General features: G+C 67.4%; 52 protein-coding genes (1 of these 52 only partly in view). 36 read left to right on the forward strand and 16 right to left on the reverse strand.

The genetic code is table 11. The annotated features are described in order from the left end of the window. A partial coding sequence (locus CVV76_RS01915) for a pilus assembly protein TadG-related protein (RefSeq protein WP_199178472.1) occupies window positions 1-899 on the reverse strand: 899 nt, incomplete at its 3' end. Between the two features lie 605 nt (window positions 900-1,504). Between CVV76_RS01915 and CVV76_RS01920 the strand changes: the two genes are divergently transcribed. The 11 genes from CVV76_RS01920 (at window position 1,505) to ribD (ending at window position 15,573) form a co-directional block, all read left to right on the forward strand. Beyond that, window positions 1,505-2,929 (forward strand): Glu/Leu/Phe/Val family dehydrogenase, encoded by a 1,425-nt coding sequence (locus CVV76_RS01920; protein WP_102222946.1) that lies wholly within the window; start codon window positions 1,505-1,507, stop codon window positions 2,927-2,929. A 330-nt stretch (window positions 2,930-3,259) separates the two neighbouring features. After that, a complete protein-coding gene (locus CVV76_RS01925; protein WP_102222947.1) occupies window positions 3,260-4,522 on the forward strand; it encodes a sarcosine oxidase subunit beta family protein in 1,263 nt (420 codons plus the stop codon). Between the two features lie 7 nt (window positions 4,523-4,529). Next, entirely contained in the window at window positions 4,530-4,796 is a 267-nt protein-coding gene (locus tag CVV76_RS01930; protein WP_102222948.1) for a sarcosine oxidase subunit delta, read from the forward strand. Between the two features lie 133 nt (window positions 4,797-4,929). Beyond that, window positions 4,930-7,869: a sarcosine oxidase subunit alpha family protein gene (locus tag CVV76_RS01935; RefSeq protein WP_102222949.1), complete on the forward strand. Its 2,940-nt coding sequence runs from the start codon at window positions 4,930-4,932 to the stop codon at window positions 7,867-7,869. Beyond that, window positions 7,862-8,401: a sarcosine oxidase subunit gamma gene (locus tag CVV76_RS01940; RefSeq protein ID WP_233192674.1), complete on the forward strand. Its 540-nt coding sequence runs from the start codon at window positions 7,862-7,864 to the stop codon at window positions 8,399-8,401. Before CVV76_RS01935 ends, CVV76_RS01940 begins: the two co-directional genes overlap by 8 nt. Window positions 8,402-8,677: 276 nt before the next feature. Next, window positions 8,678-10,693 carry a DNA primase gene (dnaG, locus tag CVV76_RS01945; RefSeq protein ID WP_102222951.1) on the forward strand — a complete coding sequence of 672 codons (2,016 nt, stop codon included), beginning with the start codon at window positions 8,678-8,680 and terminating at the stop codon, window positions 10,691-10,693. A gap of 101 nt (window positions 10,694-10,794) precedes the next feature. Further along, window positions 10,795-12,792: an RNA polymerase sigma factor RpoD gene (gene rpoD, locus CVV76_RS01950; RefSeq protein ID WP_102222952.1), complete on the forward strand. Its 1,998-nt coding sequence runs from the start codon at window positions 10,795-10,797 to the stop codon at window positions 12,790-12,792. 187 nt (window positions 12,793-12,979) lie between these two features. Then, window positions 12,980-13,402 carry a hypothetical protein gene (locus tag CVV76_RS01955; protein WP_102222953.1) on the forward strand — a complete coding sequence of 141 codons (423 nt, stop codon included), beginning with the start codon at window positions 12,980-12,982 and terminating at the stop codon, window positions 13,400-13,402. Between the two features lie 13 nt (window positions 13,403-13,415). After that, entirely contained in the window at window positions 13,416-13,832 is a 417-nt protein-coding gene (locus CVV76_RS01960) for a secondary thiamine-phosphate synthase enzyme YjbQ (protein ID WP_102222954.1), read from the forward strand. Between the two features lie 153 nt (window positions 13,833-13,985). Next, a complete protein-coding gene (nrdR, locus tag CVV76_RS01965; protein WP_102222955.1) occupies window positions 13,986-14,453 on the forward strand; it encodes a transcriptional regulator NrdR in 468 nt (155 codons plus the stop codon). A 4-nt stretch (window positions 14,454-14,457) separates the two neighbouring features. After that, window positions 14,458-15,573: a bifunctional diaminohydroxyphosphoribosylaminopyrimidine deaminase/5-amino-6-(5-phosphoribosylamino)uracil reductase RibD gene (ribD, locus tag CVV76_RS01970; protein WP_233192675.1), complete on the forward strand. Its 1,116-nt coding sequence runs from the start codon at window positions 14,458-14,460 to the stop codon at window positions 15,571-15,573. A gap of 102 nt (window positions 15,574-15,675) precedes the next feature. Here ribD and CVV76_RS01975 read toward each other — a convergent pair whose 3' ends face one another. Next, the gene (locus tag CVV76_RS01975) at window positions 15,676-16,665 is read right to left on the reverse strand and encodes an alpha/beta fold hydrolase (protein ID WP_102222956.1); all 990 of its coding nucleotides are present in this window, start codon (window positions 16,663-16,665) and stop codon (window positions 15,676-15,678) included. 4 nt (window positions 16,666-16,669) lie between these two features. Beyond that, entirely contained in the window at window positions 16,670-16,957 is a 288-nt protein-coding gene (locus CVV76_RS01980; RefSeq protein WP_102222957.1) for an SCP2 sterol-binding domain-containing protein, read from the reverse strand. 177 nt (window positions 16,958-17,134) lie between these two features. Here CVV76_RS01980 and CVV76_RS01985 point away from each other — a divergent pair, with 177 nt between their 5' ends. From CVV76_RS01985 to CVV76_RS02020, 8 genes are all read left to right on the forward strand, one after another. Continuing rightward, a complete protein-coding gene (locus tag CVV76_RS01985) occupies window positions 17,135-17,779 on the forward strand; it encodes a hypothetical protein (protein ID WP_233192676.1) in 645 nt (214 codons plus the stop codon). Between the two features lie 7 nt (window positions 17,780-17,786). Then, on the forward strand, window positions 17,787-20,813 hold the full coding sequence (locus tag CVV76_RS01990) for a helicase-related protein (RefSeq protein ID WP_102222958.1): 3,027 nt from the start codon (window positions 17,787-17,789) through the stop codon (window positions 20,811-20,813). Window positions 20,814-20,817: 4 nt separating this feature from the next. After that, window positions 20,818-21,225, forward strand: coding sequence for an RNA-binding S4 domain-containing protein (locus CVV76_RS01995; RefSeq protein WP_233192677.1), 408 nt, complete (start codon window positions 20,818-20,820; stop codon window positions 21,223-21,225). Window positions 21,226-21,276: 51 nt separating this feature from the next. After that, a complete protein-coding gene (fdxA, locus tag CVV76_RS02000) occupies window positions 21,277-21,615 on the forward strand; it encodes a ferredoxin FdxA (protein WP_102222959.1) in 339 nt (112 codons plus the stop codon). Window positions 21,616-22,011: 396 nt separating this feature from the next. Then, entirely contained in the window at window positions 22,012-22,521 is a 510-nt protein-coding gene (locus tag CVV76_RS02005; RefSeq protein ID WP_102222960.1) for a CarD family transcriptional regulator, read from the forward strand. Between the two features lie 216 nt (window positions 22,522-22,737). Then, window positions 22,738-23,229 (forward strand): MarR family winged helix-turn-helix transcriptional regulator, encoded by a 492-nt coding sequence (locus tag CVV76_RS02010; protein ID WP_102222961.1) that lies wholly within the window; start codon window positions 22,738-22,740, stop codon window positions 23,227-23,229. Next, complete coding sequence (locus CVV76_RS02015) at window positions 23,213-24,352, forward strand: HlyD family secretion protein (protein ID WP_102222962.1); 1,140 nt, start codon at window positions 23,213-23,215, stop codon at window positions 24,350-24,352. The genes CVV76_RS02010 and CVV76_RS02015 overlap by 17 nt, the downstream gene beginning before the upstream one ends. Before the next feature lie 22 nt (window positions 24,353-24,374). Then, window positions 24,375-25,919, forward strand: coding sequence for a DHA2 family efflux MFS transporter permease subunit (locus tag CVV76_RS02020; RefSeq protein WP_102222963.1), 1,545 nt, complete (start codon window positions 24,375-24,377; stop codon window positions 25,917-25,919). Between the two features lie 97 nt (window positions 25,920-26,016). Here CVV76_RS02020 and CVV76_RS02025 read toward each other — a convergent pair whose 3' ends face one another. Then, window positions 26,017-26,310 (reverse strand): ArsR/SmtB family transcription factor, encoded by a 294-nt coding sequence (locus CVV76_RS02025; protein ID WP_102222999.1) that lies wholly within the window; start codon window positions 26,308-26,310, stop codon window positions 26,017-26,019. A 195-nt stretch (window positions 26,311-26,505) separates the two neighbouring features. Then, window positions 26,506-26,943 carry a thioredoxin domain-containing protein gene (locus CVV76_RS02030; protein ID WP_233192678.1) on the reverse strand — a complete coding sequence of 146 codons (438 nt, stop codon included), beginning with the start codon at window positions 26,941-26,943 and terminating at the stop codon, window positions 26,506-26,508. Between the two features lie 100 nt (window positions 26,944-27,043). On the opposite strand from CVV76_RS02030, the gene CVV76_RS02035 reads away from it, so the two are divergent. The 9 genes from CVV76_RS02035 to CVV76_RS02075 all read left to right on the forward strand — a co-directional run bounded on the left by CVV76_RS02035 (window position 27,044) and on the right by CVV76_RS02075 (window position 37,392). Continuing rightward, complete coding sequence (locus tag CVV76_RS02035; protein WP_102222964.1) at window positions 27,044-27,784, forward strand: cytochrome c biogenesis CcdA family protein; 741 nt, start codon at window positions 27,044-27,046, stop codon at window positions 27,782-27,784. Between the two features lie 85 nt (window positions 27,785-27,869). Beyond that, window positions 27,870-28,451: a thioredoxin family protein gene (locus CVV76_RS02040; RefSeq protein WP_102222965.1), complete on the forward strand. Its 582-nt coding sequence runs from the start codon at window positions 27,870-27,872 to the stop codon at window positions 28,449-28,451. Window positions 28,452-28,649: 198 nt separating this feature from the next. Beyond that, a complete protein-coding gene (gene soxX, locus CVV76_RS02045) occupies window positions 28,650-29,132 on the forward strand; it encodes a sulfur oxidation c-type cytochrome SoxX (RefSeq protein ID WP_102222966.1) in 483 nt (160 codons plus the stop codon). 61 nt (window positions 29,133-29,193) lie between these two features. Further along, complete coding sequence (gene soxY, locus CVV76_RS02050; protein ID WP_102223001.1) at window positions 29,194-29,613, forward strand: thiosulfate oxidation carrier protein SoxY; 420 nt, start codon at window positions 29,194-29,196, stop codon at window positions 29,611-29,613. Between the two features lie 17 nt (window positions 29,614-29,630). After that, the gene (gene soxZ / locus CVV76_RS02055; protein WP_102222967.1) at window positions 29,631-29,957 is read left to right on the forward strand and encodes a thiosulfate oxidation carrier complex protein SoxZ; all 327 of its coding nucleotides are present in this window, start codon (window positions 29,631-29,633) and stop codon (window positions 29,955-29,957) included. A gap of 37 nt (window positions 29,958-29,994) precedes the next feature. Continuing rightward, entirely contained in the window at window positions 29,995-30,867 is an 873-nt protein-coding gene (gene soxA / locus CVV76_RS02060; protein WP_233192679.1) for a sulfur oxidation c-type cytochrome SoxA, read from the forward strand. A 170-nt stretch (window positions 30,868-31,037) separates the two neighbouring features. Beyond that, complete coding sequence (soxB, locus tag CVV76_RS02065; protein WP_102222968.1) at window positions 31,038-32,729, forward strand: thiosulfohydrolase SoxB; 1,692 nt, start codon at window positions 31,038-31,040, stop codon at window positions 32,727-32,729. 233 nt (window positions 32,730-32,962) lie between these two features. Beyond that, window positions 32,963-36,424, forward strand: coding sequence for a hybrid sensor histidine kinase/response regulator (locus CVV76_RS02070; RefSeq protein ID WP_233192680.1), 3,462 nt, complete (start codon window positions 32,963-32,965; stop codon window positions 36,422-36,424). Further along, complete coding sequence (locus CVV76_RS02075) at window positions 36,421-37,392, forward strand: response regulator transcription factor (protein ID WP_102222969.1); 972 nt, start codon at window positions 36,421-36,423, stop codon at window positions 37,390-37,392. The genes CVV76_RS02070 and CVV76_RS02075 overlap by 4 nt, the downstream gene beginning before the upstream one ends. A gap of 60 nt (window positions 37,393-37,452) precedes the next feature. On the opposite strand, the gene urtE is transcribed toward CVV76_RS02075, so the two are convergent. From urtE to CVV76_RS02125, 10 genes are all read right to left on the reverse strand, one after another. Further along, window positions 37,453-38,172, reverse strand: coding sequence for an urea ABC transporter ATP-binding subunit UrtE (gene urtE / locus CVV76_RS02080; RefSeq protein ID WP_102222970.1), 720 nt, complete (start codon window positions 38,170-38,172; stop codon window positions 37,453-37,455). A gap of 11 nt (window positions 38,173-38,183) precedes the next feature. After that, window positions 38,184-38,951, reverse strand: coding sequence for an urea ABC transporter ATP-binding protein UrtD (gene urtD, locus CVV76_RS02085; protein WP_102222971.1), 768 nt, complete (start codon window positions 38,949-38,951; stop codon window positions 38,184-38,186). Beyond that, window positions 38,948-40,009 (reverse strand): urea ABC transporter permease subunit UrtC, encoded by a 1,062-nt coding sequence (gene urtC, locus CVV76_RS02090; RefSeq protein ID WP_102222972.1) that lies wholly within the window; start codon window positions 40,007-40,009, stop codon window positions 38,948-38,950. The genes urtD and urtC overlap by 4 nt, the downstream gene beginning before the upstream one ends. A 3-nt stretch (window positions 40,010-40,012) precedes the next feature. Beyond that, a complete protein-coding gene (gene urtB, locus CVV76_RS02095) occupies window positions 40,013-40,921 on the reverse strand; it encodes an urea ABC transporter permease subunit UrtB (RefSeq protein ID WP_102222973.1) in 909 nt (302 codons plus the stop codon). 192 nt (window positions 40,922-41,113) lie between these two features. Beyond that, on the reverse strand, window positions 41,114-42,304 hold the full coding sequence (urtA, locus tag CVV76_RS02100) for an urea ABC transporter substrate-binding protein (RefSeq protein WP_102222974.1): 1,191 nt from the start codon (window positions 42,302-42,304) through the stop codon (window positions 41,114-41,116). 267 nt (window positions 42,305-42,571) lie between these two features. Continuing rightward, window positions 42,572-43,363 (reverse strand): dimethylarginine dimethylaminohydrolase family protein, encoded by a 792-nt coding sequence (locus tag CVV76_RS02105; RefSeq protein WP_102222975.1) that lies wholly within the window; start codon window positions 43,361-43,363, stop codon window positions 42,572-42,574. After that, entirely contained in the window at window positions 43,360-45,075 is a 1,716-nt protein-coding gene (gene metG / locus CVV76_RS02110) for a methionine--tRNA ligase (protein WP_102222976.1), read from the reverse strand. The genes CVV76_RS02105 and metG overlap by 4 nt, the downstream gene beginning before the upstream one ends. Before the next feature lie 47 nt (window positions 45,076-45,122). Further along, entirely contained in the window at window positions 45,123-47,162 is a 2,040-nt protein-coding gene (locus CVV76_RS02115) for a capsular polysaccharide biosynthesis protein (protein ID WP_233192681.1), read from the reverse strand. A gap of 2 nt (window positions 47,163-47,164) precedes the next feature. Then, window positions 47,165-48,298: a polysaccharide biosynthesis/export family protein gene (locus tag CVV76_RS02120; protein ID WP_102222977.1), complete on the reverse strand. Its 1,134-nt coding sequence runs from the start codon at window positions 48,296-48,298 to the stop codon at window positions 47,165-47,167. A 103-nt stretch (window positions 48,299-48,401) separates the two neighbouring features. After that, complete coding sequence (locus CVV76_RS02125) at window positions 48,402-49,613, reverse strand: capsule biosynthesis protein (RefSeq protein WP_102223005.1); 1,212 nt, start codon at window positions 49,611-49,613, stop codon at window positions 48,402-48,404. A 536-nt stretch (window positions 49,614-50,149) separates the two neighbouring features. Here CVV76_RS02125 and CVV76_RS02130 point away from each other — a divergent pair. Next, entirely contained in the window at window positions 50,150-50,767 is a 618-nt protein-coding gene (locus tag CVV76_RS02130) for a riboflavin synthase (protein ID WP_102222978.1), read from the forward strand. Then, a complete protein-coding gene (locus CVV76_RS02135) occupies window positions 50,764-51,330 on the forward strand; it encodes a hypothetical protein (RefSeq protein ID WP_102222979.1) in 567 nt (188 codons plus the stop codon). The genes CVV76_RS02130 and CVV76_RS02135 overlap by 4 nt, the downstream gene beginning before the upstream one ends. Here CVV76_RS02135 and CVV76_RS02140 read toward each other — a convergent pair. Continuing rightward, the gene (locus CVV76_RS02140) at window positions 51,312-52,358 is read right to left on the reverse strand and encodes a phosphatase PAP2 family protein (RefSeq protein ID WP_233192683.1); all 1,047 of its coding nucleotides are present in this window, start codon (window positions 52,356-52,358) and stop codon (window positions 51,312-51,314) included. The two genes, CVV76_RS02135 and CVV76_RS02140, sit on opposite strands and share 19 nt — an antisense overlap. 345 nt (window positions 52,359-52,703) lie before the next feature. Here CVV76_RS02140 and ribB point away from each other — a divergent pair, with 345 nt between their 5' ends. The 6 genes from ribB to CVV76_RS02170 form a co-directional block, all read left to right on the forward strand. Continuing rightward, window positions 52,704-53,807 carry a 3,4-dihydroxy-2-butanone-4-phosphate synthase gene (gene ribB, locus CVV76_RS02145; protein WP_102222981.1) on the forward strand — a complete coding sequence of 368 codons (1,104 nt, stop codon included), beginning with the start codon at window positions 52,704-52,706 and terminating at the stop codon, window positions 53,805-53,807. Window positions 53,808-53,811: 4 nt separating this feature from the next. Then, window positions 53,812-54,363, forward strand: a complete 552-nt coding sequence (locus tag CVV76_RS02150; protein WP_102222982.1) for a 6,7-dimethyl-8-ribityllumazine synthase — start codon at window positions 53,812-53,814, stop codon at window positions 54,361-54,363. After that, window positions 54,360-54,824, forward strand: a complete 465-nt coding sequence (gene nusB, locus CVV76_RS02155) for a transcription antitermination factor NusB (RefSeq protein ID WP_102222983.1) — start codon at window positions 54,360-54,362, stop codon at window positions 54,822-54,824. Before CVV76_RS02150 ends, nusB begins: the two co-directional genes overlap by 4 nt. Window positions 54,825-55,064: 240 nt before the next feature. Continuing rightward, a complete protein-coding gene (locus CVV76_RS02160; protein WP_102222984.1) occupies window positions 55,065-55,403 on the forward strand; it encodes a hypothetical protein in 339 nt (112 codons plus the stop codon). 520 nt (window positions 55,404-55,923) lie between these two features. Continuing rightward, on the forward strand, window positions 55,924-56,289 hold the full coding sequence (locus CVV76_RS02165; protein ID WP_199178473.1) for a heme-copper oxidase family protein: 366 nt from the start codon (window positions 55,924-55,926) through the stop codon (window positions 56,287-56,289). A 121-nt stretch (window positions 56,290-56,410) separates the two neighbouring features. Beyond that, window positions 56,411-56,724, forward strand: partial view of an MmcB family DNA repair protein gene (locus tag CVV76_RS02170; RefSeq protein WP_102223007.1) — the 5' portion only. The gene runs 166 nt beyond the window's last position; 314 of the gene's 480 nt are visible here — the first part of the coding sequence; it begins with the start codon at window positions 56,411-56,413; its stop codon lies off the right edge, out of view.

Here is a 56,724-nt window from a genome sequence, read left to right on the forward strand (position 1 = left end):
TCTCCCTTGTTGATCATGTCGCTGACGATCGGCTGCGCCGCGGGATCGAGCAGCGCCACGCCCCATTTCATGCCGACGTCGATCGAGGTGTTGCCGCCGGCCTTGAGCCCGTCGATCATGCTGTCGAGCGTCGATTGCGTGCCCGAGAACGGCAGGATGTAGCGGCTGGATTCGAGCGGGCACACCCTCCACGAACTGCCGGGATCCAGCCACGGCGAGTGGTAGGAGGTGCCCCATGGATCCCAGTTCGCGGCCTGCTGGATCTTCTCGGTCAGCGCGATCGCCGTCTGGGTGAAGTCGCTCGACGAGAAGTCCACGCAGTAGCTGTAATCATGATCCTTGGTGGTATTGAAATACGAAAACAGTTCGGGCCCTGCCGTCACCTGCGCCGCGTAGGGAATGATAGAGATCGACAGCTTGCCGGGGTCGACGGTGTTGAACATCTTGCTGACGAACTGGGTCGCGGCGGTCTTGAGGTTGCCGATCTTGTCGCTGGTGTTCATCGAGCCGGAGACGTCGAGCACCAGCGAGATCTCGACGTTGCCGATCGCCTCTTTCGCCGTGCTGTTGGCGCTGGGATCCAGCGTGTCGACGCCCAGCATGCTCATGAAGATCGAATTCACCTGGCCCGAGGCCGTCGCCGTCACGGTGCGGGCGTTGATGCTCGATGTGACCGTCACGTCGCTGGCGGTGATGTAGTCGCCGAGGCCCGCCTTGTCCATGTAGTCGAGGACCACCGAGGTCGGATCCTGGGTCTGGTCGAGGTTCGCCGCCGCCAGCGTTGCGGCGTCGAGCGTGTTCTGCAGCCTGGACCGGAGCATTTCATAGCGCAGGACGTCGATCGACATCCCCGAGACGACAAGCATCCCGGTCAGCATCAGCAGACCGAACACGAACATCGCACCGCTTTCGTCATCGCGGAAACGGGTTAGAGTGCGGAACCGGGTCAGGGCACGGCGGCGCATCCGCGAGCGAAGGCGTCGCGTCGCGGCGCCTTCAGTGTTGGCGCATGGCATGACGGATTCTGCACAGGATTTCTGCGTCTTCCACATCACTCTTCCTCTGCCGGGTGATCCCGGTACCCAAAGTCCCCAGCAGCGCGTGCCACCCGGCATGCGGAAGCCCAATCCAACGCCTATTTGCCATGGGGGTTGGGGCGAAAATGAGGCGCAACCGCGGTCGAAACCCGACGGATCGAACATTTCCGGCGATGATCCTGGGGCGATGCCCGGATCTGTTCGTCATTTGGCAACCAATAGGGGCGAAAACGGCGGAAACCGGCGTGTTTCGCCCTTGCCCCGCCCATGGCCCTGCCGATGTGCAGACCGGCACGCCTGGCGGTGCCGGGCGCCCCAGGAGGCGATTCGCCCAGGGGCGGGCGTTCTGCGCGGTGCCGCGCGACGGGGGGTGGCGGTCCGGCGCAGGGGGCGTATACCGGCGGGGCGAACCAAGCCCCCCGCCTCAGGGCCGAGCAGCCCCGGGGGGCGCCAGCTGGGAGAGAGAGATGGCCGCAATGAGCGAACCGAGTTTTCGCGAATCCGTCGACATGATGTTCAACCGCGCGGTGCAGGTGATGGACCTGTCGCCGGGGCTGGAACAGAAGATCCGGGTCTGCAACTCGACCTACACCGTGCGCTTCGGGGTGCGTCTGAGGGGCAAGATCGAGACCTTCGTGGGCTACCGCTCGGTGCATTCCGAGCACATGGAGCCGGTCAAGGGCGGCATCCGCTACGCCACCTCCGTCAACCAGGACGAGGTCGAGGCGCTGGCCGCGCTGATGACCTACAAATGCGCGCTGGTCGAAACCCCTTTCGGCGGCTCCAAGGGGGGCTTGTGCATCGACCCGACCCAGTACGAGGAGCACGAGCTGGAGCAGATCACCCGGCGCTTCGCCTACGAGCTGATCAAGCGCGACCTGATCAACCCCTCCCAGAACGTGCCGGCCCCCGACATGGGCACCGGCGAGCGTGAGATGGCCTGGATCGTCGACCAGTACCAGCGCATGAACACCACCGACATCAACGCCCGCGCCTGCGTCACCGGCAAGCCGCTGAACGGCGACGGCATCCAGGGCCGGGTGGAGGCCACGGGGCGCGGCGTGCAATACGCCCTGCGCGAATTCTTCCGCCACCCAGAGGACCGTGCGAAGGCCGGCCTTTCCGGCACGCTCGACGGCAAGCGCGTGGTTGTGCAGGGCCTCGGCAACGTGGGCTATCACGCCGCGCTCTTCCTCTCGACCGAGGACGGCGCCCGCGTCACCGGCATCGTCGAACGCGACGGCGGGCTGTGGTCCGAGGACGGGCTCGACGTCGAGGCGGTGCGCCAGTGGCTTGTCGCCCATGGTGGCATCAAGGACTATCCCGGCGCCACCTATGTCGAAAAGGGCGCGACGCTTCTGGAGGCCGAGTGCGACATCCTGGTCCCGGCGGCGATGGAGGGGGTGATCAACCTCGCCAATGCCCACCGCATCCAGGCGCCGCTGATCGCGGAGGCCGCGAACGGCCCCATCACCTTCGGCGCCGACGAGATCCTGCGCGCGCGCGGCAAGGTCATCATCCCCGACCTCTACGCCAACGCGGGCGGGGTGACGGTCAGCTATTTCGAATGGGTCAAGAACCTCACCCACATCCGCTTCGGCCGGCTGGAACGCCGGCGCGAGGAAGCCCGTCACCAGCTGCTGGTGGACGAGCTCGAGCGCCTCTCGGCCGACCGCGGCTGGCAGCTCTCGCCGACGTTCAAGAGCCAGTACCTGCGTGGCGCGGACGAGCTGGAGCTGGTCCGCTCTGGCCTCGACGACACGATGCGCTCGGCCTATGGCGAGATGCGCGCGCTCTGGCACGGCCGCGAGGATATCGCCGACCTGCGCATCGCCGCCTTCGTGGTGGCGATCGACCGGGTCGCCAAGGCCTACCGGTCCAAGGGGCTTTGAAGGCCGGGCCGGGGGCCAGCCCCCGGACCCCCGGGATATTTCCGCTCAGAAGAAGGGGAGAGGTCTTGCTTTCTTCTGAGTGAAAATATCCCACGGGGGTGCGGGGGTGTGAAACCCCCGCAGACTCGGCGCGTGCGGAGCGCCCCCGGGTGGATGCGGCGCGGGGGCGGCAACGGCCTTGTGGTGGCCCCGTCGTTTCCTCAGGGGCGCCTCGGGGTCGCAAGCGAGACAGGATCTGTCGCGGTTGGAGCCGGTTTCCGTGCCGGGGGCCATTGAAGTTCGTGCCAAGAGGCGCTTCACTCGCCTCGGTGCGTCGGGCAGGGGGCCAGGATGGGGATCTTCAGCGGCTATTCCGGGCTTCGGGTCATTGCCGAGGGGCTGACCGGCAACAAGGGCTGGAAGCCCGTGTGGCGCGACCCGGCACCCAAGGACAGCTATGACGCGATCATCATCGGTGGTGGCGGTCATGGGCTGGCGACCGCTTTCTACCTGGCCAAGAACCACGGGATGACCAACATCGCGGTGCTCGAGAAGGGCTATCTCGGCTCGGGCAACATCGGGCGCAATACCACCATCGTGCGCGCGAACTACTTCCTGCCGGGAAACTCCGAGTTCTATTCGCATTCGCTCAAGCTCTGGGAAGGGCTCGAAGCGGAGCTGAACTACAACGTGATGCATTCGCAGCGCGGCATCATCAACCTGTTCCATTCGGACGGTCAACGCGACGCGGCGGCGCGGCGCGGCAATGCCATGGTGAACCAGGGCGACGATGCGGTGCTGCTGGATCGGCCGCGCCTGCGGCGGATGCTGCCCTATCTGGATTTCGACAATGCGCGGTTCCCGGTGATGGGGGGCCTCTATCACGCCCGCGGCGGCACCGCGCGGCATGATGCAGTGGCCTGGGGTTATGCCAGGGGCGCCGACATGCGGGGCGTCGACCTGATCCAGAACTGCGAGGTCACGGGGATCGACATCCACGCCGGCCGGGTGACCGGGGTGCAGACCACGCGTGGCCCGATCAGGGCGGGCAAGGTGGGCATGGTCACCGCAGGCCGATCGGGCCAGACGGCGGCGATGGCCGGGATGCGGCTGCCGGTTGAGAGCCATGTCCTGCAGGCCTTCGTCACCGAAGGGCTGAAGCCTGCGATCGACCATGTCGTGACCTTCGGCATGGGGCATTTCTACATCTCGCAATCCGACAAGGGCGGTCTCGTCTTCGGCGGCGACATCGACATGTATGCCTCCTACGCGCAGCGCGGCAACTTGCCGGCGGTGGAGCATGTGATGGAGGCGGGGATGGCGCTGATGCCGATGATCGGGCGGGCGCGTGTGCTGCGGTCGTGGGGCGGGATCATGGACATGACGCCCGACGGATCGCCGATCATCGACAAGACGCCCATCGAGGGGCTGTTCGTCGATTGCGGCTGGAACTACGGCGGGTTCAAGGCGGTGCCGGCCTCGGGCTGGTGCATGGCGCATCTGATGGCCACGGGCGAAAGCCACGAGGTCGCCCGCCGCTTCCGCCTGAACCGGTTCGAGACGGGGCATCTTCTGGATGAAGAAGGCACCGGCAGCCAGCACAATCTGCACTGAGGCATCCATGCGCATCACCTGCCCCCATTGCGGCGAGAGAGACCGGCGAGAATTCTATTATTCCGGCGCCGAGGATTACCTGCACCGTCCCGGCGAGGGGGCGGAGCCCGCGGCCTGGGACGCCTACCTTCACCTGCGCGACAACCCCGCCGGGGTGACGCGCGACTTGTGGCACCATTCGCTGGGCTGCGGGGCGTGGCTGGTGGTCACCCGCAACACCGTCACGCACGCTGTGCTGGGGGTGGAGACGGTGGAGAAGGAGCAGGACCAATGACGCTGTCCGGTGGCAGGCATTTTGCGCTGCGGATCGCGCCCGGTACCGAGGGTGGGGCGCGATCCGGGGCGGCCGCCCCGGGAAGGGGCGAGTTGGTACGCGCCGCGCAGCACTTTGAAGAAGGAAGCCCCGCATGAGGATCCCCGGCGGCCTGATCGACCGATCGAAGCCGATTTCCTTCCGCTTCGACGGCCACCAGATGAGCGGCTACGCGGGCGACACCCTTGCCTCGGCACTGATCGCCAATCGCGTGCGCCTCGTCGGGCGCAGCTTCAAGTATCACCGCCCGCGCGGGATCCTGACCGCCGGATCGGAGGAACCCAATGCGCTGGTGCAGATCGACCAGCCCGGCGGCCAGAGCACGCCCAACACCCGCGCCACGGTGCAGGAGCTTTACGAGGGGCTGAGCGCGCGCAGCCAGAACCGTTTCCCCTCGCTCGCCTTCGACCTGGCGGCGGTGAACGATTTCGCGGCACCGATGCTCAGCGCAGGGTTCTACTACAAGACGTTCATGTGGCCGCGCGCCTTCTGGGAAAAGCTTTACGAGCCGCTCATCCGCCGTGCAGCGGGGATCGGTGCGCTGTCGGGCAAGCCTGACGAGGACGCCTACGAAAAGGCCTGGGCCTTCTGCGATGTGCTGGTGATCGGTGCCGGGCCCGCGGGCCTGATGGCCGCGTTGGCGGCGGGGCGGGCCGGGGCGGACGTGATCCTCGCCGACGAGGATGTACGGCCCGGCGGGCGGCTTCTGTCCGAGCGCGAAGAGGTGGGCGGGAGCGCCGCCACCGACTGGGTCGCGGGTGTGGTGGCCGAGCTTGAGGCGCTGCCCAACGTGCGGATCATGACCCGGACCAGCGTGGCGGGCGCCTATGACGGCGGCACCTACGCGGCGCTGGAGCGGGTGTCGCTGCACCTTGGCGAGCCGGGTGATCTGCCGCGCGAATGCTTCTGGCGGATCGTGGCCAAGCGCGCGGTGTTGGCCGCCGGTGCGCTGGAACGCGGCATCGCCTTTCCGTCGAACGACCGCCCCGGCGTGATGATGGCGGGCGCGGTGCGCTGCTACCTCAACCGCTATGCCGCGGTGCCGGGTCGCCGGGCGGTGATCTTCGCCAACAACGACGGTGCACGCCGCACGGCGGCGGATCTGAAGGCCGCGGGGTTCGAGGTGGCGGCGGTGATCGACGTCCGTCCCGACAGCTCGGCCGTGGCCGACGGCCCGGTCTATCGCGGTGCGCAGGTGACGGGGACCGAGGGGCGGCACGGGCTGACCAAGGTCTCGTTCCGCCACGAGGGCGCGCTGCACGAGGTGACCGCCGACTTGCTGGCGGTCTCGGGGGGCTGGAACCCCTCTGTGCACCTGACCTGCCACATGGGCGGGCGCCCGGTCTGGAACCCCGATCTTGCGGCATTCCTGCCGAAGGAGGGCGCGATCCCCGGCATGATTGTCTGCGGCGCGGCGGCGGGGGTGTTCTCGACTGCCGGGTGCCTGTCCGATGGCGCGGCCAAGGGGGCGGAGGCGGCCTCCGGCCTCGGCTTCACCGCTCCCGCGCCCGAGATCCCCGAGGCCGAGGACGCGGCCTATGCGCTGAAACCCTTCTGGATCGTCGAGGGCAAGGGGCGCGCCTGGCTCGACTTTGCCAACGACGTGACGGCCAAGGACGTGCGGTTGGCGGCGCAGGAGAATTACGCCGGCGTCGAGCATATGAAACGCTACACCACCCAAGGCATGGCGCCTGACCAGGGCAAGAATTCGAACGTCGCGGCGCTGGCGATCCTTGCCGACGCGACGGGACGGGGGATCGAGGGCACGGGAACCACGACCTTCCGCCCGCCCTATTCGCCGGTGTCGATCGCCGCGCTGGGCGCGGGCGGCCTGCACAAGGGGTTTGCGCCCGAACGCTTTACCACCTCGCACACGGCCGGCGCCGAGCGCGGCGCGCCGATGATCGAGGCGGGGCTGTGGTACCGACCCGGCTATTTCCCCCGGCCGGGTGAACGCAACTGGCGCGACAGCTGCAACCGCGAGGTCGGCTACGTGCGGAACGCGGTCGGCATCTGCGACGTCTCCACACTGGGCAAGATCGACATCCAGGGCACCGATGCGGCTGCCTTCCTCGACCTCGTCTACGCCAATACCTTCTCGACCCTGAAACCGGGGCGGGTGCGCTACGGCCTGATGCTGCGCGAGGACGGCCATGTCATGGACGACGGCACCACCGCCTGCCTCGGCCCGGACCACTACCTGATGACCACCACCACCGCCGCGGCGGGCGAGGTGATGCGCCACCTCGATTTCGCGCGCCAGGCATTCTGTGCCGGGCGGGATATCCACATCGCGTCGGTCACCGAACACTGGGCGCAATTCGCCGTGGCGGGGCCGAAATCACGCCCGCTGCTCGACACGCTGCTGGATGCGCCTGTCGATCCGGAGACGTTTCCGTTCATGGGCTGCGGCGAGGTCTCCGTCTCGGGTGTGGCGGCGCGGCTCTTCCGGATCTCGTTCTCGGGCGAACATGCCTACGAGATCGCGGTGCCGGCCCGGTATGGCGAGGCGCTCTACCGCGACCTCGTGGGCCGGGCCGAGACGCTGGGCGGCGGCGCCTACGGGATGGAGGCGCTGAACGTGCTCAGGATCGAGAAGGGCCTGATCACCCATGCCGAGATCCACGGCCGCATCACCGCGGGCGACATCGGCATGGGCCGGATGGTGAGCGCGAAGAAGGATTGCATCGGCAAGGCCGCTTCGCAGCGCCCGGGGATGCGCGAGGGGCCGGAAGCGGGGCGCGAGGAGTTGGTAGGCCTGCGCCCGCTCAATGCCAAGCACGAGATCGCCTCGGGCGCGCATCTCTTCCGCGAGGGGCACCCGGCGGTGCGCGAACATTCCGAAGGCTACGTGACCTCCTGCTGCTGGTCGCCGACGTTGCAGAGCCATATCGGCCTTGCCTTCCTCCGGGAGGGCCGGGGGCGGCATGGCAGCCGGGTTCGGATGAAGGACCACCTGCGCGGGCTCGACACGCTGTGCGAGGTGGTGGATCCGGTGTTCTTCGACAAGGACGGAGGGCGGGCGCGTGGCTGATCTGATCGCGAAATCGGCGCTGGAGGGGCTGGTGCCGGTGACCCATGGCGCGCTGGTGCTGTCCGACGCGACGCCGGCAGCGGTGACCTCGGTCGCGCCGTTTCGGGGCAAGGGGCGCGCGGTGGCCGAGGCGCTGGCCCCCATGGGCCTGACCTTACCCGCGCCGAACCGGATGGAAACTGGCCCGGTCGGCCGGATCGTCTGGTTCGGGCCGGGGCAGGCCCTTCTGCTCGACGCGGCCCCCGGGCCGCTTGCCGGGCTGGCGGCGCTGACCGACCAGAGCGATGGCTGGGTCGGCCTGCGGCTGGCCGGCCCCGGCACGGAAGAGGTGCTGGCCCGCCTCGTGCCGATCGACCTGCGCCCCCCGGCCTTCGGCCCGGGCGCGGCGGCGCGCGCGCCGCTCGGTCACATGACGGGGGTGGTGATGCGCGCGGACGACGGGATCGAGATCCTCGTTTTCCGGTCGATGGCGCGCACGGCGGTGCACGAGATCGCCACCGCCATGCGCCAGATCACCGCGCGCGAGGGCTGAACCCTCCTCGCGGCCTTCGGCCGCTCGTCGTGGGAACGCGCCGGAGGCTACCCCCGTCCCGGACCCGCACCCGCCGCATCCGCGGGGGTTTCACACCCCCGCACCCCCGTGGGATATTTCCACTCAGAAGAAGACAGCCCCTCTGTACTTTCTGCTCGAAAATATCCCGGGGGGTGCAGGGGGCAGCGCCCCCGCCGCGACGGTTCGGCCGGCGGAAGGGTTGGGGGGCGATTGGCATCTGGACAGCGGGGGCTCTGCATCGGATATGCTGGGCGCATGAGTCTCCCGCCCGGTTTCCTCGACGAATTGCGCAGCCGCACGCCGCTTTCCCAGGTGGTGGGCCGCAAGGTCACGTGGGACATGCGCAAGTCGAACCAGGGCAAGGGCGATTTCTGGGCGCCCTGTCCGTTCCACCAGGAAAAGAGCGCCTCGTTCCATGTCGATGACCGCAAGGGATTCTACTATTGCTTCGGCTGCCATGCGAAGGGCGACGCGCTCAGCTTCGTGCGCGAGACCGAGAACGTGGGCTTCATGGAGGCGGTCGAGATCCTCGCGCGCGAGGCCGGGATGCCGATGCCCGCCCGCGATCCCAAGGCGCAGGAGAAGGCCGACCGGAACACCGAGCTTGCCCGGGTCATGGAGGCGGCGGTGCAGTTCTACCGCCTGCAGCTCTCTACCGGGCAGGGGACGGAGGCGCGGGCCTATCTTGACGGGCGCAAGCTCACCGATGGCGCGCGCCAGCGGTTCGAGATCGGCTTTGCGCCCGCGGGGTGGCAGACGCTCTGGGATCACCTGCGCGGCAAGGGCGTGGCCGAGGATCTGATCCTCGGCGCCGGGCTTGCGAAGGCCTCGACCAAGGGCAAGCAGCCCTACGACACGTTCCGCAACCGGATCATGTTCCCGATCCGCGACGCGCGGGGGCGGGCGATCGCCTTCGGCGGGCGGGCGATGGATCCGAACGACAATGCCAAGTACCTGAACTCGCCCGAGACACCGCTCTTCGACAAGGGGCGCAGCCTTTACAACCACGGGCCGGCACGGGAAGGCGCGGGCAAGGGCAAGACCCTGGTGGTGGCCGAGGGCTACATGGACGTGATCGCGCTGAGCGAGGCGGGGTTCACGGCGACGGTGGCCCCCCTCGGCACCGCGATTACCGAGGATCAGCTGCGCCTTCTGTGGCGGATCTCGCCCGAGCCGGTGATCGCGCTCGACGGCGACAGCGCAGGGCTGCGCGCGGCGATGCGGGTGATCGACGTGGCGCTGCCGATGCTGGAGGCCGGGAACGGACTGCGGTTCTGCCTGCTGCCCGAGGGTCTTGATCCCGACGACCTGATCAAGACGCAGGGCGCGGCGGCGATGCAGGCGCTGCTTGAGGGGGCGATCCCGATGGTGAACCTGTTGTGGCGGCGCGAGACCGAGGGGAAGGTCTTCGACAGTCCCGAGCGGCGCGCGGCGCTGGACAAGTCGTTGCGCGCGACGATCAAGAAGATCGCCGACCCCTCGATCCGCAGCCATTACGGCGAGGTGGTGGCCGACCTGCGCCGCGATCTTTTCGGGCAGGGGCGCGCCCGCGAAGGCGGTGGCGGCTTTGGCGGCGGCTTCGGAGGAGGCTTTGGCGGCAGGGGTGGCGGCCGGGATTTCGTGCCGAACCCGGCTTACCGGGGCGGCGGCGGTCGGGGGCGGTTTGCGCAACTGCCGGTGGCGCCGACGGAGGGGACCAAGGGGTCGCTTCTCGTTTCGGGGGGCGACATGGCCGAGGAGCGGCTGCGCGAGGCGGTGATCCTGGCCGTGCTGATCACCCACCCGGTCCTGATCCCGGAATTCGAGCACCAGATCGAGGATCTGGACCTGACCGGTCCGGGCCATGCCCTGTTGCGCGGCGCGCTTTTGCGGCACGCGGACCTGGGTGATGTGGAAAAATTGAAGGAAGAAATCGCGCGCGATGCGGGCGATGCCCTTGAAACGCTGTTCTCGCTTGGCCATGTCACGACGGCACCGCCCGTGCTCAAGACCGAAGACACCGACCTTGCCCGTATGTGCCTGGCAGAGGAACTTGCGAAACTCGATGCGCGGCGCGGCGTCCGGAAGGAGATCGAACACGCGGTCGAGGATCTGGGAGGGCTGGCCGACGAGGGGGTCACGTGGCGTCTTGGGCAGGCGGCGGAAGCGATGGCGCGGGCCGGCCGGTCGGACCTCAATGATTCGGGCGACCTGGGGGAGGACCGCACGGCGTTGTCCCAACAGCTACAGGCGCTGATCGACAGCCAGGTCTGGGTCAAGAAAAGGCACTGAATGCCTTTCCTGCCCTGTGATTCGAACTAATGATTCTATAGAACAATGCGAATGATTCGTTACAGCCCGCCGAATCATCCCGCCGGTAACCAGGAGTGACCATGGCCATGAAGGACACCGACGACGCCAAGACCGAAGAGCAGGAGGCCGATGTCACGCTCGACATGAGCCAGGCGAAGGTGAAACGGATGATCGCCGACGCCAAGGAGCGCGGCTACATCACCTACGACCAGCTCAACGAGGTCCTGCCGCCGGAACAGGTGTCGTCCGAACAGATCGAGGACGTGATGTCGATGCTCTCGGAGATGGGCATCAATGTCATCGAGAACGACGAGGCGGACGAGGAGGATGGCGACCAGAAGGGTGGCCAGGTCGTCGAGACCGGCTCCGGCTCGCGCGAGGTGGCGCTTTCGACCTCGACGTCGGAGACGCTCGATCGCACGGACGACCCGGTCAGGATGTACCTGCGCGAGATGGGCTCGGTCGAGCTTCTGTCGCGCGAGGGCGAGATCGCGATCGCCAAGCGGATCGAGGCCGGACGCAACACGATGATCGCCGGGTTGTGCGAAAGCCCGCTGACCTTTCACGCGATCACCATCTGGCGCGACGAGCTTCTGAACGAGGACATTCTGCTGCGCGACGTCATCGACCTCGAGACGACCTTCGGGCGCTCGATGGAGGATGACGACGAGGAGCTGGAGGGCGTCACCGGCGCGGCCAGCACCGACAGCGAAAGCAAGTCGCAGCGCAGCGAGCCGGAGCTGGACGCCGACGGCAACCCGCTGTCGCGCGAGGATGACGGCGACGACGATGACGACGACCAGTCGAACATGTCGCTGGCGGCGATGGAGGCCGCGCTGAAGCCGCGCGTGCTGGAGACGCTTGAACAGATCGCCCACGATTACGCAGCCCTGGCCGAGATGCAGGACATGCGGATGTCGGCCACGCTGAACGAGGACAACAGCTTCACGCTGGAGGCCGAGCAGGCCTATCAGAAGCTGCGCTCCGAGATCGTGCTCCTGGTGAACGAGCTTCACCTGCACAACAACCGGATCGAGGCGCTGATCGACCAGCTCTACGGCATCAACCGCAAGATCATGTCGATCGATTCGAACATGGTGAAGCTGGCCGACCAGGCCCGCATCAATCGGCGCGAGTTCATCGACGAATATCGTGGGTACGAGCTTGATCCCGCGTGGCTTGACCGCATGGCGGCCAAGGATGGCCGCGGTTGGAACGCGCTGATCGACCGTTCGCGCGACAAGGTCGAGGATCTGCGCGCCGAGATGGCGCAGGTCGGCCAGTATGTCGGCGTCGACATCAGTGAATTCCGCCGCATCGTGAACCAGGTGCAGAAGGGCGAGAAAGAGGCCCGCTCGGCCAAGAAGGAGATGGTCGAGGCCAACCTGCGCCTCGTGATCTCGATCGCCAAGAAGTACACCAACCGCGGGCTGCAGTTCCTCGACCTGATCCAGGAAGGCAACATCGGCCTGATGAAGGCGGTGGACAAGTTCGAGTATCGCCGCGGTTACAAGTTCTCGACCTATGCGACGTGGTGGATCCGCCAGGCGATCACCCGTTCGATCGCCGACCAGGCGCGGACCATCCGCATCCCGGTCCACATGATCGAGACGATCAACAAGCTGGTCCGCACCGGCCGCCAGATGCTGCACGAGATCGGCCGGGAGCCGACGCCGGAAGAGCTGGCGGAAAAGCTGCAGATGCCGCTGGAAAAGGTTCGCAAGGTGATGAAGATCGCCAAGGAGCCGATCTCCCTCGAAACCCCGATCGGGGACGAGGAGGACAGCCAGCTTGGCGATTTCATCGAGGACAAGAACGCGATCCTGCCGCTGGATTCCGCCATTCAGGAGAACCTGAAGGAAACCACGACGCGGGTTCTGGCCTCGCTCACCCCGCGCGAGGAGCGGGTCCTGCGGATGCGTTTCGGCATCGGCATGAACACCGACCACACGCTGGAAGAGGTTGGCCAGCAGTTCTCGGTCACCCGCGAACGGATCCGCCAGATCGAGGCGAAGGCGCTGCGTAAGCTCAAGCATCCGAGCCGCTCGCGCAAGCTGCGCAGCTTCCTCGACCAGTGATCGAAGGGCGCCCTGCGGGGCGCCTTTTTCGTCGTGTAGGGTGCGTTTCAACGCACCTTTTCTCTGCGCCAACTCTCAGCTGCGTTGAAACGCATCCTGCGGATCGAAAAATCGGCAGGACCTGTCACCCATTGGCCTTTTGCCCGGTTCCACCTATCTCTAGGGCAGTCCCAACCCGGAGTCCGCCATGCGCCTCGCCCTCGTTGCCCTTCTCGCCGCCGGTGCCCTGTCTGCCTGCAGCCTGCCCCAGCCAAAAAGCGAGGTGGCCGGGCGCTACCTTGCCAAGAACCAGCTCTGGGTGACCTCGACCGGGCCGGGGACGTTCCGCGTCGAGCCGGGGCCGGGCACCGACGACGGCCCCGGGTCCTACTGGTGCGCGGCGGGTGAATTCGCGCAGGTCATGCTCAACCAGGGTGCCACGACGCAGATGTACCGCACCTCGCCGCCGCCGCGGCATACCGGGCAGGGGATGGACTTCTCCCTTTCGCCCGAGAATGCGCAGAAGTCGGGTATCGTGCGCTTCGGCAACTCGGGCCCCGGCTTCTCGGTGGGCGAGGCGACGGGCAGCTTCTGCCCGATCATGCCGGTCGTGGCCTTCGGTGGCGATTGATCCGGGGCGACGGATGCAGATTCGGATCAGCGTCGACACCCACGGTCCCGGCCTGACCGAGGTCACGCCCGAGGTGGCGCGCTGGCTGAAGGGGGTAGGCGATGGCCTGCTGACCGTCTTCGTGCGCCACACCTCCTGTTCGCTGCTGATCCAGGAGAATGCCGATCCCGAGGTGCGCACCGATCTGGCCGCGTTCCTGACGCGGCTGGTGCCGCCGTCCGACGATCCGTCGATGTCCTACCTGCGCCACACCTACGAGGGGCCGGACGACATGCCTGCCCATATCAAGGCGGCACTGCTGCCGGTCAGCCTTTCGATCCCCGTGGCGGGCGGGCGGATGGCCCTGGGCACCTGGCAGGGCATCTACCTCGTCGAACATCGCCGCGCCCCGCACCGGCGCGAGATCGCCCTGCATTTCCGCCCCGATTGACCCTTTCACGCCGCCCCCACGAAGGGCCAGGTGCGGCGGATCGGACTCAGTCGTCCCTCGCGATGTTGTGGGATGAAGAGGCCCCTACCCAAACTCTGGAGGGTGGCCTATAGTACCTGTGGATAACACGGAACCGACCCCCGAGGAGAGCCGATGCGCTGCCCCTTCTGTGGAAATATCGACACGCAGGTGAAAGATTCCCGGCCTGCCGAGGATAACGTCGCGATCCGCAGGCGGCGCTTCTGTCCCGCTTGCGGCGGGCGCTTCACCACCTACGAGCGGGTGCAGCTGCGCGACCTCGTGGTGATCAAGTCGTCCGGCAAGCGAGAGGATTTCGACCGCGACAAGATGGAACGCTCGATCCGCATCGCGATGCAGAAACGCCCGATCGAGCCGGAGCGCATCGACCAGATGATCTCGGGCATCGTGCGGCGGCTGGAAAGCATGGGAGAGACGGACATCCCATCGAAGACGATCGGCGAGATCGTGATGGAGACGCTGGCCCGGATCGACACCGTGGCCTACGTGCGTTTCGCAAGCGTTTACAAGAACTTCCAGGCCGCCGACGATTTCGACAAGTTCGTTTCGGAACTGCGTCCCGACGATCATCTCGACCACTGAAGCGATGAACCCCGCAGCCGAGGCCGAGGGCGACCGCCGCTTCATGTGGCTGGCGCTGACGCTGGGCCGGCGCGGGCAGGGCCGGTGTTGGCCCAATCCCGCCGTCGGCTGCGTTCTGGTGCGCGACGGCCGGGTGGTCGGGCGTGGCTGGACCCAGCCCGGCGGCAGGCCGCATGCCGAGGTGGTGGCGCTGGCGCAAGCGGGAGAGGCGGCGCGTGGCGCGACGGCCTATGTCACGCTTGAACCCTGCGCCCACCACGGCAAGACGCCGCCCTGCGCCAAGGCGCTGGTCGGCGCGGGGGTGGCGCGGGTGGTCACGGCGCTGGGGGATCCCGATCCGCGGGTCGCCGGGCGTGGTCACGACATCCTGCGCGCGGCGGGCATCGCGGTGACCGAAGGGGTGGAGGCCACAGCGGCGCGGCGCGATCATGCCGGTTTCCTCAGCCGGGTGACGCAGGGCCGTCCGCTGCTGACGCTGAAACTGGCGTCGAGCCTCGACGGCCGGATCGCGACGGCAAGCGGCGAAAGCCGATGGATCACCGGGGCCGAGGCACGCCGCCGGGTACATGCCCAGCGGATGGCGCATGACGCGGTGCTGGTGGGCGGGGGCACGGCCCGGGCCGACGATCCGCTGCTGACGGTGCGCGACATGGGGGCCGCGGTGCAGCCGGTGCGGGTGATCGCCGCGCGGCGGCTCGATCTGCCCGACGACGGGCGGCTTGCGGGCAGCCTTGGCGAGGCGCCGCTGTGGCTGGCCCATGATCCGGGCCAGACGCGGGAGGCGGCCGCGACCCGCTGGCAGGGGCTTGGCGCGCGGCTGCTGCCTGTCGCGGCGGGGGTGGATGGCCAGCTCGACCCGCTCGCGCTGCTCGGGTCGCTGGGGCAGGCGGGGCTGACCCGCGTCTATTGTGAGGGCGGGGGGGCCTTGGCGGCCTCGCTTCTGTCGGCGGGGGCGGTGGACCGGCTGGTGGTGTTCCAGGCGGGCCTCGCGCTCGGGGCCGAAGGGCGCCCGGCGCTGGGTGCGCTGGGTCTCGGCGCGCTGGCCGAGGCGCCGCGGTTTCGCCAGACCGGGGCCGAGGCGGTCGGCGCCGATGTCATGACCACGTGGGAGAGGGCCTGAGGGGGCACCGATCGCAGTACGGGCCGCAGTACGGGCCGCGTCATGGGTCACAGTCGGGCTAGTCACAGCCGGGCTAGGGTGCCGCTACCCCAAGGTGGCGCCCTAGCGGTGCGCCGCGAACAGCTCGGCGGCGGCGTCGAAGAACTGCGCCCGGGTGGTCGGCGTCTCCATCATGATCTCGTGCTCGGCGCCGGGCACCCGGACCAGCAGCGCACCGGGCCAGCTTGCAACCCGGCCCTCGACCGCGGGCACGCGGACGATGCGCTCGTTCATCCCGAGGAAGGTGATCATCGGCATCTTCGGCGCCTTGCGGCGGCACAGCCGGCGACATTCGTAGAGCGCCTCGTAGAGCCAGTGGATGCTTGGGCTGCCCAGCGACAGCTCTGGGTGGGTGGTGACCTGACGCTTCATCATGTCGAACATCGCCCGGTCGGTGGTGAGGGTGTTGTCCTCGAACGGTGCGTCGGCGACGTAGGTCACCGGCCCGCCACCGGGAATGAAGCGGTCGCCAAGCCCCGCGTTGCGCGCGATGGTCGAGACGCCCCAGGCCACGGGCACCATCGCCGGCGGGATGAAGATGCCCCACATCGGGGCCGAGAACATCGCCGCCTTGATCTGAAGTCCCTCGTAGATCGCGCGCAGGCCGATGGCGCCACCCATGGAATGGCCGACCAGGTACCAGGGCCGGGGCATGTCCAGCCGCTCCGCCGCCGCGATGACAGCCTGCAAGTCGTTCTGATAATCCGCGAAGCGCGCGACGTGGCCCATGTTGCGCTCTGCAAGGGGGCGGTCGGCAAGGCCCTGTCCGCGCCAGTCGATGGCAAGCATGGCATAGCCCCGGGCCGCGAAATCGGCGGCGGCGGGGGCGTATTTCTCGACATATTCGGTGCGGCCCGGCAGCAGGAGCACGGTGCCGCGCTCTCCCTCCGGCCAGAAGCCCGCGCGCAGGCGCACTCCGTCGCGGGCGGTAAGCCAGAGGCAATGCGCGGGCGCGGGCCCTTCCGAGACATCGTCGTGGAACGGGGCATCGGCGGGCGGGGCATCCGGGGGCCCGCCGTCCTTGATCGCGCTGGGATCCGGGGCGACCGCCATGGCGTCAGGCCAGCGCCGAACCCAGCTGCATCGCCAGTCCCATGTTGCCGTCGATCGACAGCTTGCCCGACATGAAGGCCGTGGTGGGGTTCAGGTCGCCCTCGAGGATCGCGCGGAAGGTTTCTGCGTCGGCGGTGAGCGTGACGTCGGCTTCCTCGTCGCCCGCGTGGACGTTGGCGCCGTCGACCATGATGGAGCCCTCGCCGGGGATCGTGAACTTGGCCTTGCCGTCGAAATCGCCGTCCATCTTGGCCTGCAGCGCGGTGACGGCCTGGTCGATCAGTTCGCTCATCTGGGAAGATCCTCCGGTAGGTTGCTTTGGCGCCCCGGGGCCGGGCTCCGTGGCATTCGGCCACTGGCAATTCCCGGCGTGTGGGCTACACTCGTCACCGTTATGGGTAGTCGCGGCACATATCTCAACCATATCGTTGCGGCAGTTGCCCTCGGGCTTCTGCCGATGGCTGCCTTGATGACGAATGCGGCAGCGGCCGATGTGGTTCCGGGTCAATCCGCGCCCGATGCCACCCCCGATCCTTCGGCGCCCAAGCCCAGGCTTCCGGGCCCGGTGCCGCCCGGTCAGCCGCTTCCGCTGCCCGGTGGGGATGCGCAGGCGGGCAGGGCCCCGGGCGAGGCGCCGGAACCCGACACCACGAAGCTGCTGAACGAGCTGAAATCGGACGATCCCAGCGTCTGGCGCAAGGCGCAGTCCGACCTGTTGCGGGCGTGGTCCTCTTCCGGGTCGGCGTCGATGGACCTGTTGCTGGCGCGCGGCAAGGCCGCCATCGAAACCAATCATACCGACGCGGCGATCGCCCATCTGACGGCGCTGATCGACCATGCGCCGGGCTTTGCGGAAGGCTACAACCTGCGCGCCATGGCCTATTACCAGGCCGGACTGTTCGGCCCGGCGCTGTCGGACATCGGCAAGACACTGGAACTGAACCCCAAGCAGTTCGGGGCGCTTGCCGGTCTGGGAATGATCCTGGAAGGCAGCGGATTCGACAAGAAGGCGCTCGAGGCCTACAAGGCCTCGGCCGCGATCGACCCGCACCAGTCGCGGGTCAACGACGCGATCCACCGCCTCGAGGCGGCGGCGGCGGGCGAGGAGCTCTGATCAGAAGATGTTGCAGCGTCCCGGACGGGTCACGGCGGTCCTCGGACCGACGAACACCGGCAAGACCCATTACGCAATCGAACGGATGCTGGCGCATCGCACGGGGGTGATCGGCCTGCCGCTGCGCCTGCTGGCGCGCGAAGTCTACGACAAGATCGTGGCGATTCGCGGCCCATCGGTGGTGGCGCTGGTGACGGGCGAGGAACGCATCGTGCCCGAGCGCACCCAGTACTGGGTCTGCACGGTCGAGGCGATGCCGGTGGGGATCGGCGCCGATTTCGTCGCGGTGGACGAGATCCAGCTGTGCGCTGACCCCGACCGCGGCCATGTTTTCACCGACCGGTTGCTGAACGCGCGCGGTCTGCACGAGACTCTGCTACTGGGGGCGGACACGATGCGCCCGGCGATCTCGGCGCTGGTGCCGGGGGCTGGCTTCGTGGCGCGGGAACGGTTTTCGGAACTGCGCTATGCCGGGTCGAAGAAGATCAGCCGGATGCCGGGCCGGGCGGCGATCGTCGGGTTTTCGGTGGAAAACGTCTATGCCATCGCGGAACTCATCCGCCGCCAGAAGGGTGGCTGCGCGGTGGTGATGGGGGCGCTTTCCCCCCGCACGCGCAACGCTCAGGTGGAGCTTTATCAGAACGGCGACGTCGATTACCTCGTGGCGACCGACGCGATCGGAATGGGGTTGAACCTCGACGTGCGGCATGTCGCTTTCTCGGCGCTGTCGAAGTTCGACGGCCATCGGATGCGCCCACTGCACATCCCGGAAATCGCCCAGATCGCGGGTCGGGCCGGGCGGCACCTGCAGCCGGGATCCTTCGGCGTCACGGGCGAGGCGCGGCCGCTTGAGGAAGAGGTCGTCGAGGCGGTGGAGAACCACCAGTTCGCACCGGTGCGCAAACTGCACTGGCGCAATGGCGCGCTGAACTTCGGCACGATCGACCGGCTGATCGCCTCGCTCGAGCAGCACACCACCGACGAGTGGCTGACACGTGTGCGCGAAGCTGACGATCTGGGCGCGCTGAAAACTCTTTCGGCAATGGAGGAGGTCCGCGACCGCGTTACCTCGCCGAAAGACGTGCAAAGGCTGTGGGACGTCTGCCGGATTCCCGATTTCCGTGGTATATCCGGGGGGGAGCATGCGGGCCTTCTGGCGCGGATCCACGGTTTCGTTCACGACGGTGGGCGGGTGCCGACGGATTGGCTGGCCGGCCGCGTGAAACAGATCGATCGGCCAGACGGGGACATCGACGCGATCTCCAAGCGCCTGGCGTTCATCCGGACGTGGACCTATGTCGCGCAACGTGCGGGGTGGGTCGATGACGAAAGTCATTGGCGCGGGGAAACTCGCGCGGTAGAAGACCGCCTGTCGGATGCGCTTCATGCGCGGCTGACCCAGAGATTTGTCGACCGGCGCACATCCGTGCTTATGCGCCGGCTGAAGCAGAAGGAGACCCTCGTGGCCGAGGTGAACGACAAGGGCGAGGTGACGGTTGAGGGCGAATTCATCGGCCGTCTCGAAGGGTTCCGCTTCCGCAGGGACGCTTCGGCTACGGGCGATGAGGCGAAGACGCTGAGCCAGGCCGCCGTGCAGGCGCTGGCGCCGGAATTCAGCCTGCGCGCCGACCGGTTCTACAACGCGCCGGACACCGAGTTCGACTTTACCGAACAGGGTGGCCTGATGTGGGGCGACACCGCGGTGGGCAAGCTGGTGGCCGGGCCCGACGTGATGGCGCCGCAGGCGGTGGCCTTCGTGGATGAAGAGGCCGGGCCGGATGTCGCCCAGAAGGTGCAGCGCCGGCTTCAGCATTTCATTGACCGCAAGGTGGCCGCGCTGTTCGAACCGCTCCTCGCGCTGAAGCGCGACGAAACGCTGACGGGCCTGGCCCGCGGCGTGGCGTTCCAGCTGGTCGAGGCGCTGGGGCTGATCCCGCGCCAGACGATCGCGTCCGACATCAAGTCGCTGGATCAGGAGGCGCGGGGCGCGCTGCGCCGCCACGGCGTGCGCTTCGGCCAGTACACGATCTTCCTTCCGGTCCTTCTCAAGCCCGCGCCGACGCGGCTGCGGTTGGTGCTGGCCTCGCTCGCGCAGGGCGCCGACACCTTCCCCGAAAGCCCGCCGCCGGGCCTCGTGACGATCCCGGTGGTGCCGCAGGTGCCGCAGGCGGAATACACGCTGGCCGGCTATCACCCGGCTGGCAGCCGCGCGATCCGGATCGACATGCTGGAACGCCTTGCCGACCTGCTGCGCGCCTGCGACAGCCGCGGGGGCTTCGAGGCGACGCCGGACATGCTCTCGATCACCGGCATGACGCTGGAACAGTTCTCGGATCTGATGGAGGGCCTCGGCTACAAGGCCGAGAAGGGCGAGCGGGCCAAGGTGAAGGCGGTCGAAGCCGCGGATCCGGCGACGTCGCCCGAGACGCCTCCTGCGCCAGGCCCCGACGTGCCGCCCGAGACCCCGCCGGAGCCGGGCCCAGATACGCCCCCCGATACGCCCCCCGACACTCCGGCACCGACCCCGCCCGAAGAGGCACCGGGCGACCTGCCGCAGGAAGCGCCACCCGAGACGCCGCAGGAGGTTCCTGCGGATCTTCCGCCGGAGACCGTGCCGGTGCCGGGCCCCGACCTGCCCAACCCCGACCTGCCTGGCCCCGCCGTGGCAGAGGCTGCGGCCGATGCCGAGCCGGCGGAAATGGAGACCTTCTTCACTTTCACCTGGGCGCCGCGTCCGCGCGGTCCGCGCCACGACGGCAAGCGCGGCCGCAATCAGCAGGCCTCGCAGGAGGGTCAGGGCGATCGTCCGCGCGGTCGCGACGGTCGGAGCGATGGCAAATCGGGCGGCAAGCCGGGCGGCAAACCCGACGGCAAGCGTGGCAAGCCCGGTGGCCCCAAGGGCAAGGGTGGCCCGCGCCGCGAAGACGGCGGCAAGCAGCGCAGCTTCGAGGCGCGTCCGCCGCGCCGCGAGAAGCCGATCGACCCCGACAACCCCTTCGCCGCCGCGCTGTCGGGGCTGAAGGACAAGCTCTGATACCTTGAGCGGGACCGCGCCCGACACGCAGATTTCCGGCAGCGCGCCGCGCGCGACGCTGCGGCTGGACAAGTGGCTGTGGCAGGCGCGGTTCTTCAAGACCCGCAGCCTGGCGGCCAAGGTGGTGTCGGACGGGGCGGTGCGCGTCAACGCGCGCCGGGTCACGAAGCCGGCGCAGGCCGTCGGGGCGGGGGACACGCTGACCTTCGCCGCCCACGACCGGGTGCGCGTCGTCAGGATCCTTGCGGTGGGAATAAGGCGCGGCCCGGCGCCCGAGGCGCAGGCGCTCTATGAGGATCTTTCGCCAGCGCCGGCGGAGCGGGACCGGGGGGCGCCCGTGGCCGAGGGTCCGCGCCCGACGAAGAAAGATCGCCGCATCCTCGATCAAACCCGCCGCGACCTGCTTGAATGATCCGGTCATTGGGGCTAGCTACCCAAGACGTCGGAAGAACGGAGCCGCTACATGACCTATGTTGTGATCGACAATTGCATCGCGTGTAAATACACCGATTGCGTCGAGGTCTGTCCGGTGGATTGCTTCTACGAGGGCGAGAACATGCTCGTCATCCACCCCGATGAGTGCATCGACTGCGGTGTGTGCGAGCCGGAATGCCCCGCCGACGCGATCCGCCCGGACACCGAGCCGGAGATGGAAAGCTGGGTGGAGTTCAATCGCAAGTATTCCGAGCTCTGGCCTGTGATCGTCACGAAGAAGGATCCTCTGCCCGAGGCCGAGGAACGCGACGGCGAGACGGAGAAGCTGAAGAAGTACTTTTCCGAGGCGGCCGGCGAAGGCAGCTGAGGGGCGATTCGCCCGCCCGGGCGGCGTCGTGACGCACGTGCATCGGCCGGGAGTGCGGCGGCCGCCGCCAAGGGATGACCAAATTTCCGAATTGGTTCGTCCCGGCAAGGGGTTGCAGGACGTTCCTGCGGTGAACGCGATGCGCGATGGGGTGTTTTCCCTCACGTCGCCGTGAGGTCGCTCATCTTTGCGCCGCTTTGAAACGCGGCCTTTTTGTGCTATATAAGTTTCACAAAAGAACTGGACGCCTGACCCGAAGCCATCCGCAGAGCTGCTCGCCTGTGAGGTGGATTTTATGTCCGAAGCCGACTTGGATCACCGGGAAGCCCTGCCTCCCGGCGTGATCTTGTCGCGTCTCGACACCCCGGGAAGGGCGACATGCGAGGATGCGACTGGATGACCAAAACCAAGAAGAACGAATTCCGCCCCAATGACTTCGTCGTCTACCCTGCCCATGGCGTGGGCAAGATCGTCTCGATCGAGGAGCAGGACATTGCCGGACTGCGGCTGGAACTGTTCGTGATCTCGTTCGAGAAGGACAAGATGACGCTGCGCGTGCCGACCAACAAGGCGGTCGAGGTCGGGATGCGGTCGCTGTCGACCCCGGACGTCGTGACCAAGGCGCTCGACACGCTGAAGGGCAAGGCGCGGGTGAAGCGCGCGATGTGGTCGCGCCGCGCTCAGGAGTACGAACAGAAGATCAACTCGGGTGATCTTCTGTCGATCGCCGAGGTTGTGCGTGACCTGCATCGCAGCGACGACCAGCGCGAGCAATCCTATTCCGAGCGTCAGCTGTACGAAGCGGCGCTTGAGCGCCTGACCCGCGAAGTGGCCGCCGTCTCGGGCACCGACGAGATGAACGCCCAGAAGCAGGTCGACGACGTCCTGCTGTCGCGAGCGGCCTGATCCGCGACCGGCCGGGCGGCACCGCCGCCCCTTCATTGAGCTTCGAACGCCTCCGCAGTGGCCCTGCGGGGGCGTTTCGCGTTTCGCCCCCCCCCCCCCAGTTGGCGCGCGGGGCTGAGGGGCATCACTCACTCGATTTTATTGTAAGGCTCATTATAAGCGTGCTTAGGACTTGCTTTGTAAGCGCGCTTATATTATCTGCTGCACATGAATCAGATGAAGCCGACCAATACTCTGGGATTCCTGCTGCATGACGCGTCGCGCCTGTTGCGCCGGCGTTTTCAGCAGCGGGGCGAGGCGCACGGGCTGTCGTCGTCGCAATGGCGACTTCTGGCCAATGTCGTGCGCGACGGAGGGGGCTCCGCCCAGGCGCGGCTCGCCGAGGTCCTCGAGGTGGAGCCGATCAGCGTCTCGCGCCTTGTCGATCGCATGGAGCAGGCGGGCTGGGTCCGCCGTTCGCCCGACCCGCAGGACCGCCGCGTGCGGCTGGTCCACCCGACCGAGAAGGCCTTGTCGGCCTACGCCGAGGTGAAGGCGATGGCCGGTGGCGTGTTCGAGGAGGCGATGGCCGGGATGGACGCCGAGGAACGGCGCATGCTGATCGAGGGGCTCAGCCGCGTGGTGGCGAACCTGTCGGAATTGGACGGCGAGGGCGGCTATGGCCGCCGCGCCCAGGTGAAAGACCAGAACGATGAACGCGAAGAGTGACGTCAAGATGAAGGATGCGGCGAAGATCGAGGCCGCCCAGCCGCAGGTCAAGGCGCCCGAGCCGACCCCGCCCGCGCCCAGGAAGAAGGGCCGTCGGCGGGCGCTGATGCTGTCGGTGCCGGTGGTTCTGGTGCTGGCCGGGGGCTATGTCTGGCTGACCGGCGGCCAGTACGAGGGCACGGACAACGCCAACCTCGAGCAGGCGCGCTTTGCCGTCGCCGCGACGGAATCGGGCCGTGTCGTCAAGGTCGGCATCGCAGAGAACGAGCACGTCAAGAAGGGCGAGCTGCTGTTCCAGATCGACCCGCAGCCCTACCGGATCGCGGTGGAGCAGGCCAAGGCCGCACTCGCCGGGGCGAAGCTGCAGGTCGAGATGCAGCGCGCCGGGCTGGCGCAAGCGCGCGCGCAGCTCAAGAACGCGACCGACAGCGTGACCTACTACCAGACCGAATACGACCGGCAGAAGGCGCTTGCCGCCAAGGGCGTCGCCGCGACCTCGTCGCTCGACAGCGCGGTGCACAACCTGCATTCGGCGCAGCAGACCCAGGCCGCGGCGCAGCAGGGCGTGAACCAGGCGCTGGCGCAGCTGGGCGGCAATGCCGACATCAAGACCGTGGATCATCCCGCGGTGATGCAGGCGCAGGCCGCCCTCGACAAGGCGCAGTACGACCTGGCGCAGACCTCGGTCTACGCCCCCGCCGACGGGGTGATCTACAAGGCCTCGTCGTTCAAGCCGGGCGCCTATGTCTCGGCCGGGACCTCGCTGTTCAGTCTGGTCGAGACCGGGGACACCTGGGTCGAGGCGAACTTCAAGGAAACCCAGCTGACATATCTCAAGAAGGGTCAGAAAGCCGATGTAAGCTTTGACGCCTTCCCGGGCCGGACATTCAAGGCGACGGTCACCGCCGTCGGCGCGGGGACGGGGGCGGAATTTTCGTTGCTGCCGGCCCAGAACGCGACCGGCAACTGGGTCAAGGTCACGCAACGGGTGCCGGTCTACCTGCATCTCGACGATCCCGATCCGAACATCGGGCTGCGCATGGGCATGAGCGCCTATGCCTCGGTCGATACCGAACATCACCGCTCGCTCGCCTCCATCGGGCGGATGATCGGTCTGAACTGACGCGCGAGGCGGGGCGACAGCCATGGCATCCGAGACTTTCGAGGAGGTCCCGCACCGGGGCCTGATCACGGTATCCATCATGCTGGGCACCATCATGCAGGTGCTCGACACGACGATTGCCAACGTCGCGCTGCCCTCCATGATGGGCGACCTCGGCGCGTCGCAGGATACGATCAACTGGGTGCTGACCTCGTATATCGTGGCCGCGGCGATCATGACGCCGGTGACCGGCTGGCTGGCCGACCGGTTCGGCCGGCGCGAGCTGTTCCTCTATTCCATCGTGGGCTTCGTCATCTTCTCGATGGCTTGCGGCCTTGCCTGGAATATCGAGGTGATGGTGCTGTTCCGCCTGCTTCAGGGCGTGTTCGGTGCCGCCATCGTGCCGTTGTCGCAGACCTTCCTTTTGGACATCAACCCGCGCGAGCGTCACGGCCAGGCCATGGCGATCTGGGGCGCGGGGATCATGGTCGGGCCGATCATCGGGCCGACCCTGGGCGGCTACCTGACCGAGACGTTCAACTGGCGCTACGTCTTCTTCGTCAACCTGCCGGTGGGGATCCTCGCCTTCCTCGGGTCAGCGGCCTACCTGCCGAGGATCGCGACCAGGTTGCGCAGCTTCGACTTCTTCGGCTTCGCGATGCTGTCGCTGGGGGTGGGGGCGCTTCAGCTTCTCCTCGACCGGGGCGGCGAGGTCGACTGGTTCAACTCGGTCGAGATCTGGATCGAGCTGGGGCTGTCCGTCACAGGTTTCTGGGTCTTCATGGTGCATATCATGACCGGCGAGGACACGTTCATCGACCCGGGCATCTTCCGTGACCGGAACTTCGTCACCGGGCTGATCTTCATCTTCGTGATCGGGGTGATCCTGCTGGCGTCGCTGGCGCTGCTGCCTCCGATGCTGTCGAACATCTTCGGCTACCCGACGATCACGACGGGGGTGGTGATGGCGCCGCGCGGGGTGGGGACGATGATCTCGATGCTGCTGGTCGGGCGGCTGGTAAAGTTCATCGACGCCCGGATCCTCGTGGTGGCGGGGCTTCTGCTGGCGGCTTGGTCACTGTGGATCATGGCCGGATTCTCGCCCCAGATGGACGATTTCGACATCATCGTCTCCGGCGTGATCCAGGGGCTGGGGCTGGGGCTGGTATTCGTGCCGCTGTCCACCGTGGCCTTCGCGACGCTCGACTCGCGTTACCGGACCGATGGCACGGCGCTCTTTTCGCTGACGCGCAACATCGGGTCGTCGATCGGCATCTCGGCGGTGTCGGCGATCCTGACGCGAAACATCCAGGTGAACCATACCGAGCTGGTGGGCAGCATCACGCCCTATTCGCAGAACCTGCAGGCGCAATTGCCGACGGCGGCGAAGGGGGATCCAACGATGCTGGGCGTCGTCGACAACCTGGTGAACCAGCAGGCGGCGATGATTTCCTATGTCGACGACTTCAAGCTGATGATGTTCGTCTGTCTTGCCGCGATCCTGCTGGCGTTCTTCATGCGTAGCCCGAAGGCGAAGACGGCAAGCAAGGACATCCCGGATGAGGAAATCAGCGCGGTGATGGAGTAGGCGCACCCCGCGTCGCTACGCTCCGGGCGGCTGGGCCCCCGTGGCCGAGAATGCGGCCCCCGGCTCCAAGGGCGTCAGTCACGGCCGCGGGGCGGTGTCAGGCCGTCCCCGGCTTCTTGCAGAACATGTCGTAGACGAGGCCGATCGCGCGCACCACCTTGGGGTCGCTCAGCGAATAGTAGATCGCCTTGCCGTCGCGCCGCGAGCTGACCAGCCCCTCGAGGCGCAGGCGCGCCAGCTGCTGGCTGACCGCGGCCTGACGCGAGTCGAGGAGATTCTCCAGCTCGGTCACCGACTTCTCGCCCGCGGACAGATGGCACAGGATCATCAGCCGCCCCTCGTGCGCCAGCGCCTTGAGGAAGTTCGACGCGGCCTGCGCCTGCACCGTCATCTCGTCGACCGAAAGCTCGCCGCAATGGTTTGCGGCGGCATCGTCGTTCTCAAGTTCGTCCTGTCTCACGCTGTCCAAAGATCCATACTCCCGGCGTCTTTCTCGGAGATCCCGAGTGGGCACGTCGCGCCCCCGCGGGAGTATCTAGCACGCTGCGCCTGCGAAATCGAGAGCAGGACGCATCCGGCGGCGTCATCAGGTCTTGGGCGCGGCATTCGGATCGACCCCGGCCCCGGTCAGCAACTTGTCGAGCATCGCCCAGAAGAAATCCGCGCCCGGATAGCCCTGTATGCGCCCAAGCTCCTTGCCGTCGCGCATCAGCACGAAGGTCGGCGTGAATTGCGGCGGCGCGGTCAGGGCCATGCCGGCCGGCACCTCGGCGTGAATGTCGCGCCGGACCAGCGGGGCAAGCTGGCCCTCGGTCGACTTGGGATAGCCAGGCGCCACCTCGTCGTTCCAGCGCGCGCACCAGGGGCAGCCGGCCTGCTGGAACATCACCAGCGCAAGACCCTGGGGCACGTCATCGCCGGTTGCCGCGGCGTGGGCCGCGCGCAACGTCCCCGCCACTGGCAGGGCCGAGAGGGTGACTGTACCGAGGACACGTGCAAGAAAGGCCCGACGAGCGAGAAGCATGATTGACGCTCCGTCAAATAGATTGAAAGATCGTAATGTGTTTCGACGCGATCATCAAGCCTGCGACGGGGAGGGTCCGGCCTGATGAGAGAGGTATTCGATGGGGTTCGACATCAGCTACGGCGGGGCTGCGCTGGCGGGGGTCCTGTCCTTCCTGTCGCCCTGCATCCTTCCGATGGTGCCGTTCTATATGTGCTACATGGCGGGCCTGTCGATGCAGGAGCTGCGCGCCGACGGCGGCATCGCGCCCGGCGCACAGCGGCGGCTGGTGGTCTCTGCCGTGGCCTTCGCGCTGGGGGTGACGACGATCTTCGTGCTGCTCGGCCTTGGCGCCACGGCGGTGGGGCAGGCCTTTGCCCAGTGGAAGGGCTGGCTTTCGTGGATCGCGGCGGCGGTGCTGTTCGTCTTCGGTCTGCATTTCCTGGGCATCCTGAGGATCGGCCTGCTGTACCGCGAAGCGCGGATCGAGGCCAGCACCGAACCGACGACGATGCTGGGGGCCTATGTCATGGGGCTGGCCTTCGGGTTCGGCTGGACGCCCTGCGTGGGCCCCGCGCTGGCGGCGATCCTGGCGATCGCGGCGGGGTCGGGGGATCTGTGGCACGGCGGCACGCTCCTGCTGGTCTATGGTCTTGCCATGACATTGCCCTTCGTCATCGCCGCGCTCTTCGCGCAGCCGTTTCTGCGCTGGGTGGGGCGACATCGCCGCGCGCTGTCCTATGTCGAAAAAGCAATGGGGGCGATGCTGATCCTGTTCGCGGTGCTGATCGCCACCAATTCCGTCAACCTGATCTCGGAATTCCTGGAGAACAATTTCGACTGGGGCGCGACGCTGAAATGAGCGCGCCGCCCGGTGCGGGAGCAAGGCCTGAGTCTTCCCGAGGTCATGCTTTCCGGAAGTCGGGCTTTCCTGAAGGAGGAACATCATGCGACGCCTTGCACTGATCCTGAGCGCGGCCCTGCTGACCGGCACCGCCGCCCTTGCCGACGCGGGCGGGGTCCCAAGATTGGGTGATGACGGTCTCTATCACCCGGCGTGGGAGCAGGAGACCTTCAAGAACCTTCCCGACGATCTTGCCGAGGCGAAGGCGTCGGGCAAGCGCCTGCTGATCATCGTCGAGCAGCGCGGCTGCATCTATTGCAAGAAGATGGAGACCGAGGTCTTTCCCGATCCCGCGATCGACAGGATGCTGACCGACGATTACTTCGCCCTCAAGATCAACATGTGGGGCGACACCGAGGTCACGGATTTTGACGGAAAGGTGCTGTCCGAGAAGGAGGCGGTGCGCCGCTGGGGGATCAACTTCACCCCGACGATGATCTTCGTCCCTGAGACGGTGCCGGAGGGCAAGACGGCCGCCCAGGCCGCCGTCATCATGATGCCCGGTGCCTTCGGAAAGGGCACCACGAGGGCGCTGCTCACCTATGTCAAGACAGATGCCTACAAGGACGGCCAAGGGTTTCAGGCCTACCTGCAGTCGCAGGCGAAGGCGGAAAAATCCGACTGACAAATGAATTTGGATTCAGATATTTGCATGGAAATAGGTGTGACTTCCTGACGCAGATTCCAGGAAGTTATCCCATGAAAACATAGCGATAGTAGAATTAGTTATTGCCCTTTGCATCACGTTTCCGCTACGCTAGGACTCGGAGGCAGCCCGGGAGGAGACGGCAGCCTCCCACCCAAATGAACAGGGAGGATCCCAATGAAGCGCCAGATCGCGCTGGGCGCCGTGGCGTCCGTCGCTGCGTCCGTCTTCGTCGCCGGCCTCGCCCAAGCAGTCACCGCGCCCGGCGACGTCGCCTTCAAGGATGGCGCCGTGGCCATGTCGCTGACCGGCCAGCCCGGTAGCGCGGACGCGGGCAAGAAGGTCTTCACCACGCGATCCGAGGGCAATTGCATTGCCTGCCACAAGGTCTCGGCGCTCAAGGACGTGCAGTTCCCCGGCAACATCGGCCCGGTGCTCGACGGCGTCGGCAGCGCCTATTCCGAGGCGCAGCTGCGCGGCATCGTGGTGAATGCCAAGCACATGTTCGACGGTACGATGATGCCCTCCTTCTACAAGGTGTCGGGCTTCATCCGTCCGGGTGACGATTACACCGGCAAGCCCGCCAAGGAGATCAAGCCGATCCTCTCGGCGCAGCAGGTGGAGGACGTGGTCGCGTTCCTCCAGACGCTCAAGAACTGACGCTGCCGGACGCAGGAGATCGCCGGGGATCCGTGCCCCGCGCAACGACATGGAGAACATGATGACATTGACCAGACGTGAGGCGCTGATCCTGGGTGCCGCCGGGTCCGCCGCCCTGATGTTGCCGCTGCCGGCCAGCGCCGCGGCCTTTGACGACGCGGTGAAGGCCTTCACCGGCGGGGCCACGCCCAAGGAGGGCGGGGTGACCCTGAACGCCCCCGAGATCGCCGAGAACGGCAACACCGTCCCGGTCTCGGTCGAGGCAAAGGGCGCCTCGGAGATCCTGATCCTCGCGCCCGAAAACCCGACGCCGAAGGTCGCGACCTTCAGCTTCGGGCCGCTGTCGGGGGGCGCCAGCGCCTCGACCCGGATGCGCCTGGCCAAGACCCAGGACGTCACCGCGATCGCCAAGATGGCCGACGGCAGCTTTGCCATGGCGAAGACGACCGTGAAAGTCACCATCGGCGGCTGCGGCGGCTGAGCTCGGGAGATTACCAGATGAAAGACGTCAAACCCCGTGTGAAGGTGCCGTCCGAGGCCAAGGCCGGCGAAGTCTTCACCATCAAGACGCTGATCAGCCACCCGATGATCTCGGGGCAGGGCAAGGACAAGGACGGCAAGCCGATCCCGCGTGACATCATCAATCACTTCTCATGCGATTTCGAGGGGCAGAACGTGATCGCGATCGAGCTTGATCCCGCGATCTCGGCCAACCCCTACATCGAGTTCACGGCCAAGGTCGACAAGAGCGGCACCTTCAAGTTCACCTGGAAGGACGACGACGGGTCGACCTACACCGATGAAAAGTCGATCAAGGTCGGCTGATCGTGGTGTACTCGGAACTCGACAGGGAGGGAGAGAGATGATGAAGCGGACCCGGATCGGCGGCATTGCGGCGGCTGCCGCGATCGCGGCGCTGACGGCGGCCGGCGCGGTCAGCGCCGACGATGCCAAGGCCCCCGACACCTCGAAGACGCTGGAGATAGACGGCACCAGCATTGTCACCCATGCCGATGCGCCGAAGAACATCCCCGGGCTGACGAAGATCTACTCCGGCTGGCTGTTTCGCGATGCAAGCACCCAGGACATGGAGCGGGACGATTTCGACAACCCGGGTATGAACTTCGCCCAGAACGGTATCGACGACTGGTCCAAGGTCGATGGCACCGCGGGCAAGTCCTGCGCGTCGTGCCACAACGGCATCTCGTCGATGAAGGGCGTGCGCACGCACATGCCCCAGATCAACAAGGCCGGTCAGCTTTGGTCGATGGAGGATTACATCAACAACTGCCGCACCAAGCGGATGGGCGCGAAGGCCTGGGGATGGAACAGCGCGTCGATGCAGGACATGGTCGCGGCTATTTCGGTGCAGTCGCGCGGCATGCCGATGGACGTCAAGACCACCGGCGACTATGCGAAATACTGGAAAGAGGGTGAGAAGATGTACTACACCCGCTACGGCCAGTTGCAGCTTGCCTGCGCCAATTGCCACGAGGATCACTACGGCGACAACATCCGCGCCGATCACCTCAGCCAGGGTCAGATCAACGCCTTCCCGACCTACCGCCTGAAGCAGGGCAAGCTGATCTCGATCCAGAACCGCTTCAAGGGCTGCATCCGCGACACTCGGGCAGCCACGTACAAGGAGGGCTCGCCCGAATTCCACGCGTTGGAGCTTTACGTCGCCTCGCGCGGCAACGGCCTGAGCGTCGAGGGGGTGGGCGTGCGTCCCTGAATTGGCGGGCGCGGTTTCCGGGCCTGACGCTTCCGGGGCAGGTCCTGCGGTCCGCCCCGTTCATCTGAAGGCTTCAACGATATGCGGAACGCAGCGCGCAGGACGGCCCCTGCGCGCCGTCCTGTCCGCATGGACCGGCGGGGCGTCCGTCGATGGGATAGGAGACGGGCATGATCTCGCGGCGTGATTTCCTGCAGGCGACGGTGGCGGCCTCTGCGCTCTGGGGCGCGTCGGGCGTGGGCAACTGGGCAAGACTGGCGGCGCAGCAAGCGCTGACGCAGGACAAGCTGCTGGCGTTCAAGCCCACCGGCAACGTGACCCTGATCCATATCACCGACATCCACGGCCAGATGAAGCCGATCTACTTCCGCGAGCCGGATACCAACATCGGCGTCGGCGCCGCCCACGGCCTTCCGCCGCATGTCACGGGGGCGGATTTCCTCAAGCTGTTCAACATCGAGTCCGGCACGCCCGAGGCCTATGCCCTGACCTATCCCGACTTTGCCGCGCTGGCCAAGAGCTACGGCAGGATGGGCGGCCTCGACCGGATCGCGACAGTGGTGAACGCGATCCGGGCGGAGCGGCCGCAGGCGCTGTTCCTCGACGGGGGCGATACCTGGCACGGCTCCTACACGGTGCTGAAGACCAAGGGCCAGGACATGGTCAACGTCATGAACGCGCTGAAGCCCGACGCGATGACCTCGCACTGGGAATTCACCCTGGGCCTCGACCGCGTGAAGGAGATCGTGAAGGGCCTGCCGTTCCCGTTTCTCGGCGCCAACATCTTCGACGCCGAATGGGAGGAACCCGCCTATCCGCCCTACAAGATGTTCGAACAGAACGGGGTGAACATCGCGGTCATCGGCCAGGCCTTTCCCTACCTGCCGGTGGCCAACCCGAAGTGGATGTTCCCGGGCCTCAGCTTCGGTATCCGGCAGGATCGGATGGCGCAGGTGGTCGAGGAGGTGAAGACGAAGGGCGCGGATCTCGTCGTCCTGCTCTCGCACAACGGTTTCGACGTCGACCGCAAGCTGGCGGGGGAGGTCAAGGGCATCGACGTGATCCTGACCGGCCACACCCACGATGCGCTGCCCGAGCCGGTCCGCGTGGGCAAGACCATGCTGATCGCCTCGGGCTCGAACGGCAAGTTCATCTCGCGCCTCGATCTCGACGTGAAGGACAAGGAGATCAAGGGCTTCAGCTACAAGCTTATCCCGATCTTCTCGGACGTGATCGCGCCGGACAAGGAGATCGCCGCGCTGATCGACAAACAGCGCGCACCCTATGAGAAGGACCTGTCAGAGGTCCTCGCACATACCGATGCCGTGCTCTATCGGCGCGGCAATTTCAACGGCACCTGGGATGACCTGATCTGCAACGCCCTGATCGAGGGGCGCGAGGCGGATATCGCCATGTCGCCGGGCTTTCGCTGGGGGCCGAGCCTGGTGCCGGGCGATGCGATCACCCGCGAGGATCTGTTCAACAACACCGCGATGACCTACCCGCAGGCCTACCGCTCGGAAATGACCGGCGCCCAGATCAAGGCGATCATGGAGGACGTGGCCGACAACCTGTTCAACCCCGATCCCTACTACCAGCAGGGCGGCGACATGGTGCGGATGGGCGGCATGGGCTACGCCATCGACGTGACCCAGCCGCAGGGCAAGCGGATCTCGAAGATGACGCTGCTCAGGAACGGGTCGGCGATGGAGGCGGACAAGACCTATACCGTCGCGGGCTGGGCCAGCGTGAACGAGGGCACCGAGGGGCCGGCGATCTGGGACGTGGTCGAGGGCTGGCTCAAGGCGAAGAAGACCGTCGACCTTGCCCCCAACACATCCGTTCAGGTCACCGGGGCCTGAACGGGCGGTTGAGCGGGGGCGGGCTAGGGCAGGGCCGCCACATCAGTCCTTTCCGGGTCGCCAGCTGCCCGGTTTGCGGGCATGCTGCTGCAAAAGCAATCTTCCGCGCGCGCGACCAAGGGGCGTGCGGCCGCCCCGGCCGGGCCGAGAGGGCCCCGTCTTGCGGTGCGGCGGGGCTTGTTCACAAGGTTGCGTGAAAGCCTTCCCGTCGCCGCACGGGACAGGAAAGCGACTTGGGCGGGAAGATGGGTCAGCCGCAACGCATCGCCTTGGAACGGCGCGCCTACAACCAGTGGGTTGCCGACCAGACGCTCGAGGATTTCGCGCTGCGCTTCACCGCGACCAGCGCGCGCAAGGGTGCCTTCCGCATCGGCAATACCGCGCTCGGCGCGATCTCGTTCCTTGCCTGCGAGGCGATCGGCGGCTCGCTCACGCTGGCCTACGGCACGCCCAACGTGGTGGTCGGCGTGCTGGCGATGGCGGTGGTCAGCTTCCTGATCGGGCTGCCGATCATCGTGCATGCCGCGCGGGCGGGCGTCGATGTCGACCTGCTGACCCGGGGGGCGGGCTTCGGCTACCTCGGATCGACGATCACCTCGCTGATCTATGCCTCCTTCACCTTCGTCCTGTTCTCGATCGAGGCGAGCATCCTGTCGGTCGCGCTGGAGATGGTGTTCGGCATTCCCCTTTGGTTCGCCCATATCCTCAGCGCGCTGGTGGTGATCCCGATCGCGGCCTACGGGATCAGGGTGATCAGCAAGGTGCAGATGCTGACCCAGCCGATCTGGCTGATCCTTCAGGTCGCGCCACTGGCGGTGATCGCATTCTCGGGCCGGGCGGAATTGTCGAGCTGGGCGCAATTCCCGGGGCTTGCCGGGGCCGGTGGCGCCGCCGCGGGCGGGTCGCTCAGCCTGCTGCTGGTCGGCTCGGTCCTGTCGATCCTGCTGTCGCTTCTGCCGCAGATCGGCGAGCAGGTGGATTACCTGCGCTTCCTGCCCGCCCGGACCCGGGCGAATGCGCGGACATGGTGGGCGGCGCTGCTGATCTCGGGGCCGGGCTGGGTGGTGCCGGGGGCGTTCAAGCTGATCCTCGGGTCGTTCCTGTGCTACCTTGCGCTCAGCTACGGCATCGCGCCGGACCATGCCGCCCAGCCGGCCGAGATCTTCAACCTCGCCTTCTCGATTCTGATCCCGTCCCCGGCGGTGGCGCTCGTTCTCACGGGGATCTTCGTCGCGGTCTGCCAGATCAAGATCAACGTCACCAACGCCTATGCCGGCTCCATCGCCTGGTCGAACTTCTTTTCGCGGCTGACGCACAGCCACCCGGGCCGTGTGGTCTGGCTGGTGTTCAACGTGATGCTCGCGCTCCTTCTGATGGAAATCGGGTTCTTCCGCGTGATCGAGAGCGTGCTGGGCCTTTACGCCAACTTCGCGGTCGGCTGGATGGGCGCGCTGGTGGCTGACCTCGTGATCAACAAGCCGCTGGGCCTGTCGCCGCGTCACATCGAGTTCAAGCGCGCACATCTTTACGACATCAACCCGGTCGGCACCGGGGCGATGGCGCTGTCGGTGCTGATCTCGACGCTGGCCTTTCTCGACGTCTTCGGCCCGGTGGCGCAGGCACTCTGCGCGCTGATCGGGCTGGTCATCGCCTTCGTCACCGCGCCGCTGATCGCCTGGGCGACGGGCGGGCGCTACTACCTTGCCCGGCAGTCCGAGGTGACGCCGGGGGCCGACGGACGGGTGCGCTGCGCGGTCTGCGAGAACGCGTTCGAACCTGCGGACATGGCGCATTGCACGGCCTATGCCGCGCCGATCTGTTCGTTGTGCTGCACGCTCGAGGCGCGGTGCCACGACCTGTGCAAGCGGCCCGATCCGGCCCTGCCACCCCCGGGCAAGAGCTGGCACATGGGCGCGCGGCGGCTCGTGGCCACGCGGCTGGGGCGGTTTGCGGGGGTTTTCGCCTGTTTCGTCGCCGTGATCGCGGCCATGCTTGGCCTGGTCCACAGCCAATATGCCGCGAAGTTGCCGACAGGGCAGCAGGGCGCGGTCGACGCGACACTGTGGATCGTCTTCTTCATCCTGGTGATCCTCTCGGGCATCAGCGCCTGGCTCATGGTGCTGAGCCAGGAAAGCCGGCGCGTGGCGGAGAACGAATTCGCTCGCCAGGCTGTCACCCTGATGCAGGAGATCGAGGCCCACGAACGCACCGACGCGGCGCTGCAGCGGGCCAAGGAAGCCGCCGAATCCGCGAATTATGCCAAGAGCCGCTACATCGTCGGGCTGAGCCACGAGATCCGTTCTCCGCTGAACTCGATCTTCGGTTATGCGCAGCTCCTGGAGAACGACGCCGAAGAGGCCGCCCGGGTCTCCGGCGGGGCGCCGCCCGCCACGTCCGTCCCGGCGACTGCCGCCGCCCTCTCGCAGGGGCCGCTGGAGCCGGTGCGGGTGATCCGCCGCTCGGCGCAGCACCTGTCTGACCTGGTCGACGGCCTGCTCGACATCTCGCGGATCGAAAGCGGGACGCTGGTGCTTGACCGCGACCGGGTGAATTTGCACGAGCTTCTCGACCAGATGGCGGGGATGTTCGCGTTGCAGGCGCGCGACAAGGGCATCGCCTTTCGCTACAGCCGCGGCGACAGCGTGCCCGCCCATGTCCATGCCGATGAAAAGCGGCTGCGCCAGATCCTCATCAACCTGCTGTCGAACGCGGTGAAGTTCACCGCTGAGGGCGAGGTGGCGCTGACCGTGCGCTGGCGCAACTCGATGTGCAGCTTCGAGATTTCGGATACCGGGATGGGCGTGGCCCCGGCCGATCATGCACGCATCTTCCAGCCGTTCGAACGTGGCTCCGACCCGCCCGCGCGGGCGATCCCGGGCACCGGGCTGGGTCTGACGATCACCAAGCTGCTGGTCGAGATCATGGGCGGCACGCTGGAGTTCGACAGCCAGCCGGGGGAGGGCAGCCGGGTTGTGGTGCGGCTCCTGCTGTTCGGCGCGGGGCCCGCGCCCGAACCGGCCCGGGCCGAACGGCGCATCCGGGGCTATGCCGGGCCGCGGCGGCGGGTGCTGACCGTGGATGACGCGCCCGAGCACCTGGAACTGATGCGCCGCATCCTCGTGCCGCTGGGCTTCGATGTGCTGGCCGCGCAGAACGGTGAGGAGGCGCTGCGCCTGTCGGCCGCCGCCGCCCCGGACCTGGCCCTGCTCGATGTCTCGATGCCAGGGATGAGCGGCTGGGATCTGGCGGCGCGCCTGCGCGAGGGCGTGCCGGGGATGCGCATCATCATGGTGTCGGCCAATGCCCACGACCGCCCGGCGCGGACCGGAAGTGCCGCGCATGACGCTTTCCTCGCGAAGCCCTTCGAACGCGAGCGGCTGTTGGCGCTGATCGCCACGCTGCTTGGCCTCGCCTGGGTCCACGAGGGTACGGCCGAGGCGTCCGGGGCGGACCTCGACAATCCGAAAGCGGGGGGAACCACGCTGCCCGCGCCGCTCCCCGACGGGTCCGAGCATCACCTTGCAGAGCTGCTGAACATGGGCGAGATCGGCTATGTCCACGGCATCCGCGCCAAGCTGGCCGAGCTGGAGGCGGCCGACGCGCGCTATCAGCCGCTGGTCGAGGATCTGCGCGGCTGGCTTGCCCGGTTTGACTTCGACGGCTATCTCGGCAGTCTGAGGAAGCACCTGGAATGAACGCGCCGCAGACAGATCCCCATGCCTCCCCGGCCGCGCAGCGCCGCGACCGGGTGCTGATCGTCGACGATTCCCCCGACGCGCTGGGGATGCTGACCGAGGCGTTGGAACGCGGCGGCATGACCGCGCTGGTGGCGACCGGCGGCGATGCCGCGCTGGCGCTTCTCGACCGGATCACGCCGGATCTCGTGCTGATGGACGCGGTCATGCCCGGCATGGACGGGTTCGAGACGACGCGCCGGATCAAGGCGCGGGTGGGGGCCGAGCATCTGCCGGTAATCTTCATGACGGGGCTGTCCGAGACCGAGCACGTGGTCGCCGGGCTGGCCGCAGGGGGCGTCGATTACGTGACCAAGCCGATCGTCATCGCCGAGCTTCTGGCACGGATCCGCGTGCACCTCGACAACGGCCGCCGGGCGCTGGGAACGCGCAATGCGCTGGACGCGGCAGGGCGCAACCTGATGTCGCTGGATGCGGGCGGCCGGATCCTGTGGTCGACCCCACGGACGGGCGCGCTTCTGGCCGAGGTACTGGGGCCCGGCGCGGGGCGCGACGGTTTCGGCACGCAGCAGGACCTTGCCGGAAAGCTTGCCGGGCTGCGCGAGGGCGGGGCACGGCGCGAGGATCCCTCGCTCACGCTGGAGATCGCCACGGCGGAGGGTTTGAGGCGCCTCGGCTTTACCTACCTCAGCCCGATCGGCCCGGGCGAATACCTGTACCGGGTCAGCGAGGACATCCCCGGCGCGCGCGAGGCGCTTCTGCGCGACACCTTCGCGCTGACCGAACGCGAGGCCGAGGTGCTGTTGTGGCTGGCAGCCGGCAAGACCAACCGCGATATCTCGGACATCCTGGGCATCAGCCCGCAGACGGTGAAGAAGCACCTCGAGCAGGTGTTTTCCAAGCTTGGCGCGGAGAACCGCGCGACGGCCACGGCCATGGCCGTCAGGGCGCTGGTCGAGGGTGCCTGACGCCCTCTTCCCACCCCGACGGCCACGCCCCGACCCCGAACCGTGTACCAAGAGAACCCCTCACACGTTCACCAGATGCGCCACCTCGCTGGCGCTTTCGGTCCGGGTCGAGCCCTGACGCTCGGTCCGCCCGCGCAGCAGCACGCAATAGCTGTCGGCGAAGGACCAGGCGAAATCGAGATATTGTTCGACGATGACGATCGTCACCCCCAGCTCCTCGCGCACGCGGCGCAAAGCGGCCTCGATCTGCTGCACCACGTTGGGCTGGATGCCCTCGGTCGGTTCGTCCAGCAACAGAAGCTTCGGCTGACCCGCCAGCGCCCGGCCGATGGCCAGTTGCTGCTGTTCGCCGCCCGACAGGACGCCGCCCTTGCGCGCCTTGATCTGCGCGAGCTTCGGGAAGAGGTCGTAGATGTGGTCGGGGATGCCTTGCGAGATCATCCCCTTGCCCCGGCCCTTCAGCGCCGAAAGGCCGGAGGCAAGGTTCTCCTCCACCGTCATGTGGGAAAAGATGTGCCGCCCCTGCGGAACGAAACCGATGCCCGCGCGGGCGCGTTCGTGCGGCCCGTGCCGCGTCACCTCGGCGCCGTCGAAGCGGATGGTGCCGGCGGTGGCGCGCTGCACCCCCATGATGGTGCGCAGAAGCGTGGTCTTGCCCACCCCGTTGCGCCCGATCAGCGCCAGCGCCCCGCCCTTCGGCACGTTCAGCTCGATGTCCCACAGCACCTGGCTTTGGCCGTAGGCGGCGGAAACCTTGTCGAGTGTCAGAAGGTTGTCCATCACGCTCCCCCTCAATGATCCGACCGGCCGAGGTAGACCGCGGCGACCTCGGGGTCGTTGCGGATCTGCTCGACCGTGCCCTGGCGCAGGAACTTGCCCTGATGCATCACCGTCACCTTGCCCCCCAGCGCCTCGACGAAGGTCATGTCGTGGTCGATCACCAGCACGGTGTGGCGCCCGACCAGCGAATGAATCAGCTGGGCGGTGCGCGCGGTCTCGTTCGGGCCCATCCCTGCGGTGGGTTCGTCCAGCAGCAGCAGTTCCGCCCCCGTGGCCACGACCATTCCGATCTCGATCCACTGCTTTTCGCCATGGGCCAGTTCACCGGCCAGCACGTCGGCGCGGTCGGCAAGGCCCACGATCTCGAGGATTTCCTCGACCCGCGCGCGTTCGTCCGCCGGAACCGCAAGGCCGAGGCCCCGCCACCAGCGCCGGTCGCGCCGGGCGGCCAGCGCAAGGTTGTCGCGCACGCTGAGCGAGGGCACGACGCCCGGGGTCTGGAACTTGCGGCAGATGCCGCGGCGGACGATCTCGTATTCCGGCAGGCCGCTGATCTCGTGCCCGCGGAACCGCACCTTGCCCGAGGCCGCCTGTACCCGCCCGATGATCGTGTCGCACAGCGTCGACTTGCCCGCGCCGTTCGGGCCGATCAGGATCCGAAGCTCCCCCGCCTCCAGCGTCATCGAGAAGTTGTCGATCGCCTTGAAGCCGTCGAAATCCACCGTCACCCCGTCGACCGACAGGAGAAGCGGTTTTGTCTCTTCCGCGATCACGCTCATTGCGGGGCCTCCACCGGCTGCGGCTGCGGTTTACGTGCGCTGCGGCGCGTCAGATCCTCGGCCAGTCCCATGATGCCCCGCGGCAGGAAGCCGACGACAAGGATGAAGACGAGGCCGAGGACGTAAAGCCACGCGCCCGGCAGGTAGCTGGAAATCTCGTCCTTGGCGAAGTTCACGGCCAGCGTACCGATCACCGCGCCCCAAAGGCTGCCACGCCCCCCGACCGCGACCCAGACCACCATCTCGATCGACGGCACGACGCCGACCAGGGCGGGGGAAATCACGCCCGCATGCAGAGTAAAGAGCGCCCCGCCGATGCCGGCCAGCATCGCGGCCAGGGTGAAGGCCACCACCTTGTAGGGCGTGGTGTCGTAGCCCAGGAACCGCACCCGGTTCTCGCCGTCCCGCGTGGCGCGCAACAGCATCCCGAACCGCGACCGGATCAGCCAGCGTACGCCCGCAAAGCAGACCACGACGAGGGCCAGCGTCACCCAGTAGAGGACCACGGGCGCCCTGGCCGCGTTCAGATCGAAGCCATAGAGCGTCTGGAAGTTCGTCAGGCCGTTGAAGCCGCCGGTCGCGCCCTGCTGGCTGACCAGCAGCGTGGCAAAGCTCAGCGCCAGCGCCTGGGTGATCAGCGCGAAATAGACACCCACCACCCGGCGGCGGAACACCAGCCACGAGAAGAACCCGGCAAAGACCCCCGGCACCACGACGACCATGAGCGTCGCGAGGACCGGGCTCTTGAACGGCACCCACCACCACGGCAGCGCGGTGATCCCGCTCCACTCCATGAAATCGGGCAGGCTGCCAGGCTCCAGCCCCGCAAGCTTCATGTGGATGGCCAGCGCATAGCCGCCAAGGCCGAAGAACACCCCCTGCCCGAGGGTGAGGATCCCCGCCTCGCCCCACACGAGCATCAGCCCGATGGCAAGGATCGACATGGCGAGGAAACGGCCCAGCAGGCTGAGTTCATAGCCCGAGATCAGCCAAGGGGCTGCGATGGCCAGCAGGACCACGGGAATCCACAGGCGGCTGAGAAACGGTGTCTGGGTCATGACTTATTCCTCCAGCGCACGCGAGCGCACGGCGATCACGCCTTGCGGCCGGAATTGCAGGAAGACGATGACGAAGACGAGGACGAGGACCTGGCTCATCGACACATCGAGGAAGATCTGGCTGAGCGCCGAGACAAGGCCGAGGATCAGCGCGGCGATCGTGGTGCCCACCATCGACCCAAGCCCGCCGAGGATGACGACAAGGAACGCGGGCACGATATAGCTTTGCCCGACCGAGGGCGTCACAGGGCCAAGGAGCGCCAGCACCACGCCTGCAAGCCCCGCGATCCCGCTGCCAAGGCAGAAGACCGCAAGGTCGACCTGCCGCACGTTGATGCCCGAGGCGGCGGCCATCATCCGGTCCTGGTTCACCGCGCGGACCAGAAGACCGATGCGGCTTTTCGCGATGAAAAGGCCAAGGGCCGCCAGCACCACCACGGCGACCAGCAGGATGAAGAGGCGCGTTGCAGGCAGGCTCAGCCCCGCCAAGGGCCCCGAGGCGATGGCGAAGGAATGGTTCAGCCAGTCGGGCGCGGTGACCGACACGCCGATCGGTCCGAAGACGTCGCGCGCGCCTTGCTGCAGGATCAGGCTGGTGCCCCATGTCGCCAGAAGCGTGTCGAGCGGGCGAGAGGACAGCCGGTGGATCACCGACACCTCGATCACCGCGCCGACGGCAGCGGCACCGACAAAGGCCACGGGCATCGCGACCAGAAGGGCCAGCGGCCCGGGCACGACGAGGAAGGTCAGGTAGGCAAGGTATCCGCCCAGCATCAGCATCTCGCCATGGGCCATGTTGATGACCCGCATCAGCCCGAAGCTGAGGGCAAGGCCGAGGGCCGCGAGGACGACGAGCGAGGCGACGCTGAAGCCGTTGAACACCTGGCCTATGAGGAGGGGCAGGTCGAGCATGTGAGGTCTCCGGTATGCGAGGGGGCCCGGGAGCCGTCGGATAGGTGCGAGGGGAGGGGGCCGCGGCGGAAGATGGGATCCGCCGCGGCCGGGTCGGCCCCGGGTCGGCCTCCGCTCAGCCCGGGGGGACCGCGGATCGGGGCCGGTGGGGGGCGTCTTGCGAAGGCGGGCTGCTGCCCGCCTCGGGCCGCGTCAGTGCAGCTTGCAGGACTTGTTCGGGAAGGCGACCGGATCGTAGGGATCGGGCTGGATCGCACCGTCCGATTTCCACTCGATCTTGAACTGCCCGTCGGGCTGGAGCTTGCCAACATAGGCGGTCTGCACGAGGCTCTGGTTCTGGGCGAAGTGCACGTCGCCCATCGGGCTTGCGATCTTCAGGCCGACGGCGGCGGCGCGCACCTTGTCGGGGTTGAAGCTTTTCGCCTTCTCGACCGCGGCCTTCCAGGCGTAGACGTCAAGATAGCCATGGACCATCGGGTCGGTGATCGCGGCGTTCTTGCCGAACTTCGCCTGATAGTCGGCGACGAACTTCTTGTTGGCGGCCCCCGGCAGGCTTTCGAAATAGTTCCAGCCGGCAAAGCTGTCCTGCACCAGTTTGGTGCCCATCGCCTGGGCTTCCTGCTCGCCGATCGAGAAGGACATCACCGGCAGCTTCTCGGGCGACATGCCCGCGGCGGCCATCTGCTTGAAGAACGAGACGTTGGAATCGCCGTTCAGGGTGTTGAAGATGATGTCGGGCTTGGCGGCCTGGATCTTGGCGATCACGGCCGAGAAATCGGTCCCGCCCAGCGGCACGTATTGTTCGCCCACGGTCTTCAGCCCGTCCTTGGCGATGTGCTTTTTCAGGATCAGGTTGGCGGTGCGCGGGAAGACGTAATCCGACCCGATCAGGAAGTACTTCTTGTACCCCGCCTTCTCGGCCCATTTCAGCGAGGGCACGATCTGCTGGTTCGGCTGGGCGCCCGAATACATGATGTTGGGCGAGCATTCGTTGCCCTCGAACTGCACCGGGTACCACAGCAGGTTCTTGGTGCGCTGGAACACCGGCAGCATCGCCTTGCGCGAGGCCGAGGTCCAGCCGCCGAACACCGTGGCGACCTTGTCGTCCTGGATGAGCTTGGTGGCCTTCTGGGCGAAGATCGCGGGATCCGAGGCGCCGTCCTCGACCACCGGAACGATCTTCTTGCCCATCACGCCGCCGGCGGCGTTGATCTCGTCGATCGCCATCATCTCGGCGTTCTTCACCGTGACTTCGCTGATCGCCATCGTGCCCGAAAGCGATTGCAGCACGCCCACCTTCACGGTGCCTTCGGCATGGGCGCCGACGGAGAAGGCCGCCGTCGCCAGCAGCGCGCCGGTCAGCAATCCTGTCGCCTGTTTCATGGGAACTCCCTGTGTTTCATCTGGTTACGCGTTTGCGGAAACCAGCCTATGCCGCGGCGCGGCGCAGGGGGTATGGGCCGTTTGGGGTATGGACCCGGGCGGGGGAGGCCGTCACGTTCGGGCTCGCGCGCAGATCCTTGCGGTCCGTGCAAACGGCGATGCTGGGGGGCCGGGGCCGGCCGGAACGCCGCGCGCCCTTTCCAGTCTTTCTTGCGGAAATACTCCCGGGGGTCCGGGGGCGGCGCCCCCGGCCTTGCCGTGCGTGCCTCAGCTCGGGCTGAAGCGCAGGCTGAGGCAGGACATCCCGCCGTCGAGCTTGGCGCATTCGGTATTGCCGATCTCGCGCACGTCGTAGCCCGCCTTGACCAGCGCCGCGCGGGTCTTGGCAAAGCCCGCGGGCATCAGCACGAGGTCGTTGAACCGGATCGTGTTGGCCGCGGCCTCCTCGCCCTCGGCGGTGTGGATCACCCGGTAGCCCTCGAAACAGCCCGAGGCCGCGAGGCGCGGGGTGGCAAGGATCGTCTCGGCATCGAGCAGCGAACAGTCGGTCTTGAAATGCAGCACGCCCTTGGGCACCACGACCTCGCGCACCGTGTAGCCCCAGCGCGCAGTCAGCGCGCCCAGCTGGCGGATGCCCTCGGCGTCGGTTCGCGCGGAACGGCCGACGAGGATCTCGCGCTCCGTCACCAGAATGTCGCCGCCCTCGATATGGCCTGGGGCCGCGATCTCCAGCACCTCGGAATAGAGGGTGCGCAGGACAGGGGCCATCTCGGCCGCCTCGCCCATCCGGGTCGGCGCGCCGGGGCGCATCACGATCGCGCCCTCGGGCAGGCAGAGCGCGGTATCCTCGACGAAGACCGAATCCGGGTAGGCGTCGAGCGGCCCGAGGTCGAGCACCTGCGCCCCGGTGGAGCGCAGGGTCGCCACGTAATGGCGATGATTTTCCAGCATGATCCCGAGATCCGGGGTGCCGGTGTCGACGGCGCGCAAGCCCCTGGTGATCGAGGGCGCGGGCGCCCGGGTGATCGCGTGGCTGAAGCGGAAGGACCGGTCGCTCATGCCCGCACCCCCGCGAATTTCTGCTGCCAATCGGCGCGTTCCTCGTCGGCAATCTTGCGGAACATGACCTCGGGCACGGTGAAGGCGTGGCCGGGTTTCAGCACGTCGAGCGCGGCGGCCACGTCGTCGGGCCACGCGGTGTCATCGGTCTTCATGGCCTCCAGCATTACCGCTGATGCATCCGGGATGAAGGGTGCCGAGAGGACGGCGTAGAGGCGGATGAGGTTGAGGCCCAGGCGGACCTGCGCCGCGGCCTTCGCCGGGTCTTCCTTGAAGGTCGACCAGGGGGCGGCGCTTTGCAGGTACTCGTTGCCCGCGACCCAGATCGCGCGCAGCTCGGTCGCCGATTTGCGGACCTCCATCGCCTCCATGTTGGCCTCGTAGGCGCGGATGCGGGGGGTGATCTCGGCGATCAGCGCCTCTTCGGCCGCGCCATATGTGCCCTCAGGCACTGCCTCGCCGAACTTCGAGCGGCAGAACTTGGTGATACGGCTGACGAAGTTGCCCAGCACGTCGGCGAGGTCCTTGTTCACCGAGGCCTGGAAATTCTCCCACGTGAACTCGCTGTCCGAGCTTTCGGGCGCGTGCGACAGCAGCCACCAGCGCCAGTAGTCGGCGGGCAGGATGGAAAGCGCCTGGTCCATGAACACGCCGCGGCCCTGGCTGGTGGAGAACTGGCCGCCATCGTAGTTCAGGTAATTGAACGACTTGATGTAGTCGACCAGCTTCCACGGCTCGCCCGAGCCGAGGATTGTGGAGGGGAACGACAGCGTGTGAAACGGCACGTTATCCTTGCCCATGAACTCCACATAACGCACGTCGTCTGCGCCCTTGTCGGTGCGCCACCAGCGCAGCCAGGCGTCTTCGTCCAGACCGTTCGCATCGGCCCATTCGGCGGTCGCGGCGATGTATTCGATCGGCGCATCGAACCAGACGTAGAAGACCTTACCCTCCATCCCCGGCCAGTCCTGATCGCCCTTCTTCACGGGGATGCCCCAGTCCAGATCGCGGGTGATGCCGCGGTCTTGCAGGCCGTCGCCGTCATTCAGCCACTTCTTGGCGATCGAGGTGGTCAGGATCGGCCAGTCCGTCTTGCTGTCGATCCACGTGTTCAGCTCGTCCCGCATCGCCGACTGGCGCAGGAACAGGTGCTTGGTCTCGCGTACCTCGAGGTCGGTCGATCCCGAGATTGCCGAGCGCGGGTTGATCAGATCGGTCGGATCCAGCTGCTTGGTGCAGTTCTCGCACTGGTCGCCGCGCGCCTTGTCGTAGCCGCAGTTCGGGCAGGTGCCCTCGATGTAGCGGTCGGGCAGGAAGCGGCCGTCGGCATTGGAATAGACCTGTTTCTCGCTGACTTCGGAGATCAGGCCGGCGTCGGCCAGCCGGCCGGCGAAATGCTGGGTGAGCGCGTGGTTGCGCTGGCTCGAGGACCGCCCGAAATGGTCGAAGGACAGCCGGTAGCCCGCGGCGAGGCCGGCCTGCACCTCGTGCATCTCGGCGCAATATTCGGCCACCGGCTTGCCCGCCTTGGCGGCGGCCAGTTCGGCAGGGGTGCCATGTTCGTCGGTGGCGCAGATGAACATCACCTCGTTGCCCCGGCCGCGCTGGAAGCGGGCGTAGAGGTCGGCGGGCAGCTGGCTGCCCACGAGGTTTCCGAGGTGCTTGATCCCGTTGATGTAGGGCAGCGCCGAGGTGATGAGTATCCGTGCCATGAATGCGCCTCTTTAGGTGTGGGCGCCCATGTAGCCCAGAAGGGGCCTCAGCGCCAGAGGTGCGCGCGGCTGGCCATCATCCCCTGCGCTTTGGCCAGCAGGCGGTTCGCCGGGCCGGGCCGGGGCAGAGGGCCGTGGGCAAGACGGTCGGCCACCACCTCGGGCGGGCAGGGCAGGCCGCTGACCGGATCGAAATACCGCGGGTAGGCGATCAGCGCGGCATGGGCGAGGGCATGGATATCCGGCCGTGCCCTGCGCCGCGCGGGCACCGGGCCAAGATCGGTCGTCAGCCCCCAGCCCGCGTAGAACGGCGCACCGAGGCAGGTGACGGGCCTGCCGCGCAGCAGCGCCTCGAACCCCATGAGCGAGGTCATCGTCCAGACCTCGTCGCAGGCCTCGATCAGCGCGATCGGGTCGGCGTGGCGGGCGGTGACGTCTGCGAGCGGGGAAAGTTCGGCCTCGGGGATGGCGCCACTGCGCAGGCCGGCCTCGACATCCGGGTGGGGTTTGTAGACGATCACCGCCTCTGGGTGGGCGGCGCGCACTTGTCGCAAAAGGTCAAGGTTCGTGCGGATCTCAGCGGCGCCAAGACGTATGGAAGCGTCGTCTTCCACCTGACCAGGAACGAGAATCCTGTGGCCAAGGGGCAGATCGGGCATCTGCCCGGTAATATTGTATTTCGACAAATGGTCCCGGATCAGCCCGCGCACCAGTCGCTCTGCCCTCAGCGTGCCGCCGGGGGGAGGGCCCGCCGCGATCAGCCGTTCCAGCGCGCTTTCGCGGGTCGGGTCGTAATAGATGCCCCAGGGGTCGGTGACCAGCGACAGGGGCGGGATCAGTGCGGCGCCGAGGCCCCGGGACCGCAGGAAGCCGTCCTCGACCCGGATCAGGTCCTCGCCCATCTCCGGTGTCTCCTTGCCCGCCCAGACCATCAGGCGGCGCCCGGTCTCATCCGCCGTGGCGCGCGCCTTCGCCGGGTCGTCCTGAAACGTCATCCGACGCGCGCGGCCAAAGACCTTCTGCAACGGCGCCCGTTTCCACAGGCGCATGCCCATGGCGACATGGCCGTGACGGTCCTCGCGGAAGGCGCGGGCCTCGGCCTCGAGCTGATCCACCGCCTCTTCGAAGCTGCACAGCCGGTCGCGGCAGGGATCGTACCAGTTGGGATAAAGGATCATGGCGGCGGCGAAAAGCTGGGCCCTGGTCAGCCTGCGCTCGCGCCGCGGTTCAGGGGCCTCGTCCGTTGTCAGCCCCCAGCCTCCGTAGAAGGGGCGGCCGAAGATCCGGGGCTTGTGCCCGGCAAGGATCGCCTCGAACCCAAGCTGCGACGACACGGCGTAGACGGCGATCGCGCCCTCCATCAAGGCCCAGGGCGAGACCGGCGCGTCGTAGAGGCTGATCCGGTCGCTCTCGTCATCCGGGCCGTAATGGCCGGGGCGGTGGCCGCCTGAGGTCTCGGGGTGGGTCTTGATCAGGATCCGGGCGCCCGGATGCTCGATCTGCGCATAGGCCAGCATCTCGCGGAAGACGCCCTCGGCGACACCGCCGTGGCGGATCGAGGCATCGCCCTTCAACTGGTCGACGACCAGAACATACCCGGGCTCTGGCGGGGGCAGGGCGGGATCGTGGATGTTGTATTTCGACAGGTCCGCGGCCTTCAGGCGACCGATCCCGTCGCGGGCACGTTGCAGAAGGGCGGAGTCGTCCAGCGGATGGGTGGCCAGCATCCGTTCCAGATCGGTGGGGGTGGAGGGGTCGAAATGCACGCCCGAGCGGTCGATCAGCAGGCCCAGCGGCGGCGCCCCGTCGCGCCCGGTCTTCACCGAGCGCAGGAAGGCATCCTCGATCCGGATCACCGGGCTGCCATGGCGCGCGGCCACCCGTTCGCCCCGGGCCGCCAGCGGGCTGCGGCCCCATACGCCCACCGGGTCCTCGGCGCCCGGGAGGCCAAGCGCGGGCCGCAGTCCGGCCAGCGTCAGGATCCGCCGCACACGTCCCGGACGCAGCAGGCCCCCCGCATAACAGTAGAGCCGCCGAGGGGTTTCCCCCCCGGCGGCCCGGTTTTCCTGGGCGACGTCGCCCGTCACGCCTAGAGGCCGGTCGACGTCTTGATCGAAGCGACGCCGTTGGCCGAGCCGGTGATCGCCGAGATCGCCTTCTGCCACTGGGCGAACGGTGCCTGGGTGACGTAGAGCGTGTCGCCGTCGCGGATCAGGAAGTCGCGCGCCTCGAACATGCCCTCGGGCTTGGTCAGGTCGAGGACGTAGATCATCCGCTGCGGCCCCACGAGGTCGGTCCGGCCCAGCACCTGGTTGGCGATGGCGGCGGGTTCGTTGCGGTAGACGAAGACGCCGGTCGGATCGGCCAGCAGCGGGTTCAGCCCGCCCACCTGCGCGATCGCCTCGATCGCCGACAGGGTGTTCTGGTCGAAGTTCACCCGGGTCTGGCTGCCGGTGGCGCCAAGCGCGGTGAAGGAGCGGCGGTCCTTTTCCACGGTAATCCGGTCGCCCGGGCGAAGCGCGATGTCGAGGCTGGGGTTGTCATAGAGGTCGTTGAGCCAGATCTTGCCCTGCTGGTGGCCGCGGGTCACCGTGACCAGCGCCACCTCGGCCGGGATCGACACGCCGCCGGCCTTGGCGATCATCGCCGCCAGCGTGCGGGTGGACCGGTCGATCGGGAAGACGCCCTGGCCGGTCACCGCGCCCTCGACCGTCACCGTCGCGCCGTCGCCCGGCACGCGGATGACCGAGACCTGCGGATCCGGGGTCTGGGTGTCCAGCTTCTTGGTGATCGACTGGCGCAGCCCCTCGATCGTCAGCCCGGCGGCCTTGATGCGGCCGGCGTAGGGCACGAAGATGTAGCCCGCGCCATCCACCGTGATCTCGGCCAGCTGCGACACTTTCTGCCCGGGCGCACCGAGCAGCGGATCGGTCACGTTCTCGTAAACCGAGACGCCCAGCTTGTCGCCGTCGTGGATGATGTCGGAGCCGACCAGCCCCGCCCTCTCGAAGCTTTTCGAGAAGCCGAGCGCCGGGGTGACAGCGGTGGCGCGGGTCACGCGGTCGTTCACGCTGACGATGAACGCATCGCCCTTGCGCTGTACGGAGCCCTCGTAAATCTCGCTTTTGTTGGGGCCGGGCCGGGGAAGGGCACACCCCGCCACCAGCGCGACAAGCGCCAGACAGGCCAGTACCCTGACCCCTGCAAAATCACAAATTTTCACTGCCCGGGCTCCTTGACCTGGATTTCTGCCTCAGCTTTTTGCCGTAAACGTACATAAATCCGAGACAAAAAGCCAGCCTGTTGCCCATTGGCGGCGCGGCCGGTCACTTTACCAGGCGCAACTGTTGCCGGGGTGCCGCGTTGCCCGAACTCAGCGCGTCATAAGGGTCTTGCGGGGCCAGCATCATGTCGACCACCTGACGCAGCAGCTCCCGCCGCCCGCGCGCGGAATAGAACCCGCCGGGAACCTGAGAGGTTTCAAGCAGGTAGTGCCGATAATCGCGGTAGGCGCGGCTGTCGGGGCGCGACGGATGGGCGAAGAAATCGGGCAGCGGCTGGGTCGAGACGAATTCCGGCTTGGCATAGACCGCAGCGCCGAAGACCTTGAGCGGCAGACCACGCCAGAGCACCTGCTGCGCGGCGGTGGAATTCACCGTCACCGCGCTGCGGGCGTGGTTCAGCAGCGCGGCCAGCTTGCCGCCGCGGACGAAATGCACGCGGTGGGAGACGCCGTGATCCTCGGCCAGGCGGCGGATATCCTCGGCCATGGGTACGCGGCCGTCCTCTAGCGGATGGGCCTTGAAGACAAGGTGGTGGTGCGGTGGCGCGCCCTCGGCAAAACCCTCGATGCAGAGCGCGAGGAACTCGGTCATCGTCTCGAAGGGCGAGTGCATGACGAAGCTTGAATCGTGTTCCAGCTGCAGCAGAACGAGGTGATAGGGAAAGCCGCCAAGCTTGATCCGTTGGGTCGCGGCAAAGCGTTCGAGCTTGTGCGCGGGCATCATCAGCAGGCGCCGCAGGTAGAGGCGGAACTCCTGTCGCACGCTCAGCGCCCGGTGCGGGCGAAAGGCGCGGTAGGCGGCGTTCCGGGTCAGCACGAAGTAATGGTAGAGCGCGCCGTAGAAGATGTGCTGGCGCATGTCGCCCCAGCGCGCGGGCGCATCCGGCAGCTCCATGTCCAGCTGCGCCAGCGCGGCCTGCATCTCCGCCACCTCCATCTGCATGAGGCGCGAGTGCCCGTTGGCGCCGCCGCGTTCGTAGGTCACCCAGTAGGGACGCAGGTACCCCTCTTCGAAGACATGGACCGCGAGCCCCATCGCGCGGGCGATCGTCACCGCCTCGGCATGGATCGGGCGGGTGTCGCCATAGAGCACGATGTCGGTGATGCGGTGCTCGGCCACCAGGGCGCGGAAGGTCCGGGGCCAGTCCTCTGGCGTACCGCGATAGGGAAGGTAGCTTGCCCGGTCGGACCAGAAGGCCTCGTCGCCGCGGTTGAAGCCGACGCGAAGCACCCCGGCCCCCGCAGCCCCAAGCATCGATCCCAGCCGCTGGAAGAAGGGGCCGTGCGGCCCTTGCAGGAACAGAAACCGCCTTCCGCGCCCCGAGATGGCCGCCGCCGAAGTATCCCCCGCGCCATCTCCCGCGCCGGTGTCCCCCACGTCCCCCGCGGAGGCGCCCCTTTCGTCGCCGGTCCTGACCCGACGTGTCGGGGCTGGAACGCGGTCTTCCAGGGCGGCGGGAGTTCCGCCTGCCGAGGTCACGACACCGGTCACGCCGCTGCGCGCGCCTTCGCCTTCGCTGCCCGTCTCGCCCATGTCCCCAACCCGCACCACACAGTCACACGGCCCCGCGGTTCCGGGGCATATCTTCCAGTGCCGCGCTGCGGCGGCTTTGTCACGCGATTTCAGCCAGTCTGACAAGGGCCCATGGCGGAAGTGGGGCGCCGGGAGGGCAGCCGCGGGCCATCGCGCCACGGTCCCGGGCGGATCCGGCCGCCGGCGCGCGCCGCGCCTCCCTCTGGACACGCCCGGGCGCGGCGGCTACGCCTCGGTGAAAGCGAAGGAGAGCCGCCATGTTCACCGGCATCATCACCGACCAGGGCCGCGTGCTGCAGGTCGAAAAGCGCGGCGACCTGCGCGCCCGCATCGCCACCGCCTACGACCTTGCCACCATCGACATCGGCGCCTCGATCGCCTGCGACGGGGTCTGCCTCACGGTGATTGCCCTGGGCGAGACGCCCGAGCCCTGGTTCGACGTCGAGATCTCGGCCGAGACCGTTTCCAAGACCAACATCGGCCACAACGGCTGGCAGGCGGGTCAGGTGCTGAACCTCGAACGCGCGCTGAAGGTCGGGGATGAGCTGGGCGGCCACATCGTCTCGGGCCATGTCGACGGCGTGGCCGAGATCGTGGGTATGGAGGAGGAGGGCGACAGCACCCGCTTCACCTTTCGGGCGCCCGAGGCCTTCGCGCGTTTCATCGCACCCAAGGGGTCGATCGCGCTGAACGGCACCTCGCTCACCGTGAACGAGGTTTCTGGGCGCGACTTCGGCGTCAACATCATCCCCCATACCAAGCAGGTCACCACCTGGGGCACCGCGGCGCAGGGCGACATGGTCAACCTCGAGGTCGACACCATGGCCCGCTACGTCGCCCGGCTTCAGGACTGGGCCGCCGAGGTCCCGGCATGAGCATGATCGGCCACAACAATGGCCCGACGCTGGAGGGCGGCTACAGCTGGCGCAAGCATGTCTGGACCCGGGCGCGCGCCAGCCTCCTGCCCAATACCCTGCCGGTCGAGGTGGTGCGGATGCGCGTGCGCCGCGCGGCCGAGCTGGGGCTGGATTACAAGACCTACGCCTCGGTGCGGGCCTCGACCGGGCATGACGTGGTGGCGTTCCTGTTCTCGTCGAACGCACTGCGGCTGATCGCGCCCGCGCCGCATCTGCCGGGCGACCGGGCCGAGAAGCTCGCCGCCCTCGCGTCCTGCGGCCGGATCGCGCTGGCCCAGGCGCCGCTCAGCCCCGCGCGGGTCCTCGAGGCGGCGCCGGTGCTCGACGCGGCCGATCCGGCCCCGCACGCGCTCGCCAGCTGGCCCGCCGCCCGCGCGGCGATCCGCGCCGCGCTCGACCCGATGAAGCTTCCCGGCGACCGGGTGATCCTGGTGGGCGACATGGCGCTTGAACGCGACTGGTCCTCTGCCGCGGGCCTTGCCTATTACCTGCCGGCGGATCGCTACTTCGCAGGTGCTTGACCGGGTGCTTGAGCGGGGTCCTGATCGGGCACGCGCGACCGGCGGGTGAACGCCCGGTCGCCTGTCAGCCGTGCCGCGCCCCACCACGCCGCCAGCCCGCAGGCAAATCCCGCGTAGACGTCGATCGCGTAATGCCAGCCGAGTATGACGGCAGAGGTGCAGATCAGCGCCCAGAACAGCGTCAGCCAGCGCCCGACGTTCCGTCCGCGCCGCCAGCCGTAGAGCATCAGCACCGTGGTCGAGGCCACGTGCATCGACGGCATGGCCGAGATGCCGCGAACGCCGCCATGACCCAGGTAACCGTCCCAGAGCATTTCCTGCACCCTGAGCGACCAGTTCGGCGCGATCCGGTTATAGGCCTGCAGCGTCGACATGAGCCCGTCGTAGGCGTGGCCGAAGCCGAGCCTGTCGTAGTAGCAGGGCCCCGCCGAGGACAGGAGGGTCGCGATCACGTTGCCGCCGATGCCCCAGGCCAGAACGAAGCCGACCAGGAACGTGTTGCGGCTGGCGCGGTCGGCGGTCGAGAACACGGCGACGAAGATCATCAGGAACATCACGAAGAACCAGCCCTGATAAACCGCGTTCAGGACGCTGATGACGTAGGCATTGCCGAAGGCGTGCAACAGCAGGGTCTGCGGCAGGACGCCGAAGTGCAGCAGCTTGTCCCAATGCGAGAAGGTGGTGTCCCATGAGAACGGCGCGAGGTGGGGGATCAGCTCCTTGAAATAGGAGAAGGTGCCGGTGAAGACCGAAAGCGCGATCAGCGCAAGCACCCCGTCTGCCGCGCGGCCGGGTGCCGTGGCAAGCGCGCGCAGATCCTGAAGAAACCACGCCACCGGATGCGCGGGGCGCACGTACCGCGCCATGCGCAGGAAGCGCAGGACAACCGCGCCGGTCAGGAAGACGGGCAGCAACATGTAGAAGATCTGCGCCAGCGCAGCGAGGGTGCCCGGGTGGAACGGAACGCCGGCGATGCGCCCGGCGATCAGGGTCAGAAAGAAATGCGCGGCGACCAGTCCGAGAAGCACCCTGTTGCGCCTTGCCGCCCCGGCGGCGACCCTCGCGACCGCTCCGCCACGGGCGACCGCCGCGGACAGGGCGCGCGCGCGTGCGACGGCTGTGGCGGTCTCTGCTTGCGTTTCGATCGCGATCGTCTTGCCCATGCGCCCGTGCCCACCCGTACTTGCCGTTTCAGGACTTCCCTGCCCGGAGATTGTGGCCCGGGCTGGGCGAGGGGCCGAAAATTCTGTGTTCCGCGGCGTTCTGTGTCTCGGGGCACGTCCGGTCTGCGCTCTTTGGCATTTCCATTTGCGCGCCGCCGCGATAAAGCCGGGCCGCCGGGGTGCCGGCACGGGACAGGAGCGCGAGGGCCGATGACCGAGACCACCGAATATTCCGACGCGATCTCCCCCATCGAGGAGATCATCGAAGACGCCCGCAACGGGCGGATGTTCATCCTCGTCGATCACGAGGATCGGGAGAACGAGGGCGACCTCGTCATCCCCGCGCAGATGGCGACGCCGGAAGCGATCAACTTCATGGCGACCCACGGGCGCGGGCTGATCTGCCTGTCGCTGCCGGGCGCGCGGATCGATGCGCTGGGGCTGCCGCTCATGAGCGCCAAGAACTCTTCGCGCCACGAGACCGCCTTCACGCTGTCGATCGAAGCGCGCGAGGGGGTGACCACGGGCATCTCGGCGCATGACCGCGCCCGCACTGTGGCCGTGGCGATCGACGCCTCGAAGGGGCCGCAGGACATCGCCACCCCGGGCCACGTCTTTCCGCTTCGCGCGCGCGAGGGCGGGGTGCTGGTGCGTGCGGGCCATACCGAGGCCGCGGTGGACGTGAGCCGCCTGGCCGGCCTCAACCCCTCGGGGGTGATCTGCGAGATCATGAACGAGGACGGCTCCATGTCGCGCTTGCCCGACCTTGTGGCCTTCGCGCAGAAGCACGGGCTGAAGATCGGCACGATCAGCGACCTGATCGCCTACCGCCGGCGTCACGACAACCTCGTCCGCGTGACCCGCGAAAGCGTCATCCGGTCTGAATTCGGCGGCGAATGGGCGCTGCGCATCTTCACCGACGAGACCCACGGCGCCGAGCACATCGCGCTGATCAAGGGCGACGTCTCGGGGCCGGAGCCGGTCTTGGTGCGGATGCACACGCTCGACCCGTTCCTCGACGTGATCGGCACGGGCGGCGCGGGCCGCTCGGGCGAGTTCGGCGCGGCGATGCGGATGATCGCGGCCGAGGGGCGGGGGGCGGTCGTCCTGCTGCGCGACGTCACGATGAAGCTCGCGACCGAGGGAAGTGTCTCGCCGCAGACGCTGCGTCAATACGGCGTGGGCGCCCAGATCCTCACCTCGCTCGGGATTTCCGAGATCACGCTGCTCACCAACTCTCCCACCCCCCGGGTGGTCGGACTCGAGGCCTATGGCCTGTCGATCACCGGCACCCGGCCTATCTCGCTGGAGTAGGACAATGGCCAGTTCCGAGACCCACCACACCCTGCCGAAGCCGGTCTTCGACACGCCCGTTAAGCTGCTGATCGTGGTCGCACCCTATTACAAGGACATCGCCGATCAACTGGTTGCAGGTGCCCGCGCCGCGATCGAGGCGGTGGGCGGCACGCATGAGACGATCGAGGTGCCCGGCGCCCTCGAGGTGCCGCAGGCGATCGCTCTGGCGGCGCGGCTGTCGAACTACGACGGCTATGTCGCGCTCGGCTGCGTGATCCGCGGCGAGACCACGCATTACGAGACGGTGTGCAACGACAGCTCGCACGCGCTGATGCTGCTGGGGCTGCAGGGCGCTTGCGTCGGCAACGGCATCCTGACGGTCGAGCATCATGCCCAGGCCGCAGTGCGCGCCGAGGCCAAGGGGCAGAACAAGGGCGGCGGCGCGGCCGATGCGGCGCTGCACCTGATCGCGCTGGCACGGCGCTGGTCGGGGACGTCGCGACCGGTGGGCTTTCAGCCCGGTGGCGAATTCCAGGTCGCCGGACAGGGCATGACCGGGAAGGACCAGGCATGAGCACGACCCCCGACAAGCGCCAGATGAAGGCCGCGGCGCGGCTGTACGCGGTGCAGGCGCTGTTCCAGATGGAACGCTCGGGCCAGACCGTCGAGCAGGTGATCCAGGAGTTCGAGGATCACCGTTTCGGCGCCGTCTACGAGGGCGACGAGATGGCCGAGGGCGACCCGAAGCATTTCCGCAAGGTGATGGACGAGGCGGTGAACTGGCAGGCCAAGGTCGACCAGATGACCGACCGCGCGCTGGTCGCGAAATGGCCGATCGCGCGGATTGACCCGGTGCTGCGCGCGCTGTTCCGCGCCGCCGGGGCCGAGCTGGTGGCGCTGGACACGCCGCCGAAGGTGGTCATCAACGAATATGTCGAGGTCACCCGCGCATTCTTCCCCGAGGGCCGCGAGACCAAATTCGTCAACGCCGTGATCGACCACATGGCGCGCGAGGCCCGGCCCGAGGCGTTCTGATCGTCTCGCCGCCCTGATTTCGTCCCGGCGCAGCGCCTGGCCGGCATGGGCGCGGCGGTGGGCCGGTGGCGGAGGCCCCCCGAGGAAGCTCCGTGCGGACAGATTTCCTGTCCGCTCCCGCGACGGAAGAAGGCGGTGCAGAGGGGGCGCGTCGGCAAAGTTTCCCGCTCTGCGTCGAGATGCCTCTAGGCAAGCCGCCGAATCGCGCTATCTTGAAGGGTAGATCTTCGGGAGGCCCAGATGCCCAAACTCGTGCACATGTACATCCGCAACGTCCTGATCGGCTGGCTCGTGGCTGCCGTGTTCGTGGCGGTTCTTGTCGGTTTCAATGTCGCGAACCTCGGTCACCTCGTGCTTGAGACGCGGGGCGGGTATCTTGCGGGGCTGATGCTCTGGATGGCCAACGGTGTCGTCTTCGCGGGCGTCCAGTTCGCGATTGCCGTGATGCGCATGGCGGAGGATGACGAGGGCCCGCGCGGCGGCCACCGCCGGCGGATCCGTTTCGACGAGCCGGCCATGATCCGCGCCGAGGCGCCCGCGCGGCGTCGCCCCGGTCAGCAGCCGCGGCGCCGCGGCTGAGACAGGATCCGATTTGCGTTCGGAACAGGGCGGGGTGACCCGCCCTTTTTCATGCCTTGCCCTTTGCTGGCCCCGCTTTTTTCAGGCCTGCCCTTTGCAGCTGCGATGACCCGGGCGACGGTGCGCAGACCCGGCGCGACGGGACCCGACGCTGGCGCCGACGGGCGCAAAATTCTTCCCAAGAATTTTGCAAATTCCTTTTGAAGGAATTTGGCGGCGACTGTGGAGAGGGGGGGAGCGGCGGGCCCGCGGCAACCGTGGAGGTGTCATTTTCCCGAGAGCCTGGATGTACCAGGTGGGCGCCAGATACCGGGACCACGGTCCCGGCAGAGCCAGCTCCCTCGGAATTGCTTATCGGCCACTGGAAAAGGGCCTCGCACGAGAGGGGCAGAACCCGCCAGTCCCGTAGATAGGGCGCCGCCCTCGGCCCGACAAGGGGGGATTTCGCTTGAGCGGTGCGGGCGCGGTGGTATCGTTTTTCCGGGGTTGGGCCTGTTTGACCTTCAGGGAGGGCAGGGACGTGAAGGGACTGGGCTTCTTCTTCGTCGCCTCGGCGGCGGTCTACCTGACATTGGGAATGCTCTGGGGCATCAGCATGGGCATCGCCCATGATTTCCAGATGGCGCCCGCGCATGCGCATCTCAACCTCGTCGGCGGGGTGCTCATGGCGATCTTCGGTCTGTTCTACCACGTGGTGCCACGGGCGGGCGCAACCGCCTTGGCGCGCGTGCATTTCTGGGTGGCGACCCTTGGGGTGTGGATTTTTCCCGCCGGGATCGCGCTGTCCGAGGCGACCGGCCGCCCGGCCATGGCGATCGTCGGATCCCTTGTGGTGCTGGCGTCGATGCTGATCTTCCTTGGCGTGGTGATGCGCAGCCGCCTCTGAGCGGGAGGGGAGGGGCGGGGCCGGTCGGTCCCGGTGGTGTCCTGCGTCGCCGTCCAGCGGGGGGTGCTGGACGGATGTGGCGGCCTTGACCATTGTTCATCTTTTGTTCATCTTTCGGGTCATGTTCGCCAGCAACCCTTCCGACTCCTCCAGCGCGCCGCCGGGCGGCCTTCAGCCCGGCCAGGTGCTGGCCCGGGGTGTCTGCCGCGCGCTGCTGAGCCACGATTTCGTGCCGCTGCCCGAGATGGTGCCGGCGCAGGGGCTTCGGGTTGATGTCATGGCGGTCGGGCCGAAAGGGGAGATTTGGGTGGTGGAGTGCAAGTCAAGCCGCGCGGATTTCACCTCCGACCGCAAATGGCAGGGGTACCTTGCGCATTGCGATCGGTTCTTCTGGGCGGTGGATGCCGCGTTTCCACAGGATCTGCTTCCGCCGGA

Origin of the sequence: Acidimangrovimonas sediminis (assembly GCF_002871005.1) — a bacterium.
GTDB lineage: Bacteria > Pseudomonadota > Alphaproteobacteria > Rhodobacterales > Rhodobacteraceae > Acidimangrovimonas > Acidimangrovimonas sediminis.

Excerpts from the sequence above, each read along its gene's own strand:
- CVV76_RS01990 (WP_102222958.1), top strand. The coding sequence starts at position 17,787 with ATGTTGCAGCGTCCCGGACGGGTCACGGCGGTCCTCGGACCGACGAAC.
- CVV76_RS02135 (WP_102222979.1), top strand. The coding sequence starts at position 50,764 with ATGAGCATGATCGGCCACAACAATGGCCCGACGCTGGAGGGCGGCTAC.
- urtD (WP_102222971.1), bottom strand. The coding sequence starts at position 38,951 with ATGAGCGTGATCGCGGAAGAGACAAAACCGCTTCTCCTGTCGGTCGAC.
- urtB (WP_102222973.1), bottom strand. The coding sequence starts at position 40,921 with ATGCTCGACCTGCCCCTCCTCATAGGCCAGGTGTTCAACGGCTTCAGC.
- CVV76_RS02130 (WP_102222978.1), top strand. The coding sequence starts at position 50,150 with ATGTTCACCGGCATCATCACCGACCAGGGCCGCGTGCTGCAGGTCGAA.
- CVV76_RS02025 (WP_102222999.1), bottom strand. The coding sequence starts at position 26,310 with ATGACGGTGCAGGCGCAGGCCGCGTCGAACTTCCTCAAGGCGCTGGCG.
- CVV76_RS01980 (WP_102222957.1), bottom strand. The coding sequence starts at position 16,957 with ATGAGCGAACTGATCGACCAGGCCGTCACCGCGCTGCAGGCCAAGATG.
- CVV76_RS02075 (WP_102222969.1), top strand. The coding sequence starts at position 36,421 with ATGAACGCGCCGCAGACAGATCCCCATGCCTCCCCGGCCGCGCAGCGC.
- CVV76_RS02035 (WP_102222964.1), top strand. The coding sequence starts at position 27,044 with ATGGGGTTCGACATCAGCTACGGCGGGGCTGCGCTGGCGGGGGTCCTG.
- CVV76_RS02160 (WP_102222984.1), top strand. The coding sequence starts at position 55,065 with ATGCCCAAACTCGTGCACATGTACATCCGCAACGTCCTGATCGGCTGG.
- soxY (WP_102223001.1), top strand. The coding sequence starts at position 29,194 with ATGACATTGACCAGACGTGAGGCGCTGATCCTGGGTGCCGCCGGGTCC.
- CVV76_RS01925 (WP_102222947.1), top strand. The coding sequence starts at position 3,260 with ATGGGGATCTTCAGCGGCTATTCCGGGCTTCGGGTCATTGCCGAGGGG.
- urtE (WP_102222970.1), bottom strand. The coding sequence starts at position 38,172 with ATGGACAACCTTCTGACACTCGACAAGGTTTCCGCCGCCTACGGCCAA.
- CVV76_RS02015 (WP_102222962.1), top strand. The coding sequence starts at position 23,213 with ATGAACGCGAAGAGTGACGTCAAGATGAAGGATGCGGCGAAGATCGAG.
- CVV76_RS02030 (WP_233192678.1), bottom strand. The coding sequence starts at position 26,943 with ATGCTTCTCGCTCGTCGGGCCTTTCTTGCACGTGTCCTCGGTACAGTC.
- CVV76_RS02040 (WP_102222965.1), top strand. The coding sequence starts at position 27,870 with ATGCGACGCCTTGCACTGATCCTGAGCGCGGCCCTGCTGACCGGCACC.
- ribD (WP_233192675.1), top strand. The coding sequence starts at position 14,458 with ATGAACCCCGCAGCCGAGGCCGAGGGCGACCGCCGCTTCATGTGGCTG.
- soxX (WP_102222966.1), top strand. The coding sequence starts at position 28,650 with ATGAAGCGCCAGATCGCGCTGGGCGCCGTGGCGTCCGTCGCTGCGTCC.
- CVV76_RS02010 (WP_102222961.1), top strand. The coding sequence starts at position 22,738 with ATGAAGCCGACCAATACTCTGGGATTCCTGCTGCATGACGCGTCGCGC.
- CVV76_RS01955 (WP_102222953.1), top strand. The coding sequence starts at position 12,980 with ATGCGCCTCGCCCTCGTTGCCCTTCTCGCCGCCGGTGCCCTGTCTGCC.
- rpoD (WP_102222952.1), top strand. The coding sequence starts at position 10,795 with ATGGCCATGAAGGACACCGACGACGCCAAGACCGAAGAGCAGGAGGCC.
- CVV76_RS02005 (WP_102222960.1), top strand. The coding sequence starts at position 22,012 with ATGACCAAAACCAAGAAGAACGAATTCCGCCCCAATGACTTCGTCGTC.
- metG (WP_102222976.1), bottom strand. The coding sequence starts at position 45,075 with ATGGCACGGATACTCATCACCTCGGCGCTGCCCTACATCAACGGGATC.
- urtC (WP_102222972.1), bottom strand. The coding sequence starts at position 40,009 with ATGACCCAGACACCGTTTCTCAGCCGCCTGTGGATTCCCGTGGTCCTG.
- soxA (WP_233192679.1), top strand. The coding sequence starts at position 29,995 with ATGATGAAGCGGACCCGGATCGGCGGCATTGCGGCGGCTGCCGCGATC.
- CVV76_RS01935 (WP_102222949.1), top strand. The coding sequence starts at position 4,930 with ATGAGGATCCCCGGCGGCCTGATCGACCGATCGAAGCCGATTTCCTTC.
- fdxA (WP_102222959.1), top strand. The coding sequence starts at position 21,277 with ATGACCTATGTTGTGATCGACAATTGCATCGCGTGTAAATACACCGAT.
- ribB (WP_102222981.1), top strand. The coding sequence starts at position 52,704 with ATGACCGAGACCACCGAATATTCCGACGCGATCTCCCCCATCGAGGAG.
- CVV76_RS01975 (WP_102222956.1), bottom strand. The coding sequence starts at position 16,665 with ATGGCGGTCGCCCCGGATCCCAGCGCGATCAAGGACGGCGGGCCCCCG.
- CVV76_RS02105 (WP_102222975.1), bottom strand. The coding sequence starts at position 43,363 with ATGAGCGACCGGTCCTTCCGCTTCAGCCACGCGATCACCCGGGCGCCC.
- nrdR (WP_102222955.1), top strand. The coding sequence starts at position 13,986 with ATGCGCTGCCCCTTCTGTGGAAATATCGACACGCAGGTGAAAGATTCC.
- CVV76_RS01920 (WP_102222946.1), top strand. The coding sequence starts at position 1,505 with ATGGCCGCAATGAGCGAACCGAGTTTTCGCGAATCCGTCGACATGATG.
- CVV76_RS02125 (WP_102223005.1), bottom strand. The coding sequence starts at position 49,613 with ATGCTTGGGGCTGCGGGGGCCGGGGTGCTTCGCGTCGGCTTCAACCGC.
- dnaG (WP_102222951.1), top strand. The coding sequence starts at position 8,678 with ATGAGTCTCCCGCCCGGTTTCCTCGACGAATTGCGCAGCCGCACGCCG.
- CVV76_RS01930 (WP_102222948.1), top strand. The coding sequence starts at position 4,530 with ATGCGCATCACCTGCCCCCATTGCGGCGAGAGAGACCGGCGAGAATTC.
- nusB (WP_102222983.1), top strand. The coding sequence starts at position 54,360 with ATGAGCACGACCCCCGACAAGCGCCAGATGAAGGCCGCGGCGCGGCTG.
- CVV76_RS02020 (WP_102222963.1), top strand. The coding sequence starts at position 24,375 with ATGGCATCCGAGACTTTCGAGGAGGTCCCGCACCGGGGCCTGATCACG.
- CVV76_RS01985 (WP_233192676.1), top strand. The coding sequence starts at position 17,135 with ATGACGAATGCGGCAGCGGCCGATGTGGTTCCGGGTCAATCCGCGCCC.
- CVV76_RS02150 (WP_102222982.1), top strand. The coding sequence starts at position 53,812 with ATGGCCAGTTCCGAGACCCACCACACCCTGCCGAAGCCGGTCTTCGAC.
- soxB (WP_102222968.1), top strand. The coding sequence starts at position 31,038 with ATGATCTCGCGGCGTGATTTCCTGCAGGCGACGGTGGCGGCCTCTGCG.
- soxZ (WP_102222967.1), top strand. The coding sequence starts at position 29,631 with ATGAAAGACGTCAAACCCCGTGTGAAGGTGCCGTCCGAGGCCAAGGCC.
- CVV76_RS01960 (WP_102222954.1), top strand. The coding sequence starts at position 13,416 with ATGCAGATTCGGATCAGCGTCGACACCCACGGTCCCGGCCTGACCGAG.
- urtA (WP_102222974.1), bottom strand. The coding sequence starts at position 42,304 with ATGAAACAGGCGACAGGATTGCTGACCGGCGCGCTGCTGGCGACGGCG.